Source organism: Pseudoalteromonas phenolica (assembly GCF_005876835.1).
Lineage (GTDB): Bacteria > Pseudomonadota > Gammaproteobacteria > Enterobacterales > Alteromonadaceae > Pseudoalteromonas > Pseudoalteromonas phenolica_B.
In genome coordinates, this window is sequence record NZ_PPSW01000006.1 from 57,062 (window position 1) to 114,732 (window position 57,671).

General features: G+C 40.3%; 42 protein-coding genes (2 of these 42 running past the window's edge). 33 read left to right on the forward strand and 9 right to left on the reverse strand.

All coding sequences use genetic code 11. The features are described from left to right. The 15 genes from prc to C1E24_RS02920 all read left to right on the forward strand — a co-directional run. Nucleotides 1-1,395: the 3' portion of a carboxy terminal-processing peptidase gene (prc, locus tag C1E24_RS02850; RefSeq protein ID WP_138478558.1), read on the forward strand. 642 nt of this gene lie to the left of the window's left edge; 1,395 of the gene's 2,037 nt are visible here — the last part of the coding sequence; the start codon falls outside the window, past its left edge; its stop codon occupies nucleotides 1,393-1,395. A gap of 314 nt (nucleotides 1,396-1,709) precedes the next feature. Beyond that, entirely contained in the window at nucleotides 1,710-3,170 is a 1,461-nt protein-coding gene (nhaC, locus tag C1E24_RS02855) for a Na+/H+ antiporter NhaC (protein ID WP_138478559.1), read from the forward strand. A 54-nt stretch (nucleotides 3,171-3,224) separates the two neighbouring features. Further along, entirely contained in the window at nucleotides 3,225-5,822 is a 2,598-nt protein-coding gene (gene pepN / locus C1E24_RS02860; RefSeq protein ID WP_138478561.1) for an aminopeptidase N, read from the forward strand. Next, nucleotides 5,823-6,044 (forward strand): DUF2835 domain-containing protein, encoded by a 222-nt coding sequence (locus C1E24_RS02865; RefSeq protein WP_138478563.1) that lies wholly within the window; start codon nucleotides 5,823-5,825, stop codon nucleotides 6,042-6,044. A gap of 315 nt (nucleotides 6,045-6,359) precedes the next feature. After that, on the forward strand, nucleotides 6,360-8,471 hold the full coding sequence (locus C1E24_RS02870; RefSeq protein ID WP_138478565.1) for a DUF1302 domain-containing protein: 2,112 nt from the start codon (nucleotides 6,360-6,362) through the stop codon (nucleotides 8,469-8,471). Between the two features lie 11 nt (nucleotides 8,472-8,482). Continuing rightward, nucleotides 8,483-9,850, forward strand: a complete 1,368-nt coding sequence (locus C1E24_RS02875; RefSeq protein ID WP_138478567.1) for a DUF1329 domain-containing protein — start codon at nucleotides 8,483-8,485, stop codon at nucleotides 9,848-9,850. Beyond that, complete coding sequence (locus tag C1E24_RS02880; RefSeq protein WP_240721925.1) at nucleotides 9,780-10,949, forward strand: YCF48-related protein; 1,170 nt, start codon at nucleotides 9,780-9,782, stop codon at nucleotides 10,947-10,949. The genes C1E24_RS02875 and C1E24_RS02880 overlap by 71 nt, the downstream gene beginning before the upstream one ends. Then, nucleotides 10,949-13,279, forward strand: coding sequence for an efflux RND transporter permease subunit (locus C1E24_RS02885; RefSeq protein WP_138478569.1), 2,331 nt, complete (start codon nucleotides 10,949-10,951; stop codon nucleotides 13,277-13,279). Before C1E24_RS02880 ends, C1E24_RS02885 begins: the two co-directional genes overlap by 1 nt. 200 nt (nucleotides 13,280-13,479) lie before the next feature. After that, nucleotides 13,480-18,318: an NAD-glutamate dehydrogenase gene (locus C1E24_RS02890; protein WP_138478571.1), complete on the forward strand. Its 4,839-nt coding sequence runs from the start codon at nucleotides 13,480-13,482 to the stop codon at nucleotides 18,316-18,318. A gap of 79 nt (nucleotides 18,319-18,397) precedes the next feature. Continuing rightward, a complete protein-coding gene (gene pyrD, locus C1E24_RS02895; RefSeq protein ID WP_138478573.1) occupies nucleotides 18,398-19,408 on the forward strand; it encodes a quinone-dependent dihydroorotate dehydrogenase in 1,011 nt (336 codons plus the stop codon). A 122-nt stretch (nucleotides 19,409-19,530) separates the two neighbouring features. Then, nucleotides 19,531-20,058 carry a cell division protein ZapC domain-containing protein gene (locus C1E24_RS02900; RefSeq protein ID WP_138478575.1) on the forward strand — a complete coding sequence of 176 codons (528 nt, stop codon included), beginning with the start codon at nucleotides 19,531-19,533 and terminating at the stop codon, nucleotides 20,056-20,058. Nucleotides 20,059-20,126: 68 nt separating this feature from the next. After that, nucleotides 20,127-22,238, forward strand: coding sequence for a bifunctional 23S rRNA (guanine(2069)-N(7))-methyltransferase RlmK/23S rRNA (guanine(2445)-N(2))-methyltransferase RlmL (rlmKL, locus tag C1E24_RS02905; protein WP_138478576.1), 2,112 nt, complete (start codon nucleotides 20,127-20,129; stop codon nucleotides 22,236-22,238). Beyond that, entirely contained in the window at nucleotides 22,231-22,458 is a 228-nt protein-coding gene (locus C1E24_RS02910; protein ID WP_138478578.1) for a glutaredoxin family protein, read from the forward strand. Before rlmKL ends, C1E24_RS02910 begins: the two co-directional genes overlap by 8 nt. A 1-nt stretch (nucleotide 22,459) precedes the next feature. Further along, nucleotides 22,460-24,370, forward strand: a complete 1,911-nt coding sequence (gene uup / locus C1E24_RS02915) for an ATP-binding cassette ATPase Uup (protein WP_138478580.1) — start codon at nucleotides 22,460-22,462, stop codon at nucleotides 24,368-24,370. 11 nt (nucleotides 24,371-24,381) lie between these two features. Then, complete coding sequence (locus tag C1E24_RS02920; protein ID WP_138478582.1) at nucleotides 24,382-26,121, forward strand: DUF3466 family protein; 1,740 nt, start codon at nucleotides 24,382-24,384, stop codon at nucleotides 26,119-26,121. Between the two features lie 62 nt (nucleotides 26,122-26,183). Here C1E24_RS02920 and C1E24_RS02925 read toward each other — a convergent pair whose 3' ends face one another. Next, nucleotides 26,184-26,690, reverse strand: coding sequence for a DUF2062 domain-containing protein (locus C1E24_RS02925; protein ID WP_138478583.1), 507 nt, complete (start codon nucleotides 26,688-26,690; stop codon nucleotides 26,184-26,186). A gap of 27 nt (nucleotides 26,691-26,717) precedes the next feature. Between C1E24_RS02925 and C1E24_RS02930 the strand changes: the two genes are divergently transcribed. The 7 genes from C1E24_RS02930 to tcdA all read left to right on the forward strand — a co-directional run bounded on the left by C1E24_RS02930 (nucleotide 26,718) and on the right by tcdA (nucleotide 34,278). Continuing rightward, a complete protein-coding gene (locus C1E24_RS02930) occupies nucleotides 26,718-28,949 on the forward strand; it encodes a DNA internalization-related competence protein ComEC/Rec2 (RefSeq protein ID WP_276609833.1) in 2,232 nt (743 codons plus the stop codon). A 213-nt stretch (nucleotides 28,950-29,162) separates the two neighbouring features. Next, entirely contained in the window at nucleotides 29,163-30,911 is a 1,749-nt protein-coding gene (gene msbA, locus C1E24_RS02935; protein ID WP_138478587.1) for a lipid A export permease/ATP-binding protein MsbA, read from the forward strand. Nucleotides 30,912-30,913: 2 nt separating this feature from the next. Continuing rightward, on the forward strand, nucleotides 30,914-31,894 hold the full coding sequence (gene lpxK / locus C1E24_RS02940) for a tetraacyldisaccharide 4'-kinase (RefSeq protein ID WP_138478589.1): 981 nt from the start codon (nucleotides 30,914-30,916) through the stop codon (nucleotides 31,892-31,894). Further along, on the forward strand, nucleotides 31,884-32,081 hold the full coding sequence (locus C1E24_RS02945; protein ID WP_138478591.1) for a Trm112 family protein: 198 nt from the start codon (nucleotides 31,884-31,886) through the stop codon (nucleotides 32,079-32,081). The genes lpxK and C1E24_RS02945 overlap by 11 nt, the downstream gene beginning before the upstream one ends. Next, nucleotides 32,069-32,827 (forward strand): 3-deoxy-manno-octulosonate cytidylyltransferase, encoded by a 759-nt coding sequence (kdsB, locus tag C1E24_RS02950; RefSeq protein ID WP_138478593.1) that lies wholly within the window; start codon nucleotides 32,069-32,071, stop codon nucleotides 32,825-32,827. The genes C1E24_RS02945 and kdsB overlap by 13 nt, the downstream gene beginning before the upstream one ends. Further along, nucleotides 32,820-33,479, forward strand: coding sequence for a pseudouridine synthase (locus C1E24_RS02955; RefSeq protein WP_171040743.1), 660 nt, complete (start codon nucleotides 32,820-32,822; stop codon nucleotides 33,477-33,479). Before kdsB ends, C1E24_RS02955 begins: the two co-directional genes overlap by 8 nt. A 1-nt stretch (nucleotide 33,480) precedes the next feature. Further along, on the forward strand, nucleotides 33,481-34,278 hold the full coding sequence (tcdA, locus tag C1E24_RS02960; RefSeq protein WP_138478597.1) for a tRNA cyclic N6-threonylcarbamoyladenosine(37) synthase TcdA: 798 nt from the start codon (nucleotides 33,481-33,483) through the stop codon (nucleotides 34,276-34,278). Here tcdA and C1E24_RS02965 read toward each other — a convergent pair. From C1E24_RS02965 to C1E24_RS02975, 3 genes are all read right to left on the reverse strand, one after another. After that, nucleotides 34,275-34,679 carry a SufE family protein gene (locus tag C1E24_RS02965; RefSeq protein WP_138478599.1) on the reverse strand — a complete coding sequence of 135 codons (405 nt, stop codon included), beginning with the start codon at nucleotides 34,677-34,679 and terminating at the stop codon, nucleotides 34,275-34,277. The two genes, tcdA and C1E24_RS02965, sit on opposite strands and share 4 nt — an antisense overlap. A 3-nt stretch (nucleotides 34,680-34,682) precedes the next feature. Next, nucleotides 34,683-35,897 carry an aminotransferase class V-fold PLP-dependent enzyme gene (locus tag C1E24_RS02970; protein WP_138478601.1) on the reverse strand — a complete coding sequence of 405 codons (1,215 nt, stop codon included), beginning with the start codon at nucleotides 35,895-35,897 and terminating at the stop codon, nucleotides 34,683-34,685. An 80-nt stretch (nucleotides 35,898-35,977) separates the two neighbouring features. Then, nucleotides 35,978-37,264 carry a citrate synthase gene (locus C1E24_RS02975; RefSeq protein WP_130253794.1) on the reverse strand — a complete coding sequence of 429 codons (1,287 nt, stop codon included), beginning with the start codon at nucleotides 37,262-37,264 and terminating at the stop codon, nucleotides 35,978-35,980. Between the two features lie 400 nt (nucleotides 37,265-37,664). On the opposite strand from C1E24_RS02975, the gene sdhC reads away from it, so the two are divergent. The 8 genes from sdhC (at nucleotide 37,665) to sucD (ending at nucleotide 47,492) form a co-directional block, all read left to right on the forward strand. Next, nucleotides 37,665-38,042, forward strand: a complete 378-nt coding sequence (gene sdhC / locus C1E24_RS02980) for a succinate dehydrogenase, cytochrome b556 subunit (protein ID WP_058029933.1) — start codon at nucleotides 37,665-37,667, stop codon at nucleotides 38,040-38,042. Further along, complete coding sequence (gene sdhD, locus C1E24_RS02985) at nucleotides 38,033-38,380, forward strand: succinate dehydrogenase, hydrophobic membrane anchor protein (protein WP_058029932.1); 348 nt, start codon at nucleotides 38,033-38,035, stop codon at nucleotides 38,378-38,380. Before sdhC ends, sdhD begins: the two co-directional genes overlap by 10 nt. After that, nucleotides 38,381-40,153: a succinate dehydrogenase flavoprotein subunit gene (gene sdhA, locus C1E24_RS02990; protein ID WP_138478603.1), complete on the forward strand. Its 1,773-nt coding sequence runs from the start codon at nucleotides 38,381-38,383 to the stop codon at nucleotides 40,151-40,153. A 9-nt stretch (nucleotides 40,154-40,162) separates the two neighbouring features. Beyond that, nucleotides 40,163-40,873 (forward strand): succinate dehydrogenase iron-sulfur subunit, encoded by a 711-nt coding sequence (locus C1E24_RS02995; protein ID WP_138478605.1) that lies wholly within the window; start codon nucleotides 40,163-40,165, stop codon nucleotides 40,871-40,873. Nucleotides 40,874-40,957: 84 nt separating this feature from the next. Next, nucleotides 40,958-43,771 carry a 2-oxoglutarate dehydrogenase E1 component gene (locus tag C1E24_RS03000; RefSeq protein ID WP_138478607.1) on the forward strand — a complete coding sequence of 938 codons (2,814 nt, stop codon included), beginning with the start codon at nucleotides 40,958-40,960 and terminating at the stop codon, nucleotides 43,769-43,771. A gap of 10 nt (nucleotides 43,772-43,781) precedes the next feature. Next, nucleotides 43,782-45,278: a 2-oxoglutarate dehydrogenase complex dihydrolipoyllysine-residue succinyltransferase gene (gene odhB / locus C1E24_RS03005; RefSeq protein ID WP_138478609.1), complete on the forward strand. Its 1,497-nt coding sequence runs from the start codon at nucleotides 43,782-43,784 to the stop codon at nucleotides 45,276-45,278. Between the two features lie 175 nt (nucleotides 45,279-45,453). Then, nucleotides 45,454-46,620 (forward strand): ADP-forming succinate--CoA ligase subunit beta, encoded by a 1,167-nt coding sequence (sucC, locus tag C1E24_RS03010; protein WP_058029927.1) that lies wholly within the window; start codon nucleotides 45,454-45,456, stop codon nucleotides 46,618-46,620. After that, nucleotides 46,620-47,492, forward strand: a complete 873-nt coding sequence (sucD, locus tag C1E24_RS03015) for a succinate--CoA ligase subunit alpha (protein WP_058029926.1) — start codon at nucleotides 46,620-46,622, stop codon at nucleotides 47,490-47,492. Before sucC ends, sucD begins: the two co-directional genes overlap by 1 nt. A gap of 121 nt (nucleotides 47,493-47,613) precedes the next feature. On the opposite strand, the gene map is transcribed toward sucD, so the two are convergent. The 4 genes from map to C1E24_RS03035 all read right to left on the reverse strand — a co-directional run bounded on the left by map (nucleotide 47,614) and on the right by C1E24_RS03035 (nucleotide 51,172). Next, nucleotides 47,614-48,387 carry a type I methionyl aminopeptidase gene (gene map, locus C1E24_RS03020; RefSeq protein WP_138478611.1) on the reverse strand — a complete coding sequence of 258 codons (774 nt, stop codon included), beginning with the start codon at nucleotides 48,385-48,387 and terminating at the stop codon, nucleotides 47,614-47,616. After that, complete coding sequence (locus tag C1E24_RS03025) at nucleotides 48,380-48,583, reverse strand: ParD-like family protein (RefSeq protein WP_138478613.1); 204 nt, start codon at nucleotides 48,581-48,583, stop codon at nucleotides 48,380-48,382. The genes map and C1E24_RS03025 overlap by 8 nt, the downstream gene beginning before the upstream one ends. Nucleotides 48,584-48,697: 114 nt before the next feature. Next, nucleotides 48,698-49,921, reverse strand: coding sequence for a M24 family metallopeptidase (locus C1E24_RS03030; protein WP_138478615.1), 1,224 nt, complete (start codon nucleotides 49,919-49,921; stop codon nucleotides 48,698-48,700). 9 nt (nucleotides 49,922-49,930) lie between these two features. Beyond that, nucleotides 49,931-51,172 (reverse strand): NAD(P)/FAD-dependent oxidoreductase, encoded by a 1,242-nt coding sequence (locus tag C1E24_RS03035; RefSeq protein ID WP_138478616.1) that lies wholly within the window; start codon nucleotides 51,170-51,172, stop codon nucleotides 49,931-49,933. Between the two features lie 376 nt (nucleotides 51,173-51,548). Here C1E24_RS03035 and C1E24_RS03040 point away from each other — a divergent pair, with 376 nt between their 5' ends. Then, nucleotides 51,549-52,550 carry a 4-hydroxyproline epimerase gene (locus C1E24_RS03040; protein WP_138478618.1) on the forward strand — a complete coding sequence of 334 codons (1,002 nt, stop codon included), beginning with the start codon at nucleotides 51,549-51,551 and terminating at the stop codon, nucleotides 52,548-52,550. Nucleotides 52,551-52,611: 61 nt separating this feature from the next. After that, on the forward strand, nucleotides 52,612-54,114 hold the full coding sequence (locus C1E24_RS03045; protein WP_138478620.1) for an aldehyde dehydrogenase (NADP(+)): 1,503 nt from the start codon (nucleotides 52,612-52,614) through the stop codon (nucleotides 54,112-54,114). 261 nt (nucleotides 54,115-54,375) lie between these two features. Here the strand turns inward: C1E24_RS03045 and rsmF are convergent, their stop codons facing one another. Beyond that, nucleotides 54,376-55,818 (reverse strand): 16S rRNA (cytosine(1407)-C(5))-methyltransferase RsmF, encoded by a 1,443-nt coding sequence (gene rsmF / locus C1E24_RS03050; RefSeq protein ID WP_138478912.1) that lies wholly within the window; start codon nucleotides 55,816-55,818, stop codon nucleotides 54,376-54,378. A 172-nt stretch (nucleotides 55,819-55,990) separates the two neighbouring features. On the opposite strand from rsmF, the gene C1E24_RS03055 reads away from it, so the two are divergent. Next, nucleotides 55,991-57,671, forward strand: partial view of a DUF1800 domain-containing protein gene (locus tag C1E24_RS03055; RefSeq protein ID WP_206078120.1) — the 5' portion only. The gene runs 335 nt beyond the window's last position; 1,681 of the gene's 2,016 nt are visible here — the first part of the coding sequence; the start codon lies at nucleotides 55,991-55,993; its stop codon lies beyond the right edge, outside the window.

The following is a 57,671-nucleotide window of genomic DNA, read 5'->3' on the forward strand; positions in this document are numbered from 1 at the left end:
AATGCGTTTGCGCGAAGCATTGAAGCACATACATCCTACTTATCGCCACGTAGAGCTGAACAATTCAAGATGGATATGGATCTTGAGTTAGAAGGCATTGGCGCAGTACTTGGTTATGATGAAGACTACACAGTTATTCGTTCACTTGTGCCTGGTGGTCCGGCAGACAAGTCTGAAAAGATTAAGCCAGACGATAAAATTGTTGGTGTGGCTCAAGAGGGAGAAGAATTTGTCGATGTTATCGGCTGGCGTTTAGATAACGTTGTTGATCTGATCAAAGGTCCTAAAGGCACTAAAGTTCGTCTTCAGTATTTAAAAGGTTCAGATACCCATGGCACGCCTAAAGTGGTTGAAATTGTTCGAGATAAGATCAAGCTAGAAGATAGAGCCGCAAAATCTGACGTTTTTGAAGCAAAATATTCTGATCTAACTTCAAAAATCGGTGTTATTGAGATCCCAAGTTTCTATAACAACTTATCTAAAGACGTTAAGGTCGAGCTAACAAAGTTAAAAGAACAAAACGTTGATGGTATTGTGATTGACCTTCGTCAAAATGGCGGTGGTTCATTGTATGAAGCTACGCAATTGACTGGCTTGTTCATCGACCAAGGTCCAGTTGTTCAAATTCATACAGCATACAATCGAGTAGAAGCTCAAAAAGACAGAGACGGCATTACTTTTTATGATGGTCCAATCACTGTACTTGTAGACAGATATAGTGCATCGGCATCAGAAATTTTTGCTGCAGCTATTCAAGATTACGGTCGTGGTATTGTAATTGGTGAGCAAACGTTTGGTAAAGGTACAGTGCAGCAGCACCGACCTCTTGCAAAAAACTATGACTTATTCAGCAATGCCCTCGGCAGCGTAACTTACACAATTGCGAAGTTTTATCGTATTAACGGCGGTAGCACGCAACATAAAGGGGTCGTACCTGACATTTTATTACCTTCGGCTATCGAACCTGAAGAGTGGGGTGAGAGTCAAGAGGACAATGCGTTGCCTTGGGATAAGATTAAGCAAGCGAAATATAAGAGTTTAGATAACTTAAACCCGCTTGTAACATATTTAAACGAAAAGCATGCATTACGTGTGGCGCAAGAGCCTGAATTTAATTATGTATTGGCTGATATAGCTCGTTATAACGAAGAGAAAGATAAAAACTTTATCTCTTTAGTTGAATCTCAGAGACTAAAAGACAGAGAGGAATCAGAACAGCGTTCATTAGCGAGAACAAATGAAAGATTAAAACGTCTTGGTTTAGAACCAGTGAAAGACTTAGACGATTTGCCTGATGTAATCTCTGAACTTGACCCTTATTTAGAAGAAGCAGCACTTATAACTCAAGATTTAATCAGATATGGGCGATTAGCTAAGAATAATCTTCAAAATTAAGCAATAACCTATTCAATAAAGGCGCTTCGGCGCCTTTTTTATTACTCTAAGCAATATGTTTTGTTATTATTGGAATAAGTACGTAATTTTTTTAAAAAGAAGATTACCGTGAATAAAACCAATCTTTGGAATTGAGCAGTCAATTGAAAAAGTAGGTATTGCCTCCACGCGAAAAACTGAACTTTTGCTAAAACACTGAGAAGAAATCAGTGCTTTCGCAAATATTCAATCGTGTAAATGATATAAAAATAAAAACGGCCTTGAGCCTTTTGAATATTAATTAGAGCAAGGTCCACCTTGCCGGGAGAACCCAGTTGAAACAACAAAAGCAAGCATCATTTCTTGATGCATTTATACCAATCTTTGTATTGGTCTGTTTATTAGGCTCAGCAGTGTATCTGTACGGTGATAATTCTTCATCAGGTCCTAATCAAATTGCGCTTCTATTTGCCACATTTACAGCAGCCCTTGTTGGTTTAAAAAATGGCTACACTTGGCGTTTATTAGAAGAGGCAATGATCAAAGGCATCACCTTATCCTTGGGCGCGATATTAATCCTTCTGATGGTTGGTGCCTTAATTGGTACGTGGTTGCTGTCAGGTACTGTTCCGACATTAATCTATTACGGGTTACAAATAATCAGTCCACAATGGTTCTATGCAGCGAGTTGTCTAATTTGCGGGATTGTTGCAATGAGTATCGGCTCTTCGTGGACGACTGCTGCCACCATAGGTGTCGCTTTACTTGGTGTTGCAACAGGTCTTGGCTTAGATCAAGTTGTCACAGCGGGTGCGGTAATCTCAGGCGCATATTTTGGTGATAAATTAAGTCCGCTTTCTGAGACAACAAATTTAGCCCCAGCTGTTGCCGGAAGCGACCTTTTTGAACATATTCAACATATGCTTTGGACGACGGTACCAAGCTTTGTGATTGCGATGATCATCTTTGTCATCATGGGCTTCAGTGCTGATGTATCAAGTGATATTGGTCGAATTGATGACATTGTTTCTATTTTAAATGCCAACTTTAATATCAACCCTATGATGCTGGTTCCTTTAATTGTATTGCTTGTTTTGGCTTATAAGAAAATGCCAGCTTTTCCTGCAATTTCAATTGGTGCAGTGATCGGTGCTGTTTGGGCTATTGTCTTTCAATCAGATCTACTGGCCACGCAAGTTGATGTTTCTCAGGGCCAATTAGTTGGTTATTTTAAACTTGTTTGGGCAACATTCTATGATGGTTTTGCGATCCAAACAGGTGATAGTACCATGGATGACTTATTAAGTGGTGGTGGCATGGCTGGTATGCTGACAACGACATGGTTGGTTATGACGGCTTTAATGTTCGGTGCCATTATGGAAAAGACAGGTCTACTGGAAGTGTTTGTAAGAAGTATTTTAAAAGTAGCACGCAGTACTGGGTCTTTGATAGCGTCAACGATTGCAACTTGTTTCGGTACGAATTTAATTGCAGCTGACCAATACATCGCGATTGTTGTACCTGGACGTATGTTTAAAGAAGAATATAAAAAACGTGGATTGAAAAGTGTGAACTTATCAAGAACACTTGAAGACGGTGGTACAATTACCAGCCCATTAATCCCATGGAATACATGTGGTGCGTATATGCAAAGTGTATTAATGATCAATCCACTCGACTACGCAGTCTATGCCTTCTTTAACTTAATTAATCCATTCTTGGCAATAATCTATGCATACATAGGCATTAAGATTTTAAAAATTGAGCCAAAACAGTTAGACAAAGAACAAGCATAATCCATGCATAATGATTAGCCCTTTTTAAGGGCTAATTCTTTTAAGGAATTCGATATGCAAAGCCAGCCTCAAGCTAAGTATTTAAAAGATTATCAAGCACCTTCTCACACAGTAACGAATTTAGAGTTAACTGTAGAATTACATCCAACAGATACCAAGGTAGTCAGCAAAGCGCTGTATTCTTCAACGCAAGCTGTCTCTGAGCTTTGTCTAGACGGTGTTGAATTAAACTTAATCTCGGTAAAAGTGAATGATCAATTATTTGAAGACTTCGTTCAAACAGAAACATCATTGACGCTAAAGAATCTACCGAATGAGTTCACACTAGAAATTGAGAACACGATTTCTCCTAGTACTAATACATCATTAGAAGGCCTTTATCTGTCAGATGGTGCTTATTGCACCCAGTGTGAGGCTGAAGGGTTTAGAAAAATCACATATTTCTTAGATAGACCCGATGTGTTAACTGATTACTTAGTGACAATTATTGCTGATAAAGATATTCCTTACTTGTTATCTAATGGCAATAAAATCGGAGAGGGCACTTTGCCTGATGGGCGTTGTTTCACTAAGTGGCAAGATCCACATAAAAAGCCGAGTTATTTATTTGCCCTTGTAGCCGGTGATTTTGATGTTCTTAGAGACACTTTTGTAACAAGAAACGGTCGTGAAGTTGCGCTTGAGATTTTTGTTGATAAAGGCAATTTAGATAAAACGCCTCATGCAATGGAGTCGCTTAAAAATGCCATGAAGTGGGATGAAGAGCGCTTTGACTTAGAGTACGATCTAGATATCTATATGATAGTGGCTGTTGACTTCTTTAATATGGGGGCAATGGAAAATAAAGGATTAAATGTCTTTAACAGTGCTTGCGTTTTGGCAAATCAACAAACAGCAACAGATCGTGATTATCACACAATCGAATCGATTGTTGGCCACGAGTACTTCCATAATTGGACTGGCAACCGTGTTACTTGCCGCGACTGGTTTCAGCTATCTTTAAAAGAAGGATTGACCGTATTCAGAGATCAAGAGTTTAGTAGTGATCTTGGTTCGCGCGCGCTGAATCGCATCGACGCAGTTATGGCAATGAGAACACATCAGTTTGCTGAAGATGCCGGCCCGATGGCTCATCCTATACGTCCAGATAAAGTGATTGAAATGAATAACTTTTATACTGTGACGGTTTATAACAAGGGTGCAGAAGTCATTCGAATGATGCACACTTTACTAGGTGAAGCGAACTTCCAAAAAGGCATGAAACTTTACTTTGCACGTCACGACGGTCAAGCAGTCACGTGCGATGACTTTGTTACTGCAATGAGTGATGCCAGTGGCAAATGTTTAGAGCAATTTAAGCTTTGGTACCGTCAGTTTGGTACGCCGTCGGTTCAAGTCGAAACTTATTATAATGCTGAGCAACAAACGTTCACATTAAAACTTAATCAGATTCATGCAGAAAATGATCCTGTTTCTGAGCCACTGCATATTCCTTTTGCAATCGAACTTCTTGATACATCAGGCAATTCAATACCGCTTATTTCAAATGGCAAAAATTTCGATGCTGTTATTGAATTGAAAGAAATGAGTGCCGAGTTTACTTTTGAAAATATCTTATCGAAGCCAACGCCTGTATTACTGGAAAACTTCTCCGCGCCTTGTGTTGTAAACTATGACTACGAGCCTGAAGAGTTGATACATATATTAAAGCATGCTTCTAGTGATTTTACGCGTTGGGAAGCGGCCCAGCGTGCTCTCACGCTTGAAATTAAGCAGGCTGTGAACACAATGGCAGGTAGTGATTCAGTTAGTATCTCTGACACATTAATTAAGGCGCTTAAATCAATTGTTACTGAAGAAAACACTGACAAAGCGCTTATCTCTGAACTGATCAAACTACCTAATTTTGACACTGTCAGTTCTGAGTTTTCTCCTGTTCCGATCACTGAGCTGGTTCACATCTACAAGCAATTCGAACTTCAAATTGCGACACAAGTGCAATCAGAACTGATTGCTGCTTATGAAAGCTGTTCAGACTCTGGTGAGATTAGTGCCAGTGCGGTTGCAGCCAGAAGCTTAAAATCAACGGCACTGTATTATTTAGTGCTTATTGAAAATGAAGAGGTAACTGATTGGTTACTTGCTAACAGCCAGCAAGATAATATGACGCTGAAATTAGCTGCGCTTAAGGCGGTAAAAAATGCCGAACATGAAATTACTGAACAGTTAATTTCACAATTCGATGCGCAATGGCGACATGATCCATTGGTTATGGACAAATGGTTTGCACTTCAGGCGACAACAGATAATGATGGTGCGATTGACTTAATAAAGTCTTTATATGATCACCCTTGTTTTGATAAATCAAATCCAAACCGCGTACGCGCATTAGTTGGTCAATTTGCACGCAGTAACCCTGCTCAATTCCATCGTATTGATGGGAAGGGTTATGAACTACTTGCCGATTTATTAATTGAACTTAATGCAATTAATCCACAGAACGCCTCGAGAATAGTGACGCCGTTTATGTCATGGAAACGTTATGACAGTACTCGTCAGCAATTAATAAAGGCTCAGTTACAACGTATTGCAAGCATTGATAACTTGAGCGATGACTTATTTGAAAAGGTGGATAAGGCACTAAACGCATAAATGATAGAGTACTATTTTTATTTATCGTTAAGCTATGACGAATGCATGGCTTACTACCGAGGCGATTATGAGTATGTTCAAGTAATCGAAGATGGTGGTAAAAGCATTCGTTTTCCTGCTACACATATTAGACGTTTTGTCAGCTCCCTTGGTATAAGGGGGCGGTTTAGGCTTTGCCTCACAGACGAAAATAGCTTTATTTCTCTTGATAAAGTGTCTTAAAAACAAAAATTGCATTGTTATTAATAACTTCAAATTTCGGCTGAATAATACTCGATAATTTAGAATAAAATATTATTAGTTTATTGTTCAGCGCATTAAATCGTCACAATTTTGAGAATAGGATTTGTTATAAAGCAGAATTACGTGTTATAAATTATCTGGTAAGACGTCTTACCAAGGGTAAAGTCGTGTCCAGAACAAAAAAATAGTAACTTTTGGTTTAGTGAATTTGAGTTTTTCTACGTTCACTTCTAATGTTACTTCAATATAAAAACAACAACTTGATTAAAATAACCCGCATAGGGGGAACGCATAATGATTAAAAGAGCGCTCTTTGTTCCAAACAAAATAATGCTCGGCTTAGCGGCCACAGTTGCTGTAACAAGTGCAAATGTTTCAGCTGCAAGTTTCCAAGTCGGTGATTTTGACATCACATTCGATTCAACATTTTCATACGGTCAAAGTATTCGTGTAGAAGATCGCGACTTCCAATATATTGGTAAAAGTAACCACCCAAGGTTTGATTGGTCTGGTTATAATGCAGGTCTTGGTAATACAAAGTATGGCTCTTCACAAGTTTGGGCTCAGCCTGGCGCTTATTCAAATAATGGCGACGCTGGTAACCTGAACTTTGATTCTGGTGACACTTTTTCCCAACTAATTAAAGGTACTCACGATTTCGGTATCTCTAAAGATAACTGGGGTATTTTCTCGCGCTTTATGTATTTTAAAGATTTCGCGATGGAAGATGGCGATTTTGCATACACCAACCCAGTATCAGGTAAAAAAGTAGATCCTTGTGCTGATAAACAAACTAAAGAGCAGGTATGTTCTGATGTACGTTTATTAGATGCTTTCATTTGGGCTGACTTTGATTTAAATGATGGTCAAAACCCACTTTCTGTTCGACTAGGTCAACAAGTTGTAAACTGGGGTGAAAGTACACTCATCTCTCACGGTATCAATGTAAACCCTGTTGATATTGACCGTTTAAGAGCGCCAGGTTCTGAATTAAAAGAAGCGTTTATTCCTGTCGGCATGTTCTGGGCGTCTTTAGGTATTACTGAAAATGTAACCTTAGAGGGTTTCTATCAGTACCAGTGGCATGAAACCCGTTTGCCTGCATCGGGTAGTTATTTCTCTACAAACGATTTTGCATCTGAAAACGGTTATATGCAAAACGTACAACTAGGTTTTACGTCAAACCCTGATATTGATTTACACCATTTAACTGAGTCGCTTAACAGCCTATATGCTGATGCAACAGCGGCTTTAATTGCACAAGGCGTAGAGCCAACTCCTGAATTAGTTGGTCAAACTGCAGCGTCAATGTATATGGCTTACCCAACGAAAGTTGCGCTTAAAGGTAAGGGCTTAAACGGTAAGAGTGAACCTAAAGACGCAGGCCAGTATGGTATTCGTCTTGGTATGTTTGCACCTGAGTTAAATGATACAGAATTTGCGCTGTACTACATTAACTATCATAGCCGCCGTCCGCTTATCTCTGGTAAAGCATCAAACTTTGAAGCTGATGTTATTGCACAGGACTTAGCATATATTGCTGCAAACCCAATTGATGAACATAATGTAACTAATTTAAATGCTTTCACTCAAGCTACTATTACTTACCCAGAAGATATCAAGCTTTATGGTTTAAGTTTTAATACAGCCATTGGTGAAACTGCTTTCTCAGGTGAGTTTTCTTATCGTCAAGACGAGCCTCTGCAGATTGACGATGTAGAGTTACTTTACGCTGGTATGGCTGAACAGCTAGCTTACTCGGGTCTTCGTGAAGATTTCAGCAGTCTGTCTCAATTAAGTGCCAGAGATGAAGTGAGCTACGTTAAGCCAGGCGAAGTTGCACAAGGTTACATTCTAAAAGACTCTATGCAAGTTCAGTTTACTGCAACGCATTTATTCGGTCCTTCTTTAGGTGCTGATAGCTGGGCTGTAGTTGGTGAAGTTGGTGCTGTAACAATTAAAGACATGCCTAGCTACGACGAACTTCGCCTGAATGTTGCAGGCACGGGCCGCAGTGGTACGATTGAAGGCTATGGTCCTTTAATTGAAAAGGGAGCTAGGTATGATCTTCTTCATATGGCACTTTCGAATGGCCCAGAAACAAACCCATTCCCAACAGCGTCATCATGGGGTTATCGTTTAATAGCGAAGGGTGATTACAATAACCTTTTTGCTGGCGTTAACTTCTCTCCTCGTATTGTGTTCTCACATGATGTAAATGGTACGACACCTGATCCTATGTATCTATTCGTCGAAGACAGAAAGTCTTTGGGTATGACAATGAATTTCACTTACCAGAATGCTTGGTCATTTGACTTTAGCTACAACACATTCTGGGGTGGCGGTGCAACAAATACCTTTGCAGACCGTGATTTTGTCTCTTTCAATATTAAGTATTCAATTTAAGGGCTTGTTATATGTTTAAAAAACCAAGCATGATCGCAGCAACAATAATAACAATGATGGCTGCTCCATTCGCTCATGCAGATATGACTGCTGAGCAAGTAGCTAGATTAGGTGCTGACTTAACGCCAATTGGCGCAGAAAAAGCGGGCAACGCTGATGGTTCAATTCCAGCATGGACTGGCGGTATTACTAAGCCTCCTGCAGGTTTTGAGCCGGGCATGCACCATATTGACCCATATGCTGACGATAAAGTTATTTTAACTATCGATAAGAGTAATCTTGATAAGCATAAAGATTTATTGAGTCCGGGCCAAATTGCATTATTCGAAACGTATCCTGATACGTTCAAAATGAACATTTACCCAACTCGTCGAAGTGCTGCATATCCTCAGTTTGTTTATGATGCAACTAAGAAGTACGCACAAACTGCAGAGCTGATTGAAGGTGGTAATGGTATTAAAAATACGGCTATCGGTATTCCATTTCCTGTTCCTGCAAATGGCCTAGAAGCAATTTGGAACCACTTATTACGTTACCGTGGTCTATCAATCGCGCGTTTTGGTGGTCAAGCAATGCCTACGGCGTCTGGTTCGTATAACATTATCGGCTTTGATGAAAAGCTACTTGTTAAATACTCTGATCCAGCGGCAACGCCTGAAGCACTTCAAGAGTCCAATGTATTATTCAAGTTCAAGCAAAAAGTAACAGAACCAGCACGACTTGCCGGTACTGCGCTTCTTGTTCATGAAACAATGGACCAAATCTTAACGCCTCGTCAAGCGTGGACTTATAACACGGGTCAACGTCGTGTTCGTCGTGCTCCAAATGTTGCGTACGATGCACCAGGAACAGCTTCAGATAGTCTTCGTACAACCGATGATTTTGATATGTTCAATGGTTCACCAAATCGCTATGAGTGGACTTTAAAAGGTAAGAAAGAAATGTACATTCCTTACAACAGCTACAAGCTTCACAGCGATAAGCTAAAGTATGATGACATTCTTCACGCAGGCCATATCAACCCTGAACATGTGCGATATGAGAAGCACCGAGTATGGGTTGTTGAAGCGAATCTTAAAGAAGGCACACGCCATATTTATAAGAAACGCGTATTCTACATTGACGAGGATAGCTGGCAGATCCATGTAACGGATATTTACGATAACCGTGATCAAATGTACCGCGTTGCGATGGCGCATGGTCTGAACTATTACGATGTGCCTACGCATTGGAGTACATTAGATGTTTATCATGACTTAAATTCTCGTCGTTATCTAGCGATTGGTCTTGATAATGAAGAATCTATGTATGACTTCAGTCAGTCATTTAAAGACAATGAGTTTACGCAAAGTGCACTTCGTCGCGAAGGTAAGCGTTAATCTTCAAATAGAAATAAAAAGTGGCTGTCACCCAGCCACTTTATTCAACATTCAAGACAAACTTCCTTTGTCTTCGACAACAGATGTTCGAGTATTCAGCATGAAATTTAATCAGTACGCGTTTTGCTTAATGGCGGCTTTATCTTCCAATGAAGTAGTATCTGCACCGTCAGCTTCTTTGCAAGTTGCAAAACCAAATTCAACACTATTTACAGACATAGATAGCACCGATGATCAGGTCGTTGCTGTTGGTAAGTTTGGCACTATTGTGACTTCAACAGATGGGCAAAATTGGCAACAAGCTGAAGTACCTGTTCAATCTCTTTTAACAGCCGTTACGATAAAGTCTGATAAAGCAGCATGGGCATGTGGCCATGATGCAACCATAGTGCATAGTTCAGATAATGGTAAAACTTGGCAATTACAGCAATACTTACCTGAACAAGGCAAACCTTGCTTAGATATTGAATTCATCGATGAAAATACAGGTTTTGCTATTGGTGCCTATGGCATGTTTTATAAGACTACTAATGGCGGAAAAACTTGGAAGTCACAATTCATCAGTGATTTTGTGCACCCTGATGACAAAGAATATCTTGAAGAACTAAAGGAAGATGACCCTGAAGCCTATCAAGATGAAATTAAGTTTATTCTCCCGCATTTTAATCGTTTGCTAATGAAAGATAATGCTTTTTATCTTGTAGGTGAAATGGGCTTAGTGGCTAAAAGTGAAGACAAAGGCATCTCTTGGCAAAAATTTGAAGAGTTTTACCCTGGTTCATTCTTTAGCGTAAACGAAACACCCGATGGTCAAATTCTAGTTGCAGGATTAAGAGGGAATGCCTTCACTAAGTCTCAAAGTGATAATGATTTTGCTGAAATCGATATCGCACAAACCGCAACAATAAATGCAATTTTGCCATTTAAAGACTCAACTTTACTGTTTGCAAACTCTGGCTTGGTCCACGCTTTTGATGGTCATCAGGTAACAAGTGAGCAACTGCCTTCAGGTCATGCAATTTTGTCAGCGACTATATTTAACAATAAAGTAATTATGGCAACAGAAAAAGGACTAATTACTTGGGGAGATAGCAAGTAATGCAAGCTATATTAAATAAACTTGAATATGTCGTATTCCGTCACAGACTCTTTATGGTTTTGGCGTTTTTATTCGCCACCGTTTTTCTAGGTTACAAAGCTACACATATTCAACTAGACGCTGCGTTTACGAAGAATATTCCTCTGCAGCATGACTACATGAAAGTGTATCTTAAACATGAAAAGCAGTTCGGTGGTGCTAACAGTATTTTAATTTCAGTGTGTGATGCAAATGGCGACATTTTCAACGAACCATTTTTCTCTACACTGAAATCAGTACACGACCAACTGTATTTTATTCCTGGTGTAAATAGACCGTTAGTTAATTCAATCTTTTCACCGAGTGCACGTTTTGTAGAAGTCGTAGAAGATGGCTTCGCAGGTGGGCCTATTATCCCTGCTAATTTTGCACCAACAGAAAATGGTTTGGCAGTCGTAAAGCAAAACATTGAAAAAGCCAATGTAGTAGGGCGCATGATTGCCAGTGACTACAGTTGTGCGATGGTAACTGCGCAATTACTAGAGACTGATCCACAAACGCAGGAGAAGTTAGATACGTTGGCGTTTGCTAAAAAGCTAGAAGAGGAAATTCGCAAGCCTCTGGAGAATGATAATGTGAGTATTCATATTATTGGCTTCGCGAAAATGGCTGGTGATATCGCAGACGGAGCGAAAGGTGTAGTTTTATTCTTTGTTATAGCTATCGTCTTCACCTTTATCATGGTGTGGTTATTCTGTAAGAGTTTTAAACTAACTCTTTTACCTATTTTATGTTCGTTAATTGCTGTTATTTGGCAAATGGGCTTACTGTCTTCTCTAGGCTTTGGCTTAGATCCTATGTCTATTCTTGTGCCTTTCTTGGTATTTGCAATAGGTGTGAGTCATGGCGTACAAATGATTAATGCTATTGGTAAGAAAGTATCTGAAGGGGTATCAAGTAAAGTTGCTGCGCAGGCTAGTTTTAAAGCGCTACTTATTCCGGGTGGTATCGCATTACTATCAGATACGGTTGGTTTCTTAACGCTATTAGCAATTGATATCGGTATTATTCGTGAACTTGCTATCACGGCGAGTTTAGGTGTTGCCGTTATTATCTTTACAAACTTACTGTTGTTGCCAGTATTAGCTTCTTATTTTAACTCTTCAAAGATCCATCGTGTTGATGATGGTGATACAGCGTCGCATAAATTATTCACTGCGATGCGTGAAAGCTTAGTGTCTGCAACGGATCCAAAGAAAGCAAAAATCATTATTTTCGTGTCTCTTTTGTTGTTTGTTTTCGGGTATTGGCAATCAAACAGTATGAAGATTGGTGATCTACATGCTGGCGCCCCTGCGCTACATGAAACAGCAAGATACAACCAAGATACCTTCTTGATAAATGATAGATACACGATTTCGTCAGATATCTTAAAGGTACTAGTAGAAGCGTATCCGGCTGCCTGTACTGAGTTTGATACTATGGAACGAGTTAGTCGTTTCCAATGGAGAATCGAGAACTTAAAAGGCGTGCAATCTGCAGTGTCTTTAAGCTCTGTTGCGCAATCAGTGAATGCAGGCTACAACGAAGGCAACCTGAAGTGGCAAACACTTCCACGTAATAGTGCTTCTTTAGTTCAGGCAACTTCTCGTGTTGAAACGAGTACGGGCTTACTTAATGGCGATTGCTCTGTGATGCCGATTATCATCTTTATGGAAGATCACAAAGCTGAAACCATTGACCATGTGGTTGCTAAGATCAAAGAGTTTGCGACGATAGAGAATACTGACAAAGTTCAGTTTAGGTTAGCTTCTGGCCCAATAGGGGTAATGGCAGCGACTAATGAGTCAGTTGCAGAAGCACAAATCCCGATGATGATCTATGTATATGGTGCTGTCATCATTCTATGCTTATTAAGCTTTAGAAGTGTTAAAGCAACCATTGCAGTTGTTTTACCTCTCTATATTGTATCAACTTTGGCGCAAGCACTTATGGTGAAGCTTGAAATTGGCTTAACTGTGTCAACATTACCAGTTATAGCTCTTGGTGTTGGCATTGGTGTTGACTATGGTATTTATATCCTGTCATCGATGATGTCACAGCTTAAGCAAAATGTGCCTTTATCTATTGCCTACCGTAATGCTCTGGCTGAACGTGGTAGTGCTGTACTATTCACGGGTATTACATTAGCAATCGGTGTGAGTACTTGGATATTCTCTGCACTGAAATTCCAAGTTGATATGGGTATTCTGCTCACCTTCATGTTTTTAGTGAATATGTTGGGTGCAGTCCTGTTATTGCCTGCTATAGGGACACTTCTCTGGCCTGACCAGAAAAAAAATTGTGAATAAATGTGCTTTAAAATGGCAAGGATTGCCTATTTATATCTATTATTTGTGAATAGATGAGCAAATGGCTGAAAAGCTTGAAATGTTTTCGTCGAAAAAGCTGTTTATTAGCGTCAGAAAGGTTAGAATTTACCTGACTCCACGCTAATAAATGGCTGTACAAATAATCTACCGTTCAAGGTGGTATAGATTAAGGAACACATATGACACAAAATGAAGGTCCAGCATCTGTTATCTTAGATAATGTATGTAAGTTGATCCAAAAGAAAGTTCATGCAGACAATGTGTCACTCGTTGAAACTTTTGCCAAAGCCTTGTACAGCAATATGTCTAAAGAGGATCTGGCAAAACGTAACGACAGTGACCTATACGGTGCAGCACTGAGTCTTTGGAATTCACTTGAAAAAAATACGTCTGATGAAGCCGTAATTAGAGTGTTTAACCCAGAGGTATCAAAAGATGGTTGGCAATCGTCTCATACGATTGTAGAGATCATCGCAAACGACATGCCGTTCTTAGTTGATTCAGTGCGTATGGCAATGAATCGTCTGAACATCGTCTCTCATCTTCTTCTTCACAGTCCGTTGAAAATCAAACGTGATGAAAACAGCCAAATCTCTGCAATTTCAAACTTAAAAGCCGAGCAAGAATCAAATTCTACTAAAACTGTTTTCTTTATCGAAATTGATCGTCAAACAGACACTCAAGCAATTGAAACTTTGACAAGTGAATTACAGTCAGTTCTAAAAGACGTTTCGCTTGCTGTAGCTGACTGGTTGCCAATCAGAGACAAACTTGTTTCTGTGACAAATGAGCTTCCATCTCGTAACTTTGGTTGTTCTGAAGCTGAAGTAAAAGAAGCCTCTGAATTTTTAGAATGGCTAGTGAAAGATAACTTCACTTTCATGGGCTATCGCCAGTATGACTTGAACCCAGTGCAAGGGGATTACGAGTTAAAACCGGTTACAGGCACTTCTTTAGGTCTTATGAAAAATACGTCTGATGAAAACAGTCGTTTACTTTCTGAGTTACCAGAAGTTGCTCGTAAAGAAGCACGTAGCAATAACTTATTAATTCTTACAAAAACAAATTCGTTATCGCGTGTACACCGACCAGCTTACGTTGACTATGTTGGTATCAAACGTTTTGATGATAAAGGCAATGTAGTAGGGGAAGATCGCTTTATTGGTTTATTCTCTTCAAGCTTTTATAACAACAGCGCAGCAGATGTGCCAATTTTAGAGAGCAAAATTAATCGCATCATGGAAGCATGTGACTTTGCAAAAGGTACGCACGCATACAAAGCGGTATTGAACATCCTTGAAACTTATCCTCGCGATGAATTAGTTCAAGCCCGTGAAGCTGAGCTATTGGAAGTTGCAACAGGCGTTTTACAGGTACAAGAGCGCAACATGTGCCGTCTATTCATCCGTAAAGATGTCTATGGTCGTTTTTTCTCTTGTATGGTTTATGTACCAAGAGAGCGATACAACACAGCGCTTCGACGTGAAACACAGCAGCTCCTAGCCCGTTCATTTAATTCAACGGATAAAGTTGAATTTACCACTTTCTTCTCAGAATCTACGTTAGCGCGTACACATTATATTGTGCGTGTAGCTGACAACAATATTGAATATAACGTGAAAGATATCGAAAATAATTTAGTTGAAGCGGCCCGCACTTGGGAAGACAAGCTTCAAGCAGCGCTTTTAGAGAGCAATGGTGAGTCTCGTGGTAATGAGCTAAACCGTAAATATAGCAATGCGTTCCCGTCAGCATATAAAGATCAAGTTTTACCTTCAGCTGCGGTTGTCGATATCGAAAAGCTTGAAACGCTAGATGAAGAGAACAAGTTAGAAATGTTGTTCTATCGTCCGCAAGAAGAAGCAAACTCAAACATTGTTCGTTTAAGCTTATTCCATAAAGATGAGCCTATTCACTTGTCAGACGTGATGCCGATGCTTGAGAACTTTGGTTTACGCGTTATCGGTGAAACACCCTATGCAGTGAAGACCAGCGATGGTCAAGTAAACTGGATCATGGATTTCTCTATGCTACTTGATAGCAAAGGAATTTCTGACTTCAACCAAGTTTCAGCGCGTTTCCGTGCAGCACTGACAAATGTTTGGAATAACCGTTTAGAAAATGATGGTTTTAACCGTCTAGTGCTTATGGGTGGCTTAAAAGGTCGCGAAGCGTCAATTCTTCGTGCATACGCTAAGTATATGCGTCAAATCGGTGTAACTTTCTCTCAGTCATATATCGAAAATACTTTTGAGCATTATCCTCAGATCGCAAGCAAGATTGTTGAGTTATTCACCAAAAAGTTCTCTCCTGCAAAACCTGCAGCGCAGAAGACCTTAGACAAACTAGTTGCAAGCATTCATGAAGATTTAGAACATGTAGCAAACCTGGATGATGACCGAATCATTCGCTTATATGTTGATATGATCAACGCAACACTTCGTACTAACTTCTTCCAAAAAGAAGCTGATGGTACGAACAAATCATATGTATCATTCAAAGTACAGCCAAGTGCTATCCCTGAAATGCCATTACCGCTGCCTGCGTTTGAAATCTTCGTATACTCTCCTCGTGTAGAAGGTGTTCACTTACGAGGTGGTAAAGTTGCTCGTGGTGGTTTACGTTGGTCTGACCGCCGTGAAGATTTCCGTACCGAAGTATTGGGTCTTGTAAAAGCACAACAAGTTAAGAACACTGTTATCGTGCCTGTTGGTTCAAAAGGTGGCTTCGTTTGTAAGCAGCTTCCAACAGAAAGAGAAGCTTTCTTCAAAGAAGGTCAAGAGTGTTACAAACTATTTATCCGTGGTCTATTAGACATCACTGATAACATCATTCATGGTGACATTGTGCCGCCTGTTGATGTTGTTCGTCACGATGAAGACGACCCTTACTTAGTTGTTGCGGCTGATAAAGGTACAGCGACATTCTCAGATATCGCAAATGGTATTGCTGAAGAATACAACTTCTGGTTGGGCGATGCGTTTGCTTCAGGTGGTTCTATTGGTTATGACCATAAGAAAATGGGTATCACAGCGAAAGGTGCTTGGGAGTCAGTTAAGCGTCATTTCAGAGAAATGGGTATCGATTGTCAAACAACTGACTTCACTGCGGTTGCTATTGGTGATATGGCAGGTGACGTATTCGGTAACGGTATGCTTCTATCAAAGCATATTCGTTTACAAGCTGCATTTAACCACATGCACATTTTCATCGACCCGAACCCTGTTGCGGCAAGCTCTTACCTAGAACGCGAGAGATTATTTGCATTACCTCGTTCAAGCTGGGAAGACTACGACAAGTCATTGATTTCAGAAGGTGGTGGCATATTCTCTCGTGCTGCTAAGTCAATTACGCTGACACCTGAAATTAAGAAAATGCTTGGCACTAAAAAAGCGAGCATGACACCAAACGAATTGATCAAAGCATTATTAATGATGCCTTCAGATCTTTTATGGAATGGTGGTATAGGTACTTACATTAAAGCTAAATCTGAAACAGATGCTGATGTAGGCGACCGCGCGAATGATGCACTGCGTATCAATGGTTCTGAACTTGGTGCAAAAATCTTCGGTGAAGGTGGTAACTTAGGTGCGACGCAATTAGGTCGTATTGAGTTTGCTGCTAAAGGTGGCCGTATCAATACTGACTTCATCGATAATGTAGGTGGTGTTGCGTGTTCAGATAATGAAGTAAATATTAAAATCTTGCTTAATGGTTTAGTGGCAGAAGGCGACTTAACTAAGAAGCAACGTGATGAATTACTTTATGCAATGACAGATGAAGTGTCTGAGCTTGTATTGGCTGATTGTTACCGTCAAACTCACACGCTTTCTATCACTAAGTCTAAGGGTCCTGCAACGCTAAAAGAGAAGATCCGCTTTATCCATGCCTTAGAGAAAGATGGTAAATTAGACAGAGCTATCGAATTCCTACCGACAGATGAAGAGTTAGCAGAACGCGCAGCTGCTGGTCAAGACTTAACACGTCCTGAGCTTTCTGTTCTTGTTTCTTACTCTAAAATGGTACTAAAAGAGTCTTTAGTAACAGATGAAGTTTCTGAAAACCCTTATTACCGTCAGTTATTGGTGAATTCTTTCCCTGTTCCGCTTCGTGACAAATTTAATGCAGCAATGGATAACCACCCACTGCGCAAAGAAATTATCGCGACTAAACTTGCGAATAATATTGTTAACGACATGGGTCTTAACTTTATGGTTCGTATGCATGAAGAAACAGGTGCGTCAGACAGCGAGATTGCACTTTGTTACTCAATCGCCAATGCTATTTTTGAAATGACAGGCACTTGGAATGACATTGCTGATTTAGATAACCAAATCTCGGCAGATGTTCAAACTGAAATGCTATATCAACTTCGTCGTACAGTTCGTCGCGCAACGCGTTGGTTCTTGCGTCACCGCAACAAGGCTATGACCATTGAGCAAACAATTGCGTTCTTTGCACCGACATTTAAAGATGTAAGTGCAAACCTTAGTGATTACTTAGTTGCTGACGAAGCTGAATCTATTGCTAAAAATGCAGATAAGTTGATTGAACAAGGCGTTCCTTCTGATATTGCGACACGAATTGTATCTCTATCTAGCTTGTTCTCAGTAATGGACTTAGCTGAAGTTGCAGATAACTCGTCTAAAGCAATTGATATGGTATCTAATACTTATTTCAAGTTAGGTGCGAAAATGGGTCTGCATTGGTTCTTAGACCAAATTACAGCTCAGCCAGTGACAAACCACTGGCAAGCACTAGCACGTGCTTCATATCGTGAAGAGCTAGACTGGCAACAGCGTTCATTGTCTGAAGTTGTACTTAACAGCCTAGAGACTGACACAGCAGATGTGAATGAACTGGTAGAGTCTTGGATGGACACTCAATCTGTGTTGCTAACACGTTGGCAGCATATGCTTCAAGAGTTTAAGACATCACAAAGTCACGACTTTGCGAAGATTTCAGTTGCGCTACGTGAATTAATGTTACTTAGCCACAACTGTGACACTTCCAAATAATTTATAAACCGCTAAAATACCTCAGCTTTGCTGGGGTATTTTTTTGCCCAGATTTTTTAACGATTACTAAGGAGTTTTCATGTTTTATGAACTAGCGCGTCGCTATATGTTCGGTCGAGATGCCGAGTGGGCCCATGATTTTGCATTGGGTAACCTTCGTCGTTTTGCCAATACACCGCTCAGTATGGCTTGGTCGCAATCTGTTGCAGATAAACCTGTAAACTTTCTTGGTATAGATTTTAAAAATCCAGTCGGCCTTGCTGCTGGATTGGACAAAAATGCTGAATGTATTGATGCCTTTGGTCAAATGGGTTTTGGCTTTATTGAAGTAGGTACGGTGACACCGCGCCCCCAAGCAGGTAATGATAAACCTCGAATTTTCAGACTACCTGAAGCACATGCTGTTATTAATCGTATGGGTTTCAATAACAAAGGTGTCGATAATCTTGTTAACAATGTAAAAGCTTCAAAATACACAGGTGTTTTGGGTATCAACATTGGCAAAAACAAAGACACGCCAAACGAAAAGGGTAAAGATGATTACATTCACTGCATGCGAAAAGTATTTGAACATGCTTCTTACATCACAGTGAATATTTCATCACCGAACACACCAGGCCTTCGCGACCTTCAATATGGTGATGCTCTGGATGACTTACTACAGAGCCTGAAGAATGAACAAGTGGATTTAATCGCAAAACACAATAAATCAGTGCCTATGCTTGTGAAGATTGCACCTGATGTTGATGCTGTGCAAGTTCAACAAATTGCTGAGTCTCTTATGAAGAATCGTATCGACGGTGTGATTGCGACAAACACAACCCTTGAGCGTGAAGCGGTTAAAGGTTTACAGTACGCAGAGGAAATGGGGGGGTTGTCAGGTCGTCCAGTTCGTGAGAAGTCGACCTTTGTTGTTAATGAATTGAAAAGGATCACTGAAGGAAAACTTCCGATCATTGGTGTTGGTGGGATCGACTCTGCAGATTCTGCGAAAGAAAAACTGAACGCAGGTGCCGATTTAGTCCAGGTATACACAGGCTTTATCTACGAAGGTCCGCAATTGGTTAAGCGTATTGTTGACGCTTTATAATGATCAGTTATATAACTAAACGATCCTTTTAAATTTGTTCTTATAAAGAATTTTAACATTCGTTATTTTTCGGTATACTCCTGTCTCTATCTAGATATGGCTAGTAGGCAGGAGATTTCACAGTGCAAGCTTCTAAAGAATGGCAGTGGTTACGTTGCAATGAACGCAACCGACTTCTCATTGACTTAGGCGATGAGCTTCAACTTTGCACTCCCTACAAGCTACACCAACTCACTGGTGATTCCTTACCTAATCCAAATTTTTGTATCGACGATGCAGAATACTACCAAAACGTATACTTCTACTTGCAAAACTTTAAGGTCTGGACCGACGCCCAGTGTTGTCAAATAGCTTTGAACGCGACAGCTGCCAAGTTTCATTTAAAACCCATGCTTGCAAAAAGTTGGTTTTTTAACGAATACACAGGAAATTCAGATAGAACAGAAGCCATTATTGCACTTACTTCATCTGAGCAAACCGGTGAATTTTTCATCGTTGAGTGTGACGCTGAGAGTTCATTGTGTATTAGTTTAAACGCTGAGTTCAAACTAGATGAGCATCTTACTTTAGAGCCATTTCAAGCAATACGAGTTTTGAATAATCGTATTCACCCTCTGATGTTAGCTGACAAAATTACCAAAACAGCTTAACTCAACAAGGCAAGCAACAAACAACCTGTGATATACTTTCGATCATTAAAGTATATAGGGTTAAAACATTGCAATTTATCGCACTTACTTCAATTGGTATTGAAAATTTATTAGTAGATGAAATCAAAGAGCAAGGCTTAGAGGTTATCAAACAGTCTGTTGGTTCGGTAAAGTTTGAGGCGGATAACAGTCAAGCACAAAGATTTTGTTTAGTCACACGTTTTGCAACACGTGTCATGCTGCTTCTAGAAGAAAATGCAGAAATAAACACCAAAGAAGATTTATATAAATTTGCACGTTTTCAGCCTTGGCAGGAATTCTTTGGCCCAAAACAAACATTTGCAATTGAATTTAATGGTACTAATCAAGCTTTAAAAAATACTCAATTCTCAGGCTTAGTGATTAAAGATGCTGTCGTTGATTACTTCAACGATTTGTTTGAACAACGTCCGAACGTAGATAAGGCCGAACCAAATATTCGTATTGTGGCTAAATTAAATAAAAGCCACTGTATGCTTTATCTTGATTATTCAGGTCCACGATTATCAGATAGAGGTTACAGAACTCGTCAGGGTAAAGCGCCTATTCGTGAAAATTTAGCTGCCGCATTGGTAAAACGCAGTGGTTGGTTGAATGATATAAGCCAGCCTCTGTTTGATCCATGTTGTGGTTCGGGTACTTTACTCATTGAAGCTGTGGGAATGGCAAACAAGGTGCCTGCAAATATTAATCGCAAGTTTGCATTCCAAAACTTACCTAGCTTCAGACCTGCAAAATTTGATGAAATCAAACAGGCTTTAAAAATTGAAGTAACAGAAAACAACCTATGGATCATGGGGTCGGATTTTGACGAGCGAGTGATCAATGTTGCACAGCAAAATGCGCGCAGAGCAGGCGTTGAAAATCTCATTGATTTTAGTGTTAAAGATGCAAATAAATTATCTCAAGTTGCCAAGCGTTCTGGGGTTGTATTAAGCAATTTACCTTATGGTGAACGTTTAGGTGCGATGGCTGAACTTATAAACCTATACAGAAATATGGGTTTAGGCTTTAAAAAGTACTTCCAAAATTGGCAACTTGCACTATTAGGCACAGATGAAAGCTTATTCAAATTACTTAAATTAGCTAAATCTAAAACCTATAAGTTTAAAAATGGTCCACTTGATGTTGCACTCTATCTTTACGATGTGAACGAAAAGCAGATAAGTCAGAGTCAAGAGAAGACAGGTCTAAACTTTGAAGGTTCATCGGCTTTTGGCAACCGTTTAAAGAAAAATAAAAACGCACTTAAGTCATGGATTAAAAAAGAGGGAATTAATGCGTATCGTTTATATGATGCTGACATTCCTGAATACAATGTCGCTGTTGATATTTATAACGATTCTGCGGTTATCTTTGAATATGCAGCACCGAAAGAAATTGATGATACTGTTGCGCAAAAACGACTTCAGGATGTGATCACTTTAACATCTGAACAGCTTAATATTCCTGCCGAGAATATTGCGGTTAAGGTACGTAAAAAGCAAAAAGGTGATGCGCAATACAACAGCTTTGACAAGCAAAATCGGGTTGATGTTGTTGAAGAGTTTGGTGCAAAGTTTAAAGTAAACTTGTTCGACTATTTAGATACAGGCTTATTCTTAGATCACCGCCTGGCACGTCGCTATATCCAGCAAAATGCAAAGGGTCAACGTGTATTGAACTTGTTCTCTTACACAGGCAGTGCGTCTGTTCATGCTGCATTTGGTGGTGCTAAGTCGGTTACAACCGTTGATATGTCAAAAACCTATTTAAAGTGGGCAGAAGAAAACTTTGCACTAAACAACCTCAAGAACCCTCGCTTTAGATTTGAGCAAGCAGATTGTTTAAAGTGGCTCGAACACGCACAAGGTCAATATGATTTGATCTTTTTAGATCCACCGACCTTTTCAAACTCAAAGCGTATGAAAGCTGAGTTTGATGTACAGCGAGACCACATCAAATTAATGGAGTGGGTGAAGAAAATTTTAAGTCCTAAGGGTACGTTATTGTTTTCTAATAATAAGCGTGGGTTCAAAATGGATGAAGTCGCTTTAATGGGCTTAGGTCTGAAGGCTGAAAATATTTCTGATAAGACGCTCTCACCTGACTTTAAACGTAACAAACAGATCCATAATAGTTGGTTGATCAGCCATGGATAAGTTTACCCTTTATCACACCGAGGGCTGCCATTTATGCGAGCAAGCCCTTGCGTTATTGAATGCTCAGTTACATTCTGAGCAAATAATTTTAAGAGATATTGTTGAAGAGCCTGAATTGGTAGAAAAGTATCAGTACACCATTCCTGTAGTTGCAAATAAAAACAACCAAGAGCTAGGTTGGCCATTCGACGAGCAAAAATTAAAAGAGTTTATAAACTAAGATGGATTTAATCAGAATAGCCAAAGCGCAGTTAGCTTTTGGCACACACCCACTATTAGATAATGCCGATGCGGTCATTGAAGCCGGTGAACGTGTCTGTATTGTTGGTCGTAACGGCGCAGGTAAATCAACTTTACTCAAAGTACTTGATGGGCAAGTTCAACTAGACGATGGTGAAATCAACCAAGTTGGTAATTTAAAGGTATCACGACTAGAGCAAGATCCGCCTAAAGGTGCTGAAGGCTCGGTTTTTGATTATGTAGCGAATGGCATTCCTGACATCGCTAATTTACTTATTGAGTACCATCATGTCAGCGAGCAAATGCAATCAGATTATTCGGAATCTGTGCTAAATAAATTTGAGAAGCTATCTTCTCGTATTGAAGCACAAGATGGTTGGCGTTTTGAAAGCCGTATTAAACTGGTTTTAGCACAGTTAGAGCTGACTTCTGAGATGCGATTAGAGAAGTTATCAGGTGGCTGGCTAAGAAAGGTTGCCTTGGCAAAATCACTTGTGAGTGAACCAGATTTATTGCTACTTGATGAGCCAACCAACCACTTGGATATGAACAGTGTTATCTGGCTTGAACAGTTTTTAAAAGACTTTAAAGGCGGCATCGTATTTATTTCGCACGATAGGGCGTTCATCCGCAGTATTGCAACACGTATTCTAGATTTAGATCGTGGTAAATTAATTTCTTATCCAGGTAACTACGAAAAATACCTTGAGCAAAAAGCGCATGACTTGAAAGTAGAAGAAGCGCAAAATGCATTATTTGATAAAAGGTTGGCCGAGGAAGAAGCATGGATCAGGCAAGGTATTAAAGCACGTCGTACTCGTAATGAGGGGCGTGTAAGAGCATTAAAAGCTCTGCGTGTAGAGCGAAAACAGCGAGTTGAACAAGTTGGTAAAGCTGACTTTAATATCGAAACTGCAGATCGCTCTGGCAAGCTTGTGTTTGAAGCTAAAAACTTAAAGCATGCTTTCAAAGACAAACCTATCGTCAATGATTTCTCTACCCTTGTTATGCGTGGGGATAGAGTCGGTTTAATTGGACCAAACGGTGTAGGTAAAACTACTTTGCTTAAATTGCTATTCGGTCAACTTGAAGCCGTGTCAGGTAGTGTAAAGCAAGGCGTAAACCTTGAAGTTGCTTATTTTGATCAATATCGAGAAAAGTTAGACGAAGAGGCAACGGTGCAAGACAATGTTGCTGAAGGTAAGCAAGAAGTCATGATGGGCGGTCGTAGCCGACACGTGTTGGGTTATCTACAAGACTTCTTATTTCCGCCAGCAAGAGCAAGAACACCCGTTAAGGCACTATCAGGGGGTGAGAAAAACCGCTTATTATTGGCTAAGCTTTTCCTAAAACCTTCAAATGTGCTTGTGCTAGATGAACCGACGAATGACTTAGACATTGAAACGCTTGAGTTATTAGAAGATATTATTAACCAGTATCAAGGCACGATCTTAATTGTAAGTCACGACCGAGAGTTCATTGATAACACCTGCAATAGTGTCTGGGCGTTTTCAGGTGATGGTGAAGTAATTGATATTGTTGGTGGTTACACAGACTATCAGGTGTATAAAGCAGAGCTTGATGAAAAAAGAAAGCAATTAGAAAAGCAACAAGTTGTGCAAGCTGCTAAAGAGATAAAAAAAGATAAGAATACTAACAAAAGTAATAAGCTAAGTTACAAATTAAAACTTGAATTAGAGCAACTGCCAAGTAAAGTAGAAGCCCTTGAACTTGCGCTTGAAGAACAACAAACCCTGGTGAATGATCCAGAGTTTTTCAAACAACCTCAACAAGAAACGCAAGCGGCATTGAACCAATTGGCAAATCTAGAGTCTGAGCTTGAAACTGCTTATGCCCGCTGGGAAGAGTTAGAAGAATTACAGAATCAGTAGTAAGGATTAAAATGAAAAAAACAATTTTAGCAGCAAGCATGTTGTCTGTACTAAGTAGTACAGCATTGGCTGCTACTTACCAGTTAACTGAATTACCAAGATATGAAAATGGTAAAAATACATTTATCTCAGATGTAAATGAGTCTGGAGATATCATAGGTGCCGCAACCCAATTATTCAATTATGCTATCGATGTGTCGTATTTAAACTTCGATGAATCAGACTTAAAGACAGCCTATGATAGATACGTAGATGCACTTGCAGATATAAATGAAGAGCCCACCTTTACACTAGAAGATGTAAAGAATGGTATTACCTCAACTAATGCAGATGCTAATTCATTTATGCTAGGATTTTTGGCTGGTAAAAGCAGCGATGCTGAATACCAAAAACTCAATGATCGTATTGGGTTAACAATTACCGCTAATTCAGCAGATGAACTTGTTATTTTTGATACTCAAGCAACATATGCTGATTCACTAACTCGTTCAGTAACTAACTTCCCCACTGCAATTACCAACGACGGTGTCATTGTTGCTTGGGGTTCTGCACCATATAGGCAAGAAGTTTTCAAAAAAGAAGGAGAAGACGATAAATTCGTTTTTGTCAGAGACTGGTCTTCTCGAGGGTTGGTCATTTCTCCGAGTGGCAAAAGAGTCACGCTTGAGCCTGAATTAAACACATATGGCGGCTATTCTTTAGTTTCAGATATTGTGCAACTAGATTCTGGTAATTACATTGCTGTAGGTAGTAGTAGTGTGTCAATCCCAGAAAATAGCCAAGAAAATTACGATGAACAATGTGATGGCGTTGATGAATTAGTACAAGTCTGTTCATGGGATTTGCAAAGAGGGAGTTTTTACGACACTGAAGCATATAAATGGGAGTTAGATAATAATTTAAATGTGGTAAGTACTACAAAGTTAGGTTTAGGTTTAGTTCGTAAAGAAGATGAAACAAGTACTTTTAGTAGTTTGGCACTTGCAACGAATAAAAATGGCATAGCGGTGGGTTACTCAAATGTAAGAAACACTGATGATGACAGGCTATATTCATACGAGCAGGCTGGTTACTTTAAAGATGGTAAGTTTATTCGAATTCACCCTCACGAAACCTATATTCAAGGTGGTAAGGCCATAGATATCAATAACAATAATGTTGTTATTGGCAATTACTATGAACAAGGTAGAAGTTATGGTGGTGGTGTTATAGTAAGGAAAAAAGTTGGCTTCTATTATGATATTAACTCCGATACTTATAAAGAAATTCCTGCATTCTTTAATGGTTCTAAAGCGACATTAAGAGATATTAATGATAAAGGCCAGATCATTGGTCAAGGCGAAATTGAGAAGAACACTTCAGTGCCAAAATATGAAGCATTTTTATATGAAATTGGTTCAGACACAGTGACGAATATCAATGATTTCCTGCCTTGTAGAGCTGAAGATGGCAGTGCATTCCCTTATACGATTGCAGAAGCAACAAAAATCACTGAATCTGGTCATATATACGCAAATGCAACAAAAACAGTTGAGCGTCGTGACAGCTTAGGCCAAGTAATGAAGGATTCTGAGGGTAACATTGAGAAAGAAGCAGTTTCAGTGCCTGTCCTTTTGACGCCAATTGCAGGTGGTTCAATCGAAGAGTGTACACCTCCTGAAGCTGAAAAATACGAAAGACAGTCAGCAAGTTTTGGATTTCTCTCTATCTTTGCACTTCCTTTATTGTGGTTGAGAAGACGAAGAGCATAAAATTTATCTGAAGACATAAAAAAAGCCCGTAAGGGCTTTTTTTATGTCTATAGTTTATATAGTTATTGGCCTCGAGAATTCCAAGCCTTGTTGACTGAATGTCGCCATAACCAATCAATGCCGAAATAACCAATCAGTGCAGCGATAGAGGCACAAATAAGAGAGCCAACCATGAATGCAGGGCCAATTGTTGATAAGCTTTCCACAAGCCATTCCCAGCTTGCTTCAAAGTGGAAAGGTTGTGTCTCTTGACCTAATGCAAATACACCTACTCTATAAGAGCAATAAAAAATAGGCGGCATAGTTAAAGGGTTTGTTAACCAAACTAATGCGACAGATAAGGGTAAGTTGACTCTAAAAGGGATTGCACAAGCTGCTGCTAGAACCATTTGAAAAGGAACAGGGATGAAAGCGAAAAATAAACCTACTGAAAAAGCACCCCGTGCAGAGCGGCGATTGAGATGCCAAAGGTTTGCATCGTGGAGTAAACTGCCAAAAATCTTCAAAGATTTTTGCTGTTTAACCTTGTTGTGATCAGGTAAAAATTTTTGGATCGTCTTTTTTGGCATAACAAGCAACCATATACTTCAATGTTGATGTGCTGGGGATTTCTGTACGGCTGTGTTCAAGCGGTATTTTACTTTCACACTTGGCAGTTTTACAGCTCACTGATATTCCTCATCGTAATGTGTTGCTATTTTAAGCCCATTTTCAATCTATTGTTAGGGTTTATTTTTGCTATTTTTGTCGTAGTTCTACAATCTGAGCTTTTTTATAGCTATGAATCAGATAAAAGGGTGCTGAATGAAGCAAGCGAAATAAAAGGTATTGTCACAAAAGTTATTTCACCACATAAAAACTCGCTCGTAGAATTAAAATTAATTGCAATAAACAATCAAAAAATCCCTTTTTATAAATCGGTTAAAGCGCAATTAGCAGTACAAGCAGGCGTCACAGACTTAAACCAAGGTGACCTTGTTACAGTAAAGGCTAAACTAAAAGTTTTTAGAACACGGAAAAATAAGCATAGTTTTGATTCTGAACTGTATGCTTTTAAGAAACAAATCTACTTTAAGGGAACAATTAAAGAGCTTGAAGAGCGTACTTCAGCAGAAAAAAGCTTAAGGCAAAGATATCGGGATAAAACCTGGGAGGCGTTCAAAGAAAAAGAATTAAATTGGCTTTACTACGGACTGAGTACCGGTGATAAATCAAGAACACCGGAAAAAACGAAAGAGCATGTCATAAAACTTGGTATTGGACATATACTGGCAATATCTGGGCTACATGTCGGGATACTGGTTTTCATTTGTTTTTATGTTGTAAAGGGCTCGGCTTGGATGATACTAAGTGTGTTCCCGATTAGTTACCAGCGTTTCAACCTCAATAAACTCTATATTACTTTGAGTCTACTAATTTCATTTCAGTATATTTACCTTTGTGGCTTTCCAGTCTCAGCAATCAGAGCTTGGCTAATGGTGGCCATATTCTCGTATATTTTTCTTGCAGGACGAGAAGTAAAAGTTGTTCAAATGTTAACTTATGCGCTGGTCGTTGTGTTATTGCTAAACCCCTTCTCATTACACGACCCAGGTTTGTATTTATCGTTTATCGGTTTTGCAACCGTTGTAGGGGTTTTGAATAAAACCAAAGCTCCCAGCTTTTTTTCAAATCCTATAATTAGGTTATTGCTAATTCAGTTTGCTTTGTTAATTAGCTTAGCACCACTGAGCATCTTCTATTTCAATGGGGTGAGTATTGTTGGCTTGCTTGTTAACTTATGCGTCATTCCATTATTAAGTATGGTTATATTTCCATATATTATCTTATGTTTATTAATAAAAGGTGTATCTAGCAATATAGATTTTCTGTTTGTTGATTATCTATTGTCAGCAGGATTAGATATGACAACGCATTATCTTCTTGACTACGCATGGCTGAAATGGTCAGAGGTATCACTTGAAACTCTGGTGCTATTTTACCTGTTTGCGATGCTCCTACTAATCAAACACTTCAGGGTATTTTCACTTGTACCAGCATTTTCATTTGTATCTAGTTATGCCGTTTCGAAACCTCTATGGCAGGTTGATGTGATGGATGTAGGGCATGGTACATCAGTACTCGTCGCGTCTGATAACCATGCATTATTGTACGACCTAGGAGCCAAGTACTTTAACTTTTACTCTCTGTTTGAACGTGTCACTTTACCTGAGATCAAGGCGCGAGGATTACACCTTAGGCACACTATCATTAGCCACGATGATAAAGATCACAGTGGGGGTCTCGACGAGCTTTATGCTTTTGATAATTTTACTTCATTAAGGACTTTTCATGATGGAGAACCACTTAACTTTTGTCATATTCAGAATATAAAAATGCAAAACATAAATATTCAGACTATTTGGCCTATTAAAACCATGGACTCTGATAACAACAATTCATGTGTAGCTAAAGTCACAGGCCCTAGTGGAAGTATTTTATTAACAGGTGACATTGAAATTGAAGCAGAAAGCCGACTCGTTGAACAATATGGTCAGAGGTTACAGTCTAATATCTTACTCGTACCACATCATGGTAGTAAAACTTCTTCAAGTGCTGAACTTTTAGAGGCTGTTAAGCCTGAGATAGGCTTAATTTCGAGAAACTATTTCTCTCCTTGGCATTTACCCCACAAAACGGTTAAAGATCGTTACTCTTCGCAAAATATAAAATTAATTGATACCGCACTTTCCGGACAAATTACCATTAAATTTTTTGAGGATACTTATACAGTTGAGCAGGCAAGAGAAAACACGAACTTTTGGGTGAAGCATCGTTATAGATTTTAATTAAGAATTTAAATATTGTAGTAGCGTTGAGTTAATATGGAGATTCAAATGAATGTTCATCTTTAGTTGCAACTTAACCTATCCGATTTAACACCCACAGCAAGTGTTATGGCTAGATTTCTTATTTAGAACTTAGGTTATTTGCTGTAGAGCATTTAGTTTTGTGCGTTTGAGAAGTACAATAACAGGGTTATTAAGTAGTTGAGAGCTTCTATGCAAACCAGTGCCAAGCATAATGCAAAGCAAATTTATAAACGTCTTTTTTCATACACCTATGATTTCAAATTAGCAGCCATATTCTCAGTCATTGGTATGCTGGGCTACGCGGCGATGGATGCCCAGTTCATACGCTTAATGCAGCCATTTATTGATGATGGTTTAACATCAAGAAATACAGAAGTATTAACTTGGGCCCCCGTGGTTGTTATTGTGCTTGTGCTAGGTCGCGGTGTATTTAATTACATGGCTTCTTATTGCTTAAGTTATGTTGGCTCTAGGGTAGTACAAAAACTAAGACAGCAATTATTTGAGCATATGTTGTTTTTACCCGTTTCATTTCATGATCAGCACTCTAATGGTGAACTGATATCTAAAATCACATTTGACACTGAACAAGTTCAACAAGCCATTACTAGAGCCTTACAAGTCATTATCAGAGAAGGCGCGTTTGTCTTTTTCTTACTGTACGTTATGTTCGAAGCGAACTGGAAGTTATCGTCAATATTTTTAACCGTCATTCCTGTAGTTGCAATAATTGTGGCTGTAGTCGCAAAACGTTTTAGAAAAATATCAAAAAATATTCAAGACGCCATGGGTGGGGTGACTCGTGGCTCAGAACAAATGTTGGCAGGCCATAAAGTGATCCATGGCTATGGTGGCCAAGATAAAGAAATTGCCAATTTTGCTCAAGTAAATAATCAAAACCGTCAGCAAAGAGTAAAAATGGATGCAACACGAGCTATCAGTGTCTCTGTTATTCAGTTTTTAGCGGCTGGTGCTATGGCATTAATTCTAGCCATTATTGCGATGCCAAGTGTTATCGATACCATCACTTCGGGCACATTTGTGGTTCTTTTGTCATCAATGATGATGATGCTAAAGCCACTAAAACAATTAGCGAATGTGAATGTCGAGTTGCAACGCGGTATTACTGCAGCACAAAGTATCTTTGAAATTTTAGATTTAGATATTGAAAAAGATACGGGCACACTTAAGCTTGAAAAAGCAAAAGGTAACATTGAAGTTAACAATGTTACCTTTACTTACCCTACGAAGGATGAGCCTGTTTTAAGCAACTTGTCGTTAAAGATAAAAGCAGGTGAAAATATCGCGTTAGTTGGTCGTTCAGGCTCTGGTAAATCGACACTTTCATCTCTACTTCCTCGTTTCTATGATTTCACAGAGGGTGAAATTTTATTAGATGAACACAATATTTCAGACTACCCGCTTAAAGATCTGAGAGCTCAATTTGCGATTGTTTCGCAGCAAGTTGTGTTGTTCAACGATACGCTAGCAAACAATATTTGCTATGGTGCTGATAGGGTTTTGACCGAACAAGAAATCATCGAAATAGCCAAAAAAGCCCATGTTTGGGAGTTTGTAAAAGACTTACCACAGGGTCTTAACACAGTAGTAGGTGAAAATGGGGTGATGTTGTCTGGTGGTCAAAGACAACGTATTGCAATCGCTCGTGCAATTGTCAAAGATGCGCCGATTTTAATTTTAGACGAAGCGACTTCTGCACTCGATACTGAATCTGAGCGTTTAATACAAGCAGCACTTGATGAACTAATGAAAGAAAAAACCTCAATTGTAATAGCGCATAGACTATCGACAATAGAAAATGCTGACTGCATTTATGTCCTTGATAAAGGCAAAGTGATTGAGCAGGGCGATCATAAATCGTTACTTGCGCAAAAAGGCACCTATGCAGCGCTTTGCCAAATGCAATATGGCGAATAACTATGAGCTATATTGAATCATCTTGGTATAAAAAAAAGTCACTGATCACTTGGCTGCTTTCGCCATTCAGTGGCCTTTTTTTTATTTTATCAAGTTTTAGAAAATTGCTGTTTAGACTCGGTATTGTAAAATCTTTTAAGGCTGATATTCCAATCATCGTAGTTGGTAATATAGGTATTGGCGGCAATGGTAAAACTCCGTTTGTGTTATGGTTAGTACCGCATTTAGAGGGTATGGGGCTCAAAGTTGGTGTGATCAGCCGTGGGTATGGCGCTAAAGCACCGACTTACCCATATGAGTTATCAAGTACATCGAGTGTAGAAGAAGCCGGAGATGAACCTTTCTTAATTTATAATCGCTTGCAATGCCCTTTGGTGATAGGTGCAGATAGAGAAGCGAGTTATAAAGTACTCAAAGAAAAATACAAAGTAGATGTGATTGTTTCTGATGATGGCATGCAGCATTATAAAATGCCAAGAGCCATTGAATTTTGTATTATTGACTCTAAAAGACGTTTCGGAAATGGGTTTTTAATTCCCGCGGGTCCATTACGCGAACTTCCTTCTCGTATTGAAAGTGTTGATTTGGCAATTGAAAATGGCGGCGATGGTCTTTTCTCATATCAGTTAGCGGCTTCAGGCTTTTATAAGGTAGAAAACAAAGAATTTGCTGACAATACACCGCACGAGGGGATTGCTGTCAGTGCCATTGGCTCTCCAGAGCGATTTGAAAAAAGCCTTGAAGCACTCGGTAAAAAGTTGATTGAATGTAAGCATTACCGTGATCATCATGCATATACTGAGCAAGACTTTACAGACACAGAATCAAACGCTGTATTTATGACGGAAAAAGATGCCGTAAAATGTCAGCAGTTTGCAAAAAACAATTGGTATTACTTAAAAGTAGACGCCACACCAACCAAAGTATTGATTGAAAAGATCAATCAATTATTAAAAGAAAAGGGTATTACACATGGCATTTGATAGAAAATTACTTGAGATCATCGCGTGTCCGGTAACAAAAGGAAAGTTACAGTACGATGCAGAAAATAAAGAGTTGATCAGCACACAGGCTAAGCTTGCATACCCAATAAATGAAGATATTCCAGTACTATTAGAAAATGAAGCGCGTGAGCTTTCTGCTGATGAGGTAGAGCAGTGGAATTCGTAGTCGTTATTCCTGCGCGTTACGCATCAACTCGTTTACCAGGCAAACCTTTGGCTGATATTTGCGGTAAGCCAATGATCCAAAGAGTTTATGAGCAAGCGTGTAAGTCAAAAGCTGCTGCGGTTTATATCGCTACAGATCATCAAATAGTGTTTGAAAGCGCAAAAAACTTTACAGACAATGTATTGATGACCAGAGAAGACCATCAGTCAGGTACTGAGCGTTTGTCTGAAGTGGTTGAAAAATTATCACTACATAAAGATACAATCATCGTTAATGTTCAGGGTGATGAACCGCTATTAGAAGCTGAAAATATCGACCAAGTTGCAGACCTGCTATTTAACTCTACAGCGCCAATGGCAACGCTAAGTGTTGATATTGCAGACAAAGAGGAGGTTTACAATCCAAATGCAGTAAAGGTTGTTCAAGATGTGAATAACAACGCGTTATATTTTTCTCGTGCGTCTATTCCGTTTCAAAGAGACAGTATGCTAGCAAAAAAAGAAGCGATTCCTTTACAGCATTTTCAAAGACATGTGGGTATTTATGCTTACAGAGCAGGTTTTATTTCTGAATATCTAAATCTTGATGTTTCACCATTAGAGGTTCAAGAGTCACTTGAGCAGTTGCGTGTTTTGTACCACGGCTATCAAATAAAAATCACCAAAGCGTGTAAACCTGTTTATGCTGGTGTTGATACTCCTGAAGACTTGGTTAGAGTTAATAACATTCTGAGTGGCAATGCTTAAAGTTATTTCTGACGAAGCTGATTTTATCGTTGCAGTAAAACCTGCTGGACTTAGCTTTCACTCTGAGCAAGGCGCGGGTTTCGTTGCGCTTTTAGAAGCACAAAAAGCATGCAAATTATATCCAGTTCATAGGTTAGACAAGGTCACTTCAGGTTTAATTGTTTTGGGTAAATCTAGCCAAGCAGCGGCTATGCTGACTGAGCTATTTTCGAATCGATTGGTAGATAAGTTTTATCTCGCGATCACTGAAGGCAAGCCGAAGAAGAAGCAAGGCTGGATAAAAGGTGATATGTCGCCGTCAAGGCGGGGTACCTATAAACTCGAGAAGACATCGAAGAATCCAGCGGTTACACGGTTTTACTCAACAAGCCTCGGTGAAGGGTTACGAGGGGTGATATTAAAGCCATTCTCTGGTAAAACGCATCAACTGAGAGTGGCTATGAAAAGTATCTCAAGCCCAATATTGGGCGATACTGCTTATACGGCCTCGTCTTCCGATAGGGTATATTTACATGCCTTTGCTTTGTCGTTTCAATGGCAAGGACAAGACAAGTATTTTTCTTATTTGCCTGATACGGGCAAAGAATTTAGTAAACTAGTAACAACAGATGCTTTTCAACAATGGAAAGCGCCTTTGAATTTAGATTGGTAACATGACAGAAGAGCAACAATTACGATTTGGTGGCATCGGCCGTTTATATGGTGCGCAAGCTTTAACTTGGCTAGGTGAAGCACATTTTTGTGTCATTGGTATTGGCGGTGTTGGTAGCTGGGTTGCAGAGTCTTTAGCGCGTACGGGTGTTGGTAAAATCACGCTGATCGATATGGATGATATTTGTGTGACCAATATCAACCGTCAGATCCATGCTCTGACTGACTCTGTGGGTGAGCAAAAAATTGAAGCTATGGCCGCGCGCATTAAACAAATCAATCCAGAATGCGATGTTCAACTCATTGATGATTTTTTAACACTAGAGAACATTCGTGAATATATTACTGGCTTTGATTATGTAATTGACTGTATCGACGCGGTAAATGAAAAAGCAGCCTTGATCGCGCACTGCAAAAGAAACAAGATCCCAGTTATCACTACGGGTGGAGCAGGTGGTCAAATCGATCCAAGTCAGATTTTATATGGTGATGTGGCAAAAACAACGCAAGATCCGTTATTAGCAAAAGTTCGCTACTTATTGCGTAAGAAGTATAACTTCACCACGAATCCTAAGCGTAAGTTTGCAGTGGACTGTGTATATTCAACTGAGCAATTGGCTTATCCCACAGCCGATGGTGAAGTTTGTCTTGCAAAGCAGGGCACTGAGGGGGCTAAGAATATGGACTGCGCGACAGGATTTGGCTCTGCCACTATGGTCACAGCCAGTTTTGGCTTTTTCGCTTCATCAAAAGCGATAAAAAAATATCTCGAGAAAAAGAAAAAAACAGTGGCGGTTTAAAGCCACTGTTTTACTTGTTCATGAATGGTATCAGCAATGGCTTTGATACCATTGCCTCTTGATGGACTTAAATGCTTGATCAAGCCCAACTGCTCAAACTCGTCATAGGCATTAATTTTTACGCTTTGCTCTGGCGTTTTGCCTTGGTGCATAAGCATAATTAGACCCATCAGACCTTTGACAATGCGCGTGTCGGAATCACCAATCAGCACAAGTATTTGATCATCACTTAATTCAACTCTCAGCCAGACTTTACTTTCACAGCCTTTAATCAAAACATCGTCTGTTTTTAGCAGCTCAGGCATTTCTGGTAAGCTTTTGCCGAGTAACATGATCTCTCGATACATTAACTGCCAAGATTTTAAATTAGAGAGTTTTTCTTTAAATTCGTTATACGTCATTTTTTAGATTTCAAGTAAGTCAATGGACTCTTTTAATGCCTGAATAAACGCATCAATGTCGTCATGATTATTATAAAACGCCAGGCTCACACGGATTGTACCGTCGATATCGAGCGCCTTCATTAAAGGCTGTGTACAGTGGTGACCACTGCGTATTGCGATCCCATAGCCATTCAAAAATGTTGCCAGGTCAAAGTGGTGTTCATTTTTATATCTAAAACTCACCGTGCCTATATTATTTTCAGTATCACCATAAATGATAATGCCATTAATGCTGCGCAATTGAGTCAGTAAGCAGTCATAAAGCCCTTGCTCATATTGTTGTAATTCTTTGTAATCTATTGAATTTAAAAAATCGAGTGCAGCAGAAAAACCAATGACAGCTGAAATATTTGGAGTACCTGCCTCAAACTTGCTTGGCGCATCTTGAAATGATGTCATTTCAAACGAAACTTCTTTGATCATTTCGCCACCAAACCTTAAGGGATTAAGTGCATTTAATTGGTCATATTTACCATACAAAACTCCCAATCCTGTCGGTCCCAATGCTTTATGTGCAGAAAACACATAAAAATCGCAGTCTAGTTTACGAAGATCAGGACGAAGGTGCATAAAGGCTTGTGCGCCATCAACAACAGTAGTAGCTGTAACTTTATGGGCAGCTTCAATAATTTTCTCTACAGGTTGAATATTTCCTAAGGCATTTGAAGCGTGGCTTATGGCAACTATTTTTGGTTTCTGTTCGAAAATTAGCTCAACAGATGATTTTAGATCTAAAATCCCCGATTTTGTGATAGGTAAAACTTTAAGAATACAGCCTTTTTCTTTACATATCTCTTGCCAAGGTACGATGTTTGCGTGATGCTCCAAAGCTGATACGCATATTACATCACCTTGGCTTAGCTGCGCTTTAATACCATTAGCAATAATATTAATGCTATCTGTCGCACCTGATGTCCAAACAATTTCGTTACTCTGAACATTTAAAAACTTAGCGACTTTTTCACGGGCTTGCTCAAATGCTGACGTGGCTTGAGCGCTTAGCGTGTGTAAACCTCTGTGTACATTTGCATTTTGCTCGCGATAAAAAGAATCTATAGCCTCGATAACTTGTTGTGGTTTTTGGCTCGTTGCACCTGAATCAAGGTAGATAAAAGGCTCTTCATTCTTTGAAGTCAAGATTGGAAACTGTTGTCTAAGTTCAGGGATAGGGCACATACTAGAAAGATTAAGTAAAATTTCGCAAATTATAACAATAAAAAAGGCCGCGAGTGCGGCCTTTTTTAAATCTTAAAGCATTATCTTTCAGATTTTGCTTTGTAGTCGCGCTGTGTGTAGCCAGTGTAAAGCTGACGAGGACGACCAATTTTGTGACCAGGTTGAGAAAGCATCTCATCCCAGTGTGAGATCCAACCAACTGTACGAGACATTGCAAAGATCACAGTGAACATACTTGTTGGAATACCAATCGCTTTAAGAATGATACCTGAGTAGAAGTCTACGTTAGGGTATAGTTTCTTCTCGATGAAGTATGGGTCTTCAAGTGCAATTTGCTCTAAACGCATTGCAACGTCTAGTAGCGGATCTTGAATGTTCAGTTCTTCAAGTACTTGGTGACAAGTTTCACGCATTACTGTTGCACGAGGATCGAAGTTTTTGTAAACGCGGTGACCGAAGCCCATTAGACGGAATGGGTCGTTCTTGTCTTTCGCTTTAGCAACATACTCGTCAATGCGATCAACTGAACCGATCTCTTCTAACATGTTCAAACATGCTTCGTTTGCACCACCGTGAGCCGGACCCCATAGTGACGCGATACCAGCAGCGATACACGCATACGGGTTAGCACCTGAAGAGCCTGCTAGACGTACTGTTGACGTAGATGCGTTTTGCTCGTGATCAGCGTGAAGCATGAAAATACGGTCCATTGCTTTAGCAAGAACTGGGCTTACTTCATACTTTTCAGCCGGTACTGAGAACATCATGTGTAGGAAGTTTTCAGCGTAGCTTAGGTCGTTACGTGGGTAAACGAATGGTTGACCGATGTTGTACTTGTAACACATAGCCGCAATCGTAGGCAGCTTTGCGATTAGTTTAACCGCACTACGGTGACGCTGCTCAGCATCTGAGATGTCTAAATCGTCGTGGTAGAATGAAGAAAGTGCACCAACAACACCACATAGCATAGCCATTGGGTGTGAATCTACACGGAAGCCTTGGAAGAAAGCAGCAATCTTCTCGTGCATCATAGTGTTGGTTGTGATTTCTTCAGCAAACTCAGCGTGTTGTTCTTCTGTAGGAAGTTCACCGTTAAGAAGTAAGTAGCATAACTCGATGTAGTTTGAGTTTTCAGCTAACTGCTCGATAGGGTAACCACGGTGAAGTAGAACACCTTTGCCACCATCGATGTAGGTAATAGATGACTCACAAGAGCCAGTAGACATAAAACCTGGGTCATATGTGAAGTGGCCGTGAGCGCCTAAGGTACGAACGTCAATTACGTCTTGACCAGCTGTGCCAGAGTAAATTGGAAGTTCGATTGGATCATGACCATCAATATGGACTGTGGCTTTTTTATCTGCCATCTATTTATCTCCTATGAAATAACAATGTCGATTGTTATGTTGTGATACTAATGTTAAGCAAATTCAGATCATTTTAACGTATAACTGGGGTATAAAGTCAATTTTTATAAGGATTATGCAAAAATGGATAATAAATATTCTACTCAAGTTTAAATATTATACCATTGGCTAATTCGCAAGCTTCTCAATCTAAACAAGAATTGTAAAAGCACTCACGGCCTTATATACTGTATGCGGTTTAATACCATGTCGTCTGTGGGTAAACCTATTTTTACAACAAAAATTCGTTTCTGTTGCAAAAAAGGTTTACTTAGAGTGTGTCATTTATACATTCGGTATAAATGGTTTTATAAAAACAAGTAGATGAAGCTCCTTATGTGGGCAAGATGGGCAAGTAACTGTGAAAAAGCAAAGACCTGTAAATCTAGATCTTACGACTATATCTATGCCAGCAACTGCTAAAGCATCAATCCTTCACCGTATTTCTGGTGTGGCATTGTTCATTGCTTTAACTTTTGTTATCTGGGCTTGGTCTGAGTCTCTTTCTTCTCCTGAAGGGTTTGAATTTGTAAAAGAGCTATTCACTGGCTTTATTGCAAAATTCATTGCATGGGGCACCTTCGCGGCGCTTTCATATCACCTAATCGGTGGTATTCGCCACATGATCCAAGATATGGGTCACTGGGAAGAATTAGAATCGGGCAATAGCAGCGCTAAAATTGCGATTGCACTTTGGGTAATCGTTGCAATTCTAGCTGGAGTGTGGATATGGTCTTAAATCAAGCAACTCTGAAGCGTGATGGTGTACAAGATTATGTATCATTACGTGCTACCGCGTTAATCATTGCAGCATATGCATTCTTTATCGTTGGTTATTTATTCCTTACCCCTGAACTTACTTATGAAGCTTGGACGGGTTTATTCTCAAACCTTTTCGTTAAAGCAGCAACGTTTATCACTTTAGTGTGTATTATGGTTCACACTCGCATTGGTCTTTGGCAAGTCCTAACAGACTATGTGAAAGCATCTGCGTTGCGTTCAGTTTTAGGTTTCGTATTAAACCTTATGGCCGTTGCTTACGTAGCAATTGGTCTATTCGTTTTATGGGGTGTTTAAGTGAAATATAATGTTCGTGAATTTGATGCAGTAGTAGTAGGCGCCGGCGGTGCTGGTATGCGTGCTGCTCTTGCGATTTCTGAATCAGGCAAAAGCTGTGCTCTGATCTCTAAAGTATTCCCAACACGTTCGCACACAGTGTCTGCGCAAGGTGGTATTACAGTTGCTCTTGGTAATTCTCATGAAGATAACTGGGAATGGCACATGTACGATACGGTTAAAGGTTCTGATTACATCGGTGACCAAGACGCTATCGAATACATGACTAAGACAGGTCCTGAAGCTATCACAGAACTTGAGAACATGGGTCTACCTTTCTCTCGTTTTGAGAACGGCCGTGTTTACCAACGTCCATTTGGTGGTCAATCTAAAAACTTTGGTGGCGAACAGGCTGCACGTACAGCAGCTGCAGCTGACCGTACTGGTCACGCACTTCTTCACTGTCTTTACCAACAAAACGTTAAAAACAAAACAAACGTATTCTCTGAGTGGTATGCGTTAGACCTTGTTAAAAATGACAAAGATGACGTTGTTGGTGTAACAGCCATCTGTATTGAAACAGGTGAAGTTGTTTACTTCAAATCAAAAGCTGTTGTGCTTGCAACAGGTGGTGCTGGTCGTATTTATGCGTCTACAACGAATGCACACATTAACACTGGTGACGGTGTTGGTATGGCAGTTCGTGCTGGCATTCCTATGCAAGACATGGAAATGTGGCAGTTCCACCCAACGGGTATCGCTGGCGCAGGTACACTTGTAACTGAAGGTTGTCGTGGTGAAGGTGGTTACCTTCTAAACAAAGACGGCGAACGCTTCATGGAACGTTATGCACCAAACGCTAAAGATTTAGCAGGCCGTGACGTTGTTGCACGTGCAATGATGACAGAGATCCGTGAAGGTCGTGGTTGTGAAGGTCCTTGGGGTCCACATATCAAACTTAAGCTTGATCACCTTGGTGCTGAAATGCTTAATCTACGTCTCCCAGGTGTTTGTGATCTATCTAAGACATTCGCACACGTTGACCCTGCAGAAGAGCCAATTCCAGTAATCCCAACATGTCACTACATGATGGGTGGTGTACCGACTAACGTAAATGGTCAAGTACTAAACGTGAATGAAAACGGTGACGAGCGCATCGTTGAAGGTCTATTCGCTGTTGGTGAAATTGCATGTGTATCTGTACACGGTGCAAACCGCCTAGGTGGTAACTCACTACTTGACCTTGTTGTATTCGGTCGTGCAGCAGGTAACTTCTTAGGTACTTACCTGAAAGACTTCGAGTCTACAGGTGATGCGACGCAAGATAACATCGACGAAGCATTTGCTCGCTTTAATCGTTGGGAAAACTCTGAACCTGGTAAAGGTGAAGACCCAGCGCAAATTAAGAAAGACTTACAAGAGTGTATGCAGCTTAACTTCTCGGTATTCCGTGAAGGTGACTCAATGGCTGAAGGCCTTGAACAGCTTAAAGCTATTCGTGAGCGTCTTAAGCACGCACGTCTTGACGATAAGTCGTCAGATTTCAATACACAACGTATCGAATGTCTTGAGTTAGACAACCTTATGGAAACTGCATACTCTACAGCAGTAGCTGCAAACTTCCGTACTGAAAGCCGTGGTGCTCACTCTCGCTTTGATTTCCCAGAGCGTGACGATGCAAACTGGCTATGTCACTCATTACATCACCCAGAGTCAGATTCAATGACTAAACGTGATGTAAACTTTGCGCCAACTACGCGTGAAGCATTCCCACCTAAAGCACGTACTTACTAGGAGTTAACGATGGCAACATTAGAATTTTCTGTTTATCGTTATAACCCTGATGTGGACAACGCACCACGTATGCAGGATTATAAACTCGAGGTAGAAGAAGGCCGTGATATGATGGTTTTGGATGCGCTTTTATTATTAAAAGAGCAAGATCCAACACTTTCTTTCCGTCGTTCTTGCCGTGAAGGTGTATGTGGCTCTGATGGTTTAAACATGAACGGCAAAAACGGCCTTGCATGTATTACTCCGTTATCTGCATTAAAGGGCAACAAAGTAATTTTGCGTCCTTTACCAGGTTTACCAGTCATTCGTGACCTTGTTATCGACATGACTCAGTTCTACACTCAATACGAGAAAGTTAAACCTTTCTTAATTAATGATAAGCCAACAGGTGGTATTGAGCGTCTTCAAACTGTTGAGGATCGTGAAAAGCTTGATGGTCTTTATGAGTGTATTTTATGTGCTTGTTGTTCAACATCTTGTCCTTCATTCTGGTGGAATCCAGATAAGTTCATCGGTCCTGCAGGTCTATTACACGCTTACCGTTTCTTAGCGGATAGCCGTGATACTGCGACTGAAGAGCGTCTGAAAGACTTAGATGATGCATTTAGCGTATTCCGCTGTCACAGTATCATGAACTGTGTAAGCGTATGTCCAAAAGGCTTAAATCCAACTAAAGCCATTGGTCAGATTAAATCTATGTTGTTAAATCGTTCGGTTTAATCCATAGTTAAATCCACAAGATGGCATCTGCAGATGCCATCTTGTTTTTAGTTTAATTTCTGCGCGAATAAAAAGGGCTAATTAATGCACGAAGGTGTGATGAAGGCATGGCTAGAATCTTCGCATTTATATGGCGGAAACGTAGCTTATGTAGAAGAGCTTTATGAAGCGTATCTAGACGATGCGACTTCAGTGCCAGAAGAATGGCGTGAGGTGTTTGATCAACTTCCTAAAGTTGATGGTGTGGATGTTGATGTAAAACATTCAGAAGTGAAAGCACAATTTGCTGAACTTGCGAAAAACAAACACAGAGAAGTAGTTGTTGCAGCAGCTGGTACTACAGATGCTAAACAAGTACGTGTACTACAGCTTATTAATGCGTTTAGATTCCGAGGCCATCAAAATGCAAACCTTGATCCGTTAGGTTTGTGGCAACGTGAACGTGTTAGAGATCTAGATTTGTCTTACCATGATCTAGACAATGCTGACTTAGACAAAGAATTTAACGTTGGCTCTTTTGCTTGTGGCAAAGAGACAATGAAACTAAAAGATTTGTATGCAGCCTTGAAAACCACATACTGTGGTTCTGTTGGTGCTGAATACATGCATATCACTTCTACAGAAGAAAAACGTTGGTTACAAAAACGTTTAGAATCTACCTTCTCACAGCCTCAATTTAGCAAAGAAACTAAACTTAGAATTCTTAAAGGTCTAATTGCAGCTGATGGTCTTGAAAAGTATTTAGGCGCAAAATTCCCTGGTGCAAAACGCTTCTCTTTAGAAGGTGGTGATGCATTAGTACCTATGCTTAAAGAGCTTATTCACCGTGCAGGTGAAAGCGGCCAAGAAGAAGCTGTAATTGGTATGGCACACCGTGGTCGTTTAAACGTTCTTGTAAACGTACTAGGTAAAAATCCACAGGTTCTTTTCGATGAGTTTGCTGGTAAATACGGTGAACTAGCTGGTTCGGGTGATGTTAAATATCACATGGGTTATTCGTCTGACTTCGCTACTAATGGTGGTGATGTTCATATGGCGCTTGCATTCAACCCATCTCACCTTGAAATCGTTAATCCTGTAGTGATGGGTTCAGTAAGAGCACGTCTTGACCGTTTAGGCTGTAAGAATGGCTCTAAAGCGCTACCAATTACTATTCACGGTGACTCTGCAATTGCTGGTCAAGGTGTTGTTCAAGAAACATTCAATCTATCGCAAACACGCGCATTTGGTGTAGGTGGTACAGTTAGAATCGTTGTAAACAACCAGGTAGGCTTCACAACGTCTAAGCAAGAAGATGTCCGTTCTACAGATTATTGTACTGACATCGCGAAGATGGTTCAGGCACCAATCTTCCACGTGAATTCTGATGATCCAGAAGCAGTTGCGTTTGTAACTCAGCTAGCGCTTGATTTCCGTAATCAGTTTAAGCGCGATGTTGTAATTGACTTAGTTTGTTACCGTCGTCACGGCCACAACGAAGCAGACGAGCCGAATGCAACTCAGCCACTGATGTATCAGAAGATCAAAAAGCACCCGGTTCCTCGTCAACTTTATTCAGACAAACTTGCTGCTGAAGGTGTAATTTCTGCTGATGAGTCAAAAGCGCTTGCGAACGAATACCGCAATGGCTTAGACAACGGTGTATGTGTTGTTGAAGAAGTCAAAGAAGAAACTAAGCACTCGTCTGATTGGTCTAAGTTTGTAGGCCATGATTGGGATGTAGCTTACGATCCGAAAGTGTCAGTTGAGAAGCTTAAAGAGCTTGGTAATGTGCTTGCTGCTTATCCTGAAATCCACAAAGCACAGTCTCGTGTTAAGAAAATATATGACGACCGTAAAGCAATGGCGAGCGGTGACAAATTACTAGACTGGGGTATGGCTGAATCTTTGGCGTATGCAACTTTAGTAGATGAAGGCACAGACGTCCGTATGACAGGTCAGGATTCTGGCCGTGGTACTTTCTTCCACCGTCATGCTGTTGTTCATAACCAAGAAGATGCATCTGTTTACTTACCTCTACAGAATATCCGTGAAGGTCAGGGCGCATTTGAAGTTTACGATTCAGTTTTATCTGAAGAAGCAGTTTTAGCGTTTGAATATGGTTATGCAACAGCAGAACCTACTTCACTGGTTCTTTGGGAAGCGCAGTTCGGTGACTTCGCTAACGGTGCTCAGGTTGTATTTGACCAGTTCTTAAGCTCTGGCGAGCAAAAGTGGGGTCGTTTATGTGGTTTAACTATGCTTCTTCCTCATGGCTACGAAGGCCAGGGTCCAGAGCACAGTTCTGCACGTTTAGAACGCTACCTACAACTATGTGCTGACCATAATATGCAGGTATGTGTTCCTTCAACACCAGCGCAAGTTTATGCAATGCTTCGTCGTCAATCAGTTCGTCCTTTACGTCGTCCATTGATTGTTATGACACCTAAATCTCTATTACGTCACCCGCTTGCGGTTTCTTCTCTAGAAGAGCTTTCGGAAGGTGTTTTCCACAACATGATTGACGAGATTGACGATATCAATCCTGAAAATGTTGAAAGAGTGGTTTTCTGTAGTGGTAAAGTTTATTACGAACTACTACAAGAGCGTCGTAAGCTTGAATTAAACAATGTTGCTATTGTTCGTGTTGAACAGCTATATCCTTTCCCTCACCAGGAAATGGAAGACATCATGTCTCGCTATCAACATGTTAAAGATTTTGTATGGTGTCAAGAAGAGCCACAAAACCAAGGTGCTTGGTATTGTTCTCAACACCACTTCTGGGAAGCAATCCCAGCAGGTGCAAATCTTTCTTACGCAGGACGTAAGGCTTCAGCTGCTCCAGCATGTGGTTATATGTCTACTCATACTAAAGAACAAAACGCGTTAGTTGCTGACGCATTAACAATTAAGAAATAAGGGATAAGAGATGACAACCGAAATTAAGGTTCCAGTTCTTCCTGAGTCAGTAGCAGACGCTACTGTCGCGACTTGGCATGTTAAAGTTGGTGACGCTGTATCACGCGACCAAAACTTAGTTGACATCGAAACTGACAAAGTTGTTCTAGAGGTAGTTGCACCAGAAGACGGTGTTATTGTTTCTATCTCTGAAGATGAAGGCGCAACTGTATTAGGCGAGCAAGTGATTGCTCAACTTGGTGCTGCTGGCGAAGCTGCTGCACCAGCTCAACAATCAAATGAACAAGCTGCACCAGTAGCTGCTGCAGCAACAGAAGGTAAAGACGTGGAAATTAAAGTACCTGTACTTCCAGAATCAGTAGCAGACGCTACAATTGCAACTTGGCATGTTCAACCTGGTGAAGCGGTAAGCCGTGACCAGAACCTTGTTGATATCGAAACAGACAAAGTTGTACTAGAAGTTGTTGCGCCTGAAGACGGTGTGATGGGTGAGCAGATCCATGCTGAAGGTGAAACTGTACTTGGCGAACAAGTCATTGGTAACATCGTTGTTGGCGCTTCTGCTCCAGCGGCGACACCTGCTGCTGAAGCTGCACCTGCTTCTGATGAGTCTTCAGACGTATTAACACCTTCAGTTCGTCGTTTAATCGCTGAAAAAGGCCTTGATGCTTCACAGATCAAAGGTACTGGTAAAGGCGGTCGTATCACAAAAGAAGACGTTGATGCATTCCTAAAAGCTCCAGCGGCTAAGCCAGCTGCGGCGCCTGCGGCAGCTTCTGCACAAGCACCTGCTGCGCCTTTAGGTGACCGTTCACAGAAACGTGTACCAATGACGCGTCTACGTAAGACAATTGCTAACCGTCTTCTTGAAGCTAAGAACTCAACGGCAATGCTTACTACGTTCAACGAAGTTAACATGAAGCCAATCATGGACCTTCGTAAGCAATACAAAGACGTATTTGAAGAGCGTCACGGTATCCGTTTAGGTTTCATGTCTTTCTATGTGAAAGCCGTAACTGAAGCACTTAAGCGTTTCCCTGAAGTTAATGCGTCAATTGACGGTGATGACATCGTTTACCACAACTACTTTGATATCAGCATCGCGGTTTCTACTCCACGTGGTCTAGTTACACCTGTACTTCGTGATTGTGATAAGCTTTCAGTGGCTGAAATCGAGAAGGGTATTCGTGAATTAGCGCTTAAAGGTCGTGACGGTAAACTAACTGTTGACGATATGACAGGCGGTAACTTCACTATCACAAATGGTGGTGTATTCGGTTCATTACTTTCTACACCTATCATCAACTTACCTCAGTCTTCAATTCTTGGTATGCACAAAATCCAAGAGCGTCCTATGGCTGTAAACGGTAAAGTTGAAATTTTACCTATGATGTACCTAGCGCTTTCTTACGACCACCGTCAAATCGACGGTAAAGAATCAGTAGGCTTCTTGGTAACAATTAAGGAACTTCTTGAAGATCCAACGCGTCTTCTTCTAGACGTATAATCGTTATTGTTTAGATATTAAGCTGTATGACACATCATACAGCTTTTTTTTTGCGGCTTTGGTCTAACTAGGGTTTTCATACTTAGCCTTGGGATCTATACTAGGGGCGCAATTTGGGATAGCTATTTATTAAATGTAGATAGCTTTAATAGTATAAGAAATTGGATAAAGCATCATGAATTTGCATGAGTATCAGGCAAAACAACTTTTTGCCGACTATGGTTTACCTGTATCTGAAGGTTTCGCTTGTGATACACCACAAGAAGCAGTTGAAGCTGCTGGTAAAATCGGTGGTGACAAGTGGGTTGTTAAATGTCAAGTGCACGCAGGTGGACGTGGTAAAGCTGGCGGTGTAAAACTAGCTGACAGTAAAGACGAAATCCGCGCATTCGCAGAAAACTGGTTAGGTAAAAACTTAGTAACTTACCAAACAGACGAAAAAGGTCAGCCAGTTGCTAAAATCTTAGTAGAAAGCTGCACTGATATTGCAAATGAATTATACCTAGGTGCTGTTGTAGACCGTGCTTCACGTAAAATCGTGTTCATGGCTTCAACTGAAGGTGGTGTAGAAATCGAGCAAGTTGCTGAAGAAACACCTGAACTAATTCACAAAGCAGAAATCGATCCATTAGTAGGCCCTCAGGCATACCAAGGTCGTGAGCTAGGCTTCAAACTAGGTCTAACTCCTGCACAAATCAAACAGTTCACTAAGATCTTCCTAGGTCTTGCGAACATGTTCATCGATCACGATTTCGCACTTCTTGAAATCAACCCTCTAGTAATCACAGACGCTGGTAACCTTCACTGTCTAGACGGTAAGATCGGTGTAGACGGTAACGCATTATTCCGCCAGCCTAAGATCCGTGAATTCCACGATCCTTCACAAGAAGACGCGCGTGAAGCTCACGCAGCAAGCTTCGAGCTTAACTACGTTGCGCTAGACGGTAACGTTGGTTGTATGGTTAACGGTGCAGGCCTTGCAATGGGTACTATGGACATCGTAAACCTACACGGTGGTAAGCCAGCTAACTTCCTAGATGTTGGTGGTGGTGCTACTAAAGAGCGTGTTGCTGAAGCATTCAAGATCATCCTTTCTGATGACAATGTTAAAGCTGTTCTAGTTAACATCTTTGGTGGTATCGTACGTTGTGACATGATCGCAGAAGGTATCATTGGTGCTGTTAAAGAAGTTGGTGTAAACGTACCAGTTGTTGTACGTCTTGAAGGTACTAACTCTGAACTAGGTCGTGAAGTTCTTGCTAACTCTGATCTTGACATCATTGCAGCTGAGTCTCTAACTGACGCTGCTGAGAAAGTAGTTGCTGCTGCGGAGGGCAAATAATGTCTGTTTTAATTAACAAAGATACTAAAGTAATCTGTCAAGGTTTCACTGGTGGTCAAGGTACTTTCCACTCAGAGCAAGCTATCCAGTACGGTACACAGATGGTTGGTGGTGTTTCTCCAGGTAAAGGTGGTACAACTCACCTAGGTCTTCCTGTATTCAATACTGTACGTGAAGCTGTAGAAACTACTGGCGCAACTGCATCAGTAATCTACGTTCCTGCTGCGTTTTGTAAAGATGCTATCTTAGAAGCAATCGATGCTGGTATCCAGCTGATCGTTTGTATCACTGAAGGTATCCCTACACTAGACATGGTTGACGTGAAAGAGAAGCTTGAGCAAACTGGCGTTCGTATGATCGGTCCTAACTGCCCAGGTGTTATCACTCCAGGTGAAACTAAAATCGGTATCATGCCTGGTCACATCCACAAGCCAGGTAAAGTAGGTATCGTATCACGTTCTGGTACGCTTACTTATGAAGCAGTTAAGCAAACAACTGACGCTGGTTTTGGTCAATCAACGTGTGTTGGTATCGGTGGTGACCCAATTCCTGGTACTAACTTCATCGACGTACTTGAGATGTTCGAGAAAGACGAGCAGACTGAAGCTATCGTAATGATCGGTGAGATCGGTGGTACAGCTGAAGAAGAAGCAGCTGAGTACATCAAGCACAACGTAACTAAGCCAGTGGTATCTTACATCGCTGGTGTTACAGCTCCTCCAGGTAAGCGCATGGGCCACGCTGGTGCAATTATCTCTGGTGGTAAAGGTACAGCTGACGAGAAGTTCGCTGCACTAGAAGCTGCTGGTGTTAAGACTGTTCGTTCACTAGCTGACATCGGTGTTGCACTTAAAGAAAAAGCGGGTTGGTAATCTAACCTCGCGTAAAAAAGGCTCCTAAAGGAGCCTTTTTTGTGTCCTGATTTTGTTAGCTATAAGCTATAAGCTATAAGCTATAAGCTATAAGCTATAAGCTATAAGTGTAAAATAAAATTTAAATCTGTTCTTCTTCGCGAAGTGTGAGTACTTCATAGCCGTCTTTTGTGACAAGAATAGTGTGTTCAGCTTGTGCTGAAAGTTTTCTGTCTTTAGTCACTACAGTCCAACCATCTTTCTTTGTTTTAACGCGAGCTGTGCCTTGGTTGATCATTGGCTCAATAGTGAAAGTCATGCCTTCTTTTAAAGTCAGGCCAGTGTTAGGGCGGCCATAGTGTAAAACATTTGGCTCTTCATGCATTTCTCGGCCTATACCGTGACCGCAATACTCTTTTACAACCGTGTAGCCGAATTTACTCACATAACTTTGTATTGCAAAACCAATGTCTCCTAGCTTTGCGCCTGGTTTAACGGTTTTTATACCTAACCACATCGCTTCTGTTGTGACTTTGACTAATGCTCTGGCATCAGGTTTCGCATCTGGCATGACATACATTTTGCTTGAGTCTGTAATAAAGCCATTTTTTTCTAAGGTAATGTCAATATTGACGATATCAGTACTTTTTAAAACCTGGCTTGCACTCGGTACGCCGTGACAGACTACTTCGTTAATTGAGCTATTGAGACAATACTGATAGCCGTATTGTCCTTTTGAAGCAGGGCGCGCCTTTAATTCATTAACGATATAGCTTTCTACTTGCGAATCTATATCGAGCGTTGAAACACCGGGTTTGATGAAATTATCGAGCATTTTGAACACTTGGGCGAGCAATTTTCCTGATTCTCGCATCAGTGCAATTTCATCTACCGATTTAATGGTAACTTCATTCATTCAGTGATGCCTCTTTTTGTCGCTGTAACATGAGCTCTTGTTGAATTAACTCGTTAAATGTTTTGTCAGGATGCATTTCGCATAAGCGACCGATTTTTATCCAAAATTCGGCTTGTGAGTTGATAGAGCGAGACATAACTGACGACGTTGTACGAATTTCTTCGTGTAGTTCATCTGAAATTTTTACAATACCCATTATATATTCCATATATAAAACATATATAGATTGTATATCGTAAAATAAAAAAAGGAAGCGAATGCTTCCTTTGGTTTGCTTAACATTACATCTAAAATGCTTTTATAACTTTTGCTATTTTTCCAATCCAAATGGGTCATCAATACTATGACTTGGCTCGGTAAACCATTTAGGACCGTTTTCTGTCATATAGAAGTGATCTTCAAGGCGAATACCAAACTCATCAGGGATCACAAGCATAGGCTCGTTACTAAAACACATGCCTGGTGCTAATAGTTGCGGGTTATTCTTTATAAGGTAAGGCCATTCATGAATATCTAAGCCAATACCATGGCCTGTTCTGTGCGGACACCCAGGTGTTTGATAATCAGGACCAAGATTAACTGATGCTAAATAATCTCTTGCCGCTTTATCTACATCGCCACATGTATTACCAATTTGTGCCGCTTCAAATGCAGCAGCCTGCGCATTCTTCTCATGTTGCCACATTGCTCTTTGGCGCTCTGTTGCTTCGCCAAATACAAATGTGCGGGTGATATCCGATAGATAATCATGTACTTTACAGCCGGTATCAATCAGAACCACATCACCTTCTTTTAATGTCTGCGGATCTTTCACACCATGTGGAAACGAGCTTGCTTTACCAAAGAGTACTATGACGAAGTAGTTTCCTGATGGGGCGCCCACTTTTTTATGAGCTTCATTGATGAAGGCTTCAACTTCAGTTGTGCTGATCCCTTCATGTAACATACTCGCCGTTGCTTTATGAACTTCTAAAGTCATGTCCATAGCACGTTGAATAAGCTTCAATTCGTTGTCTGATTTATACATACGACAATGTGCTGTAACTTCCTTACCGTTAATTAGGTTAAGAGAAGGAGCAAGGTTGCGAATGCCATCAAAAATGAAGAACGCCGCGCTTTCATCAATGGCAACTTTAGCATCAGAGCCAATGCTATGCTGTTCAAGCACGTTTAAGAATAATTGGTAAGGGCTCTGTTCTTCTTGCCAGCCGTGAATTGGACCTTCAACGACTTGATAGTCCAATAGTGTGCCAATTTCGAAATAGGGCGCGATAAATTGCACATCGCCTTTTGCTGGTAATATAGCACCGACCATGCGCTCACTGGCATACCACTGCATTCCGGTGAAGTATTTTAAATTCGTGCCAGCATTCAAATATAAAGCTGCAATATCGTTGTCTTGCATATAGCGCTGTGCTTTTTCAATACGCTGCTGGTATTCTTCGATGTTTATTGGCTTTAAGTCATGAGTCATATTTTGTAATGACTCTAAAGCTTCTTGTTTGGTCTTCGTACCAACGCCTAATGGCTTCATATTTTGCTCCTAGAATCTGTCTATTCTGTAGGGGGTTAAATCTATGCTAGTTTTTTCACCTAAGCAAAGTTGTGAGACAATTTGTGCTGTAATTGCCGCTTGGGTCAGACCTAAATGTTGATGGCCAAAAGCAAATACAATATTTTTATTATTGGGTGCTGTATTTAATACAGGCAATGAATCAGGAAGAGAAGGGCGATGACCCATCCACGTGGTTTTAACGGTGTGTTTTTCTATACCATTAACAAGTGCTTTAGCGTGATCTAAAAGCATGGTTGCTCTTGTCATGTTTTCAGTTGCCTCAAGTCCTGCAATCTCTACTGTCCCTGCTAGTCTCAGCCCTTGCTTCATAGGAGTAATAATGAATTGTCTATCTGCTGAAGCAACTGGGCGTTTTAAACTAGTCGAATTATCAATCATGGCATGGTAACCACGCTCTGTATCTATTGGCACTTTAAAACCAAGCTGTTTTGCTAAAGGTTTGCTCCAAGCACCGGTCGCAACTACGACTTTTGCAAACTGGTGTTTAGCCCCTGATGCGAGCTCGAGCATCACTCCATTATTATTTGGAATTATTCGTGTCACTTTATCATTTTTAAATACTAAGCCTAGAGCCTTTGACATTTTATATATGGCTTGGCATAAGTCATATGGGTCAACGCTGTGGCCAACCTCGGTAAAATATAACGCTTGCTTAATGTTTTTACTTAGACCTGGCTCTAGTTCAAAAACCTCATCACCTTTTAAATGTCTAACCGCAACATCGTTTGCTCGGAATGATTCAGCCATAGCCGCCGCCAGTTTAAAATCTTCGTGTTCGAAGCTAAGTAAGCTGCCGTCGACATGTATCAATTTTTTGAAATTATCTTCACCCAATAAAGTTTTATAGGCAGGTAATGAGGCTTCGTTTAATTGCCTTAGCGCCTTGGTATGAGCAATAAATTTCGACTTCGACATATTCATTAAGAAGCGAGTGAACCAAGGTAAGGCTTTAAATAGATATAACCAATCTATTCTTAAAGCCCCTTTTGGGTTTAACAACATACTTGGGAGTTTTGGTAACAAACTCGCTTGTGCTAGCGGAAAAACTTGCTCAGTAGCAAAGTGACCGGCGTTACCTTTCGAACATTTTTCTGCAATACCGTGTTCATCAAATAATGTGACTGAAAAGCCAGCATCAGTCAGACTTTTCGCATTGCAAAGCCCAATGATCCCAGCGCCGATAACAGCAATATGTTGCTTTTCTTGCATTGATTGTCTCCAAAATACCTTGAAAACCTAATTTCAAGATATTGCATGTCTCAATTTTATAGTTTGCATAGAAAACTTTGTTCGTCTTCAAACTGTAAGATTTCTTATTAGTTTCATATGCTTAATCTTTTAATTGTCAATATGTATTTAAAACGATAAAAACTTTTAAAGAAAAATACATAGCAGAATATTGAACATTGTATACAATATGCGTAGGATGTAAACCATAAAAGGTAAAGAGGAAAGACAATGAACATTAATTGCCAAGTTCTGTATTCAGTAGTTGCTCCGCAATTAAATGATATTTTCACTAATCAATTCCAAAATGCTATGAACACGAATACGGTTCTTAGCTTAGTCAAGCAGGGTTATTAATATGCGTAAAGGGACATTTGCTTGTATCGATGGCCATACTTGTGGCAACCCTGTACGCTTAATCACCAGTGGTCACCCATATCTTAAGGGTGAAACGATGAGCGAAAAACGTCAGCACTTTCTTGCCGAGTTTGATTGGATCCGTCAATCACTGATGTTTGAGCCGCGCGGGCACGATATGATGTCAGGTTCATTTATTTATCCACCGACAACAGATGATGGCGATGCAGCTATTTTATTTGTTGAAACCTCTGGCTGTTTACCTATGTGTGGTCACGGCACCATAGGCACTGTGACATTTGCACTTGAAAATGCACAAATGCATCCAAAAGTACCTGGTAAATTAAAACTTGATACGCCAGCAGGGCGTGTAAATGCAGAATACTCAATGATTGATGGCAAAGTTGAATGGGTAAAAATATTCAATGTGCCAGCTTTCTTAGCCTATGAAAGTATTGAAGTTGAAGTGCCAGAGCTTGGCAAGTTAACGGTTGATATCTCTTATGGTGGTAACTACTACATTATTGTTGAGCCACAGGAAAACTTCCCGGGTATTGAAAATTGGTCTGCCGCAGAAATTCTTAAATATAGTCCGCTTGTTCGCACAGCAATCAATGAGTTGCTTGAGTGCGTGCACCCTGAAGATCCAACCGTAAAAGGTGCGTCGCATCTTCTTTGGACTGGCAAACCAAAACATGCAGAATCAAGCGCAGCCAATGCGGTTTTCTATGGTGATAAAGCCATCGACAGATCGCCTTGCGGCACCGGCACCAGCGCGAGAATGGCGCAGCTATTTGCCAAAGGTAAATTACAGCCAGGTGTAGATTTTGTACACGAAAGTTACATCGGCAGCCAGTTCGTAGGTTGCATCGAAGGTGTTACGGAAGTAGCAGGTAAAACAGCAATTCTACCAAGTATCAAAGGATGGTCGAAAGTAACGGGCACTAGCAACATTAGCGTGGATGACAGTGACCCGTATGCTTTTGGCTTCCAAGTTGTATAACAAATTTAAACTAGACTAAAACCAGCAATTAGTAGCTGGTTTTTTCATTGAGGAGAAAAAGATGGAAATTAGCGGTGCAAGTTTTATCGCAGGTGAATGGTTAAAGGATGCGGACGCATCAGTATTTCATGCCTTTTCACCAAAGCGCCATGAGCCAATCGATACTCAGTTTTTCGAAGCAAGCCAAGACATGCTTGCAACAGCGATCAATGAAGCTGAAAAAGCATTTAAAGTTTATAGAAAGACTTCTCTTATTGAGCGTGCAACATTCTTGCATGCTATTGCAGATGAAATAGAAGCCCTTGGTGATAAATTATTAGAAGTAACGCACGAAGAGACAAACCTACCGTTTGCCCGTTTACAAGGCGAGCGCGGACGCACTATGAATCAGTTACGTGCTTTTGCTCAAGGTTTAGAGCTAAGCCAAAACGGCATTGTGAACCTAAGTGTATTAGACGAAGCAGACCCCGCACGCGCACCTCTTGCTAAGCCTCGTACCCAACTTGATTTTATTCCTGTTGGTGTGGTTGCTGTTTTTGGTGCCTCAAACTTCCCTTATGCGTTCTCGACGCTTGGTGGTGATACGGCATCGGCGCTTGCTGCAGGTTGCCCTGTTGTAATGAAGAGCCATACTGCGCACCCAGCAACCAGCGAGTTAATGACCCGAGCGATTGAAAAAGCGATTGAAAAGTGTGATATGCCAAAAGGTGTATTTTCAATGATCCAAGCTAAGAAATACGATATGGCACATGCGCTTGTTGCTGCCGAGCCAGTTAAAGCAGTTGGTTTCACGGGCTCAATGTCTGTCGCGAGTAAATTAATCGAGACGATTAATACACGTAAAGAAACTATTCCATTCTATGGCGAGTTAGGCAGTATTAATCCACAGTTTGTGTTACCAGAAATGGCAGAACAAAATGGCGAAGAGCTTGGTGCAAACTTATGTAATTCAATGTTGATGGGCAATGGCCAATTTTGTACTAGCCCAGGTCTTTGGTTAGTACCAAACAGCTCAGTTGCATTAGTAGAAAGCGTTAAGAAAACTGTGGCTGCAAGCAGTTCAGATACTTTATTATCCCCAAATATTCTGAATAGCTTCAAACAAGCCATGGTCGAGCGCTCAGATATCGAGGGTGTAGAGCTTTTGGCTGCGGCAGAATTATCTGAAGCGTTTCATGCAAATGCCCATATTTTTAAAACGGATATCGACACCTACTTGAATACGCCAGCATTACATGAAGAGGTATTTGGTCCTGCTGCTATGTTAGTGACCTTCGACTCTTTGGCTCAGCTAGAAACTTTAATAGATGGTCTAGAAGGTCAGTTAACAGCCTCAATTCATGGTACGGGCAGTGATTTGGCGTCTGCGTCTGATCTAAGTGAAGATCTACAATACAAAGTAGGGCGTTTAATAGAGAATCAAATGCCTACGGGCGTTGAAGTTTGTGCATCAATGAACCATGGTGGACCATTCCCATCTTCAACAGATGTACGTTCAACCTCTGTTGGCTTGAATGCGATTCAACGTTTTTTACGTCCAATATGTCGTCAAAGTGCGATCTAATCTAAGTATTGAATTGCTTTATTCGCATATTTAATGCAAAAAAAGACCCAGAGTACAGGTTACTCTGGGCTTAGGGGACGGCTCATTTGAGCCAATGCGTTAACTTAAAACACCTTTCTAACAATCAGGGAGAAGTAAGAAAGTAATTTAATTGTAGTTAACTCTTAACAAAAACTACAAATAAACAACACAAAATAAACTCTATAACTATCAGTGGTATATATCCTTATAAGAATTTAGTCTAAAAACTTAATTCGACTGTTAGCGCGACCATTCAATAACTCTATTATTCATAACCAAATCTCTAGGTAATGAGTTTTTAATTTTATTTTTCTGCCATTTCCCCAAGCCTATTGGTGCGCCACAAAGGGTTAAAATTACCTCTCCACTGTGATTAGAGACTGTTTCAAGTCGAATATCTTTGCCTTGATAATAATCTGCAGCTTGTGATTGGGTAAGCGCATAGGTGTTATTTTTTGCATGTTTCCCAAGTGCTGTTGCAAATTCATGTTCAAGCCGTACGCCATTTTTATGGGTTGTGCCTAACTTGATCCCGATACGAGAATATTTGATCTTGTTTTCTATGTCAGAGAATTGTTCAGGAAAAAGCCAGAGCTCCTTGTCTCGAACTGTCAGCTCCCCCGGTAGTGATTTAATACCAAATTGCTTTTTTATTGCTGACATGAAGGTTTGTGCTAACTTTTTATCAGCCGATGAGAATGGGAAAGCGCCTTTTTTGGTCTTTAAATTCGGGTTTTCAACCGAGTTTAATTTTTTGAATTTAGCGATGAAAAAGCCTTCACTGTCAAAAATCTGCGGCCATACATGCAAATAGCCTTCTGAAGTACAGGCTTTGTCTGCGTTTTCAAAAAGTGTATTTAATGGCTCGATTTCAACATAGTCGCCAAATTGCTCAAGCAGATACAGGCAAACAGCTTGGTTTTCAACAGGCGTGAGTGTACAGGTTGAGTAAATTAAAGAGCCACCGGGTTTCAGAGCAAAGAATGCGCTCTTGATAAGTTGTTTTTGTACATTGGCAATATCAATATTTGACTCAACAGACCAATTTTTTAAAGCATCAGCGTCTTTTCTGACTGTGCCTTCACCAGAACAAGGCGCATCAAGCTGAATGTTATCGAAACACTCAAACATATAATCGCCAAAGACAGCACCGTCAAAATGAGACAGAGCACAGTTATGCACGCCCATACGCTTCATATTGGCTGCAAGTACTTTTAGTCGTGAAGATGAAAGCTCGTTTGCAACCAGAATTCCTTTGTTATTCATCATTGCGGCTATTTGCGATGTTTTTGACCCGGGGGCAGCAGCCATATCTAGGACTATGTCGTCTTGTTTTAAACTTGATTCAAGAGCCATAGGTGGCAACATTGAGCTGGCCTCTTGAACATAAATACCACCACTCAAATGAATATCCGTACTGCCCAGAGGAAGTGCCTCTTCCTCTTCAGCACTTCGCTCAAGCCAAAAACCTGTGTCACACCAAGGTACAGCTTCAATTATCCAATTATTCGCTGAGCAATACTGCTTAAATTCAGTGACTGTCATCTTCAATGTATTCACTCTGACTGAGCGTCTAAGCGGTTTTTGACAATACTCAATGAAAGATTCAATACTTAAGCTGTTAGGCAAATAGGTTTTTACATCGTCGATGAAATTCTGTGGAATGTGGGTAGATTTATTCAATGTATTCTCTAGCAAATTTGCTTTTGACATGATTTTATCATTTAAAGGATAAATTTCTTTCAAATAAAAAAGATGTTTAGTGTAAAAATCTAAATTTACTCAAATATTCGTATTTCAACATTTTCTAGTTAGTACTAAAGTTTATTAATTGTTCGAATCGGAATAATTACACATGTTCGCTAGGTACGTTTATATAATATTGATAGCCTCCTTGATAACAGGGTGTGGCGGAGGAACTGAGGCAGAAGAACAAGTTCCTGAACCTATAATATCTGATTCTGATAATGGAGGTGGCTCAGGTTCTGATGGGGATGGAGAGGGTTCCGGTGACGACTCTGGTGGTTCGAACAATGATTCAGGCAATGACAGCAGCGATGAAGTCAAAGCACCTGTTATTGCCATAAAATTAGATTCAAATACATTCAAACAAGGTGAAATAGTTAAAGTTAACGTCGAGGTATCAGAGCAAGGCACACAACAAGTTAGCTTTGTATGGGAACAATTATCAGGACCTGAAATCGCACTGACAACGACTGATTCGTTAGAGTTTACTGCTTCTAACAATTCCACAGCTCTAGATGAAAAGTATCATTTCTTAGTGACAGTGACCAATTCAGCTGGTCTTTCCACACAACAAGAAGTTAGATTTTCAGTATTGAAGAATATGAATGATGCACAAGCTTCAAGACTTCTCCATCAAGCAAGCCTTGGACCAACTTACAATGAAATTCTGGCAGTTGCAGGTAAAAGTTACGAACAATGGCTTGATGAGCAGTTTAACCTCCCGATTACGTATCACAGTCCACTCATTGAGAGTTTCCCAGACCGAGATGAGCCAAATCAAATTAACCGTATTGATGCTTGGTGGAAAGCAAGTTTGAACGCAGAAGATCAGCTAAGACAGCGTGTTGCTTTTGCCCTGAGTGAAATCTTTGTTGTATCAGATCTAAATACATCACTCAGTGGTGAGCCAGAAGGCATGGCTGCTTATTATGACATTTTACTTCAACACGCTTTCGGAAATTATAGAGACTTATTAGAGCAGGTCACCTTATCACCAGTAATGGGCGTATACCTAAGCCATCTAGGAAATGAAAAAGCGGATCCTGAGCGGAATATTCGCCCTGATGAGAATTATGCACGTGAAGTTATGCAGTTGTTCACTATAGGTCTTAACGAACTAAATTTAAATGGTACGAATAAGCAAGATGAGAATGGCGAAATCATACCAACATACGGTCAAACTGAAATTGAAGGGTTTGCAAAAGTGTTTACTGGTTGGACATTTGCGTATAGCGCAAGATGGAGCCGACCAAGTCGAAACTATACTTTGCCAATGCAAGCTTTTGAAGACTATCACTCAAGTGCTGAAAAAACATTACTAAATGGTGAGGTTATTCCAGCAAATACGAGCGCGGAACAAAGCCTAGAAATTGCGTTAGATAATTTGTTTAATCACGATAATGTCGCACCATTTATCTCAAAGCAACTAATACAAAGACTGATCACTTCAAACCCAAGTCCTGGCTACGTTGAGCGAGTCGCTATGGTATTCAATGATAATGGTGAAGGAATAAGGGGAGATTTAGCAGCCACAGTGAAAGCGATTTATTTAGATAATGAAGCAAGAGGTCTAGGAACTCCACTCGCGTACTTTGGAAAAATAAAGGAACCTTTACTTAAAACCGTTCAGTTCTGGCGTGTTTTTAACGCTAAGACCCTTAACAACCGTTATTACACTTGGAATTTGCCTTCGACTTATGGTCAAGGCCCTTTGCAATCACCATCGGTATTCAATTTTTTTAGACCAGATTATCAACCAGGCGAATTAGCCGATACTGAACTTGTTGCCC

Excerpts from the sequence above, each read along its gene's own strand:
- pepN (WP_138478561.1), top strand. The coding sequence starts at position 3,225 with ATGCAAAGCCAGCCTCAAGCTAAGTATTTAAAAGATTATCAAGCACCT.
- C1E24_RS02865 (WP_138478563.1), top strand. The coding sequence starts at position 5,823 with ATGATAGAGTACTATTTTTATTTATCGTTAAGCTATGACGAATGCATG.
- C1E24_RS02870 (WP_138478565.1), top strand. The coding sequence starts at position 6,360 with ATGATTAAAAGAGCGCTCTTTGTTCCAAACAAAATAATGCTCGGCTTA.
- C1E24_RS02875 (WP_138478567.1), top strand. The coding sequence starts at position 8,483 with ATGTTTAAAAAACCAAGCATGATCGCAGCAACAATAATAACAATGATG.
- C1E24_RS02880 (WP_240721925.1), top strand. The coding sequence starts at position 9,780 with ATGACTTCAGTCAGTCATTTAAAGACAATGAGTTTACGCAAAGTGCAC.
- C1E24_RS02885 (WP_138478569.1), top strand. The coding sequence starts at position 10,949 with ATGCAAGCTATATTAAATAAACTTGAATATGTCGTATTCCGTCACAGA.
- C1E24_RS02890 (WP_138478571.1), top strand. The coding sequence starts at position 13,480 with ATGACACAAAATGAAGGTCCAGCATCTGTTATCTTAGATAATGTATGT.
- pyrD (WP_138478573.1), top strand. The coding sequence starts at position 18,398 with ATGTTTTATGAACTAGCGCGTCGCTATATGTTCGGTCGAGATGCCGAG.
- C1E24_RS02910 (WP_138478578.1), top strand. The coding sequence starts at position 22,231 with ATGGATAAGTTTACCCTTTATCACACCGAGGGCTGCCATTTATGCGAG.
- uup (WP_138478580.1), top strand. The coding sequence starts at position 22,460 with ATGGATTTAATCAGAATAGCCAAAGCGCAGTTAGCTTTTGGCACACAC.
- C1E24_RS02920 (WP_138478582.1), top strand. The coding sequence starts at position 24,382 with ATGAAAAAAACAATTTTAGCAGCAAGCATGTTGTCTGTACTAAGTAGT.
- C1E24_RS02925 (WP_138478583.1), bottom strand. The coding sequence starts at position 26,690 with ATGCCAAAAAAGACGATCCAAAAATTTTTACCTGATCACAACAAGGTT.
- C1E24_RS02930 (WP_276609833.1), top strand. The coding sequence starts at position 26,718 with ATGTGCTGGGGATTTCTGTACGGCTGTGTTCAAGCGGTATTTTACTTT.
- msbA (WP_138478587.1), top strand. The coding sequence starts at position 29,163 with ATGCAAACCAGTGCCAAGCATAATGCAAAGCAAATTTATAAACGTCTT.
- lpxK (WP_138478589.1), top strand. The coding sequence starts at position 30,914 with ATGAGCTATATTGAATCATCTTGGTATAAAAAAAAGTCACTGATCACT.
- C1E24_RS02945 (WP_138478591.1), top strand. The coding sequence starts at position 31,884 with ATGGCATTTGATAGAAAATTACTTGAGATCATCGCGTGTCCGGTAACA.
- C1E24_RS02955 (WP_171040743.1), top strand. The coding sequence starts at position 32,820 with ATGCTTAAAGTTATTTCTGACGAAGCTGATTTTATCGTTGCAGTAAAA.
- tcdA (WP_138478597.1), top strand. The coding sequence starts at position 33,481 with ATGACAGAAGAGCAACAATTACGATTTGGTGGCATCGGCCGTTTATAT.
- C1E24_RS02965 (WP_138478599.1), bottom strand. The coding sequence starts at position 34,679 with ATGACGTATAACGAATTTAAAGAAAAACTCTCTAATTTAAAATCTTGG.
- C1E24_RS02970 (WP_138478601.1), bottom strand. The coding sequence starts at position 35,897 with ATGTGCCCTATCCCTGAACTTAGACAACAGTTTCCAATCTTGACTTCA.
- C1E24_RS02975 (WP_130253794.1), bottom strand. The coding sequence starts at position 37,264 with ATGGCAGATAAAAAAGCCACAGTCCATATTGATGGTCATGATCCAATC.
- sdhD (WP_058029932.1), top strand. The coding sequence starts at position 38,033 with ATGGTCTTAAATCAAGCAACTCTGAAGCGTGATGGTGTACAAGATTAT.
- C1E24_RS02995 (WP_138478605.1), top strand. The coding sequence starts at position 40,163 with ATGGCAACATTAGAATTTTCTGTTTATCGTTATAACCCTGATGTGGAC.
- C1E24_RS03000 (WP_138478607.1), top strand. The coding sequence starts at position 40,958 with ATGCACGAAGGTGTGATGAAGGCATGGCTAGAATCTTCGCATTTATAT.
- odhB (WP_138478609.1), top strand. The coding sequence starts at position 43,782 with ATGACAACCGAAATTAAGGTTCCAGTTCTTCCTGAGTCAGTAGCAGAC.
- sucC (WP_058029927.1), top strand. The coding sequence starts at position 45,454 with ATGAATTTGCATGAGTATCAGGCAAAACAACTTTTTGCCGACTATGGT.
- sucD (WP_058029926.1), top strand. The coding sequence starts at position 46,620 with ATGTCTGTTTTAATTAACAAAGATACTAAAGTAATCTGTCAAGGTTTC.
- map (WP_138478611.1), bottom strand. The coding sequence starts at position 48,387 with ATGAATGAAGTTACCATTAAATCGGTAGATGAAATTGCACTGATGCGA.
- C1E24_RS03025 (WP_138478613.1), bottom strand. The coding sequence starts at position 48,583 with ATGGGTATTGTAAAAATTTCAGATGAACTACACGAAGAAATTCGTACA.
- C1E24_RS03030 (WP_138478615.1), bottom strand. The coding sequence starts at position 49,921 with ATGAAGCCATTAGGCGTTGGTACGAAGACCAAACAAGAAGCTTTAGAG.
- C1E24_RS03035 (WP_138478616.1), bottom strand. The coding sequence starts at position 51,172 with ATGCAAGAAAAGCAACATATTGCTGTTATCGGCGCTGGGATCATTGGG.
- C1E24_RS03040 (WP_138478618.1), top strand. The coding sequence starts at position 51,549 with ATGCGTAAAGGGACATTTGCTTGTATCGATGGCCATACTTGTGGCAAC.
- C1E24_RS03045 (WP_138478620.1), top strand. The coding sequence starts at position 52,612 with ATGGAAATTAGCGGTGCAAGTTTTATCGCAGGTGAATGGTTAAAGGAT.